Origin of the sequence: Oceanisphaera psychrotolerans (genome assembly GCF_001870485.1) — a bacterium.
GTDB lineage: Bacteria > Pseudomonadota > Gammaproteobacteria > Enterobacterales > Aeromonadaceae > Oceanimonas > Oceanimonas psychrotolerans.
Map to the genome: position 1 here is coordinate 56,424 of NZ_MDKE01000055.1, position 57,458 is coordinate 113,881.

At 58.9% G+C, this 57,458-nt stretch carries 53 protein-coding genes and 1 pseudogene (2 of these 54 cut by a window edge); 33 read left to right on the forward strand and 21 right to left on the reverse strand.

The window, feature by feature from the left end; genetic code table 11:
- Together metL and metB are read right to left on the reverse strand one after the other, a co-directional pair.
- Positions 1-1,846: the 5' portion of a bifunctional aspartate kinase/homoserine dehydrogenase II gene (gene metL / locus BFR47_RS14650; protein WP_071473762.1), read on the reverse strand. It extends 590 nt beyond the left edge of the window; only the first 1,846 of its 2,436 coding nucleotides appear in the window; its start codon is at positions 1,844-1,846; its stop codon lies beyond the left edge, outside the window.
- Complete coding sequence (gene metB / locus BFR47_RS14655) at positions 1,846-3,006, reverse strand: cystathionine gamma-synthase (protein WP_071473763.1); 1,161 nt, start codon at positions 3,004-3,006, stop codon at positions 1,846-1,848. The genes metL and metB overlap by 1 nt, the downstream gene beginning before the upstream one ends.
- Before the next feature lie 179 nt (positions 3,007-3,185).
- Here metB and metJ point away from each other — a divergent pair, with 179 nt between their 5' ends.
- Complete coding sequence (metJ, locus tag BFR47_RS14660) at positions 3,186-3,518, forward strand: met regulon transcriptional regulator MetJ (protein ID WP_071473764.1); 333 nt, start codon at positions 3,186-3,188, stop codon at positions 3,516-3,518.
- A 16-nt stretch (positions 3,519-3,534) separates the two neighbouring features.
- Positions 3,535-4,029 carry a TIGR00645 family protein gene (locus BFR47_RS14665; protein WP_071473765.1) on the forward strand — a complete coding sequence of 165 codons (495 nt, stop codon included), beginning with the start codon at positions 3,535-3,537 and terminating at the stop codon, positions 4,027-4,029.
- 131 nt (positions 4,030-4,160) lie between these two features.
- Here BFR47_RS14665 and cysQ read toward each other — a convergent pair whose 3' ends face one another.
- Both cysQ and nudE read right to left on the reverse strand, forming a co-directional pair.
- Complete coding sequence (gene cysQ / locus BFR47_RS14670; protein ID WP_071473766.1) at positions 4,161-4,976, reverse strand: 3'(2'),5'-bisphosphate nucleotidase CysQ; 816 nt, start codon at positions 4,974-4,976, stop codon at positions 4,161-4,163.
- A gap of 2 nt (positions 4,977-4,978) precedes the next feature.
- Positions 4,979-5,536: an ADP compounds hydrolase NudE gene (nudE, locus tag BFR47_RS14675; protein WP_071473767.1), complete on the reverse strand. Its 558-nt coding sequence runs from the start codon at positions 5,534-5,536 to the stop codon at positions 4,979-4,981.
- A 162-nt stretch (positions 5,537-5,698) separates the two neighbouring features.
- On the opposite strand from nudE, the gene hslR reads away from it, so the two are divergent.
- The 3 genes from hslR to pckA all read left to right on the forward strand — a co-directional run bounded on the left by hslR (position 5,699) and on the right by pckA (position 8,859).
- Entirely contained in the window at positions 5,699-6,091 is a 393-nt protein-coding gene (hslR, locus tag BFR47_RS14680; RefSeq protein WP_071473768.1) for a ribosome-associated heat shock protein Hsp15, read from the forward strand.
- Positions 6,092-6,203: 112 nt separating this feature from the next.
- Positions 6,204-7,064 (forward strand): Hsp33 family molecular chaperone HslO, encoded by an 861-nt coding sequence (hslO, locus tag BFR47_RS14685; RefSeq protein WP_071473769.1) that lies wholly within the window; start codon positions 6,204-6,206, stop codon positions 7,062-7,064.
- 181 nt (positions 7,065-7,245) lie between these two features.
- Positions 7,246-8,859 carry a phosphoenolpyruvate carboxykinase (ATP) gene (gene pckA / locus BFR47_RS14690; RefSeq protein WP_071473770.1) on the forward strand — a complete coding sequence of 538 codons (1,614 nt, stop codon included), beginning with the start codon at positions 7,246-7,248 and terminating at the stop codon, positions 8,857-8,859.
- Positions 8,860-8,908: 49 nt separating this feature from the next.
- On the opposite strand, the gene BFR47_RS14695 is transcribed toward pckA, so the two are convergent.
- A complete protein-coding gene (locus BFR47_RS14695; protein ID WP_071473771.1) occupies positions 8,909-9,793 on the reverse strand; it encodes a LysR family transcriptional regulator in 885 nt (294 codons plus the stop codon).
- Positions 9,794-10,032: 239 nt separating this feature from the next.
- On the opposite strand from BFR47_RS14695, the gene BFR47_RS14700 reads away from it, so the two are divergent.
- Positions 10,033-12,336: an FdhF/YdeP family oxidoreductase gene (locus tag BFR47_RS14700; RefSeq protein WP_071473772.1), complete on the forward strand. Its 2,304-nt coding sequence runs from the start codon at positions 10,033-10,035 to the stop codon at positions 12,334-12,336.
- On the opposite strand, the gene BFR47_RS17860 is transcribed toward BFR47_RS14700, so the two are convergent.
- Positions 12,333-12,512 carry a hypothetical protein gene (locus tag BFR47_RS17860; protein ID WP_139215196.1) on the reverse strand — a complete coding sequence of 60 codons (180 nt, stop codon included), beginning with the start codon at positions 12,510-12,512 and terminating at the stop codon, positions 12,333-12,335. The genes BFR47_RS14700 and BFR47_RS17860 overlap by 4 nt on opposite strands.
- Between BFR47_RS17860 and BFR47_RS17630 the strand changes: the two genes are divergently transcribed.
- Positions 12,505-12,732: a RidA family protein gene (locus BFR47_RS17630; protein WP_083399169.1), complete on the forward strand. Its 228-nt coding sequence runs from the start codon at positions 12,505-12,507 to the stop codon at positions 12,730-12,732. The genes BFR47_RS17860 and BFR47_RS17630 overlap by 8 nt on opposite strands.
- An 80-nt stretch (positions 12,733-12,812) precedes the next feature.
- Here the strand turns inward: BFR47_RS17630 and BFR47_RS14710 are convergent, their stop codons facing one another.
- The 5 genes from BFR47_RS14710 to BFR47_RS14730 form a co-directional block, all read right to left on the reverse strand.
- Entirely contained in the window at positions 12,813-13,163 is a 351-nt protein-coding gene (locus BFR47_RS14710) for a cupin domain-containing protein (protein ID WP_071473773.1), read from the reverse strand.
- Entirely contained in the window at positions 13,160-14,476 is a 1,317-nt protein-coding gene (locus BFR47_RS14715; RefSeq protein WP_071473774.1) for an NAD(P)/FAD-dependent oxidoreductase, read from the reverse strand. Before BFR47_RS14715 ends, BFR47_RS14710 begins: the two co-directional genes overlap by 4 nt.
- 10 nt (positions 14,477-14,486) lie before the next feature.
- Positions 14,487-15,860, reverse strand: a complete 1,374-nt coding sequence (locus BFR47_RS14720; RefSeq protein ID WP_071473775.1) for an FAD-dependent oxidoreductase — start codon at positions 15,858-15,860, stop codon at positions 14,487-14,489.
- Positions 15,861-16,053: 193 nt separating this feature from the next.
- The gene (locus BFR47_RS14725) at positions 16,054-17,481 is read right to left on the reverse strand and encodes an aldehyde dehydrogenase family protein (RefSeq protein ID WP_071473776.1); all 1,428 of its coding nucleotides are present in this window, start codon (positions 17,479-17,481) and stop codon (positions 16,054-16,056) included.
- 3 nt (positions 17,482-17,484) lie between these two features.
- A complete protein-coding gene (locus tag BFR47_RS14730; protein WP_071473777.1) occupies positions 17,485-18,672 on the reverse strand; it encodes an aromatic ring-hydroxylating oxygenase subunit alpha in 1,188 nt (395 codons plus the stop codon).
- A 318-nt stretch (positions 18,673-18,990) separates the two neighbouring features.
- Between BFR47_RS14730 and BFR47_RS19205 the strand changes: the two genes are divergently transcribed.
- Positions 18,991-20,046, forward strand: a complete 1,056-nt coding sequence (locus BFR47_RS19205) for a BCCT family transporter (protein WP_281245977.1) — start codon at positions 18,991-18,993, stop codon at positions 20,044-20,046.
- A 2-nt stretch (positions 20,047-20,048) separates the two neighbouring features.
- Positions 20,049-20,699, forward strand: a complete 651-nt coding sequence (locus BFR47_RS19210) for a BCCT family transporter (protein ID WP_281245978.1) — start codon at positions 20,049-20,051, stop codon at positions 20,697-20,699.
- Positions 20,700-20,803: 104 nt separating this feature from the next.
- Here BFR47_RS19210 and BFR47_RS14740 read toward each other — a convergent pair whose 3' ends face one another.
- Together BFR47_RS14740 and dddP are read right to left on the reverse strand one after the other, a co-directional pair.
- Positions 20,804-21,742 (reverse strand): LysR substrate-binding domain-containing protein, encoded by a 939-nt coding sequence (locus BFR47_RS14740; RefSeq protein ID WP_071473778.1) that lies wholly within the window; start codon positions 21,740-21,742, stop codon positions 20,804-20,806.
- 224 nt (positions 21,743-21,966) lie between these two features.
- Positions 21,967-23,313 carry a dimethylsulfonioproprionate lyase DddP gene (dddP, locus tag BFR47_RS14745; RefSeq protein WP_071473779.1) on the reverse strand — a complete coding sequence of 449 codons (1,347 nt, stop codon included), beginning with the start codon at positions 23,311-23,313 and terminating at the stop codon, positions 21,967-21,969.
- Positions 23,314-23,802: 489 nt separating this feature from the next.
- On the opposite strand from dddP, the gene BFR47_RS14750 reads away from it, so the two are divergent.
- Together BFR47_RS14750 and BFR47_RS14755 are read left to right on the forward strand one after the other, a co-directional pair.
- Positions 23,803-24,288: an Lrp/AsnC family transcriptional regulator gene (locus tag BFR47_RS14750; RefSeq protein ID WP_083399170.1), complete on the forward strand. Its 486-nt coding sequence runs from the start codon at positions 23,803-23,805 to the stop codon at positions 24,286-24,288.
- Positions 24,289-24,333: 45 nt separating this feature from the next.
- Entirely contained in the window at positions 24,334-24,594 is a 261-nt protein-coding gene (locus tag BFR47_RS14755) for a Rho-binding antiterminator (RefSeq protein ID WP_245748946.1), read from the forward strand.
- A gap of 4 nt (positions 24,595-24,598) precedes the next feature.
- Here the strand turns inward: BFR47_RS14755 and BFR47_RS14760 are convergent, their stop codons facing one another.
- Entirely contained in the window at positions 24,599-25,390 is a 792-nt protein-coding gene (locus BFR47_RS14760) for a hypothetical protein (RefSeq protein WP_071473780.1), read from the reverse strand.
- A 503-nt stretch (positions 25,391-25,893) separates the two neighbouring features.
- Here BFR47_RS14760 and BFR47_RS14765 point away from each other — a divergent pair.
- The 22 genes and pseudogenes from BFR47_RS14765 (at position 25,894) to BFR47_RS14870 (ending at position 48,224) form a co-directional block, all read left to right on the forward strand.
- Positions 25,894-26,322, forward strand: coding sequence for a hypothetical protein (locus BFR47_RS14765; protein ID WP_071473781.1), 429 nt, complete (start codon positions 25,894-25,896; stop codon positions 26,320-26,322).
- Between the two features lie 216 nt (positions 26,323-26,538).
- A complete protein-coding gene (gene greB / locus BFR47_RS14770; protein ID WP_071473782.1) occupies positions 26,539-27,018 on the forward strand; it encodes a transcription elongation factor GreB in 480 nt (159 codons plus the stop codon).
- A gap of 66 nt (positions 27,019-27,084) precedes the next feature.
- Positions 27,085-29,430: a Tex family protein gene (locus tag BFR47_RS14775; RefSeq protein ID WP_071473783.1), complete on the forward strand. Its 2,346-nt coding sequence runs from the start codon at positions 27,085-27,087 to the stop codon at positions 29,428-29,430.
- Between the two features lie 798 nt (positions 29,431-30,228).
- Complete coding sequence (locus BFR47_RS14785) at positions 30,229-30,630, forward strand: hypothetical protein (RefSeq protein ID WP_071473785.1); 402 nt, start codon at positions 30,229-30,231, stop codon at positions 30,628-30,630.
- 37 nt (positions 30,631-30,667) lie between these two features.
- Positions 30,668-32,095 carry a sensor histidine kinase gene (locus tag BFR47_RS14790; protein ID WP_071473786.1) on the forward strand — a complete coding sequence of 476 codons (1,428 nt, stop codon included), beginning with the start codon at positions 30,668-30,670 and terminating at the stop codon, positions 32,093-32,095.
- On the forward strand, positions 32,092-32,475 hold the full coding sequence (locus tag BFR47_RS14795) for a response regulator (RefSeq protein WP_071473787.1): 384 nt from the start codon (positions 32,092-32,094) through the stop codon (positions 32,473-32,475). The genes BFR47_RS14790 and BFR47_RS14795 overlap by 4 nt, the downstream gene beginning before the upstream one ends.
- A 3-nt stretch (positions 32,476-32,478) precedes the next feature.
- Positions 32,479-34,605, forward strand: a complete 2,127-nt coding sequence (locus BFR47_RS14800) for a sensor domain-containing phosphodiesterase (RefSeq protein WP_071473788.1) — start codon at positions 32,479-32,481, stop codon at positions 34,603-34,605.
- Positions 34,606-34,710: 105 nt separating this feature from the next.
- Complete coding sequence (locus BFR47_RS14805; RefSeq protein WP_175514118.1) at positions 34,711-36,744, forward strand: ATPase, T2SS/T4P/T4SS family; 2,034 nt, start codon at positions 34,711-34,713, stop codon at positions 36,742-36,744.
- A gap of 12 nt (positions 36,745-36,756) precedes the next feature.
- Positions 36,757-37,866: a type II secretion system F family protein gene (locus tag BFR47_RS14810; protein WP_071473789.1), complete on the forward strand. Its 1,110-nt coding sequence runs from the start codon at positions 36,757-36,759 to the stop codon at positions 37,864-37,866.
- Positions 37,867-38,030: 164 nt separating this feature from the next.
- Entirely contained in the window at positions 38,031-38,576 is a 546-nt protein-coding gene (locus BFR47_RS19215; protein WP_071473790.1) for a type IV pilin protein, read from the forward strand.
- On the forward strand, positions 38,577-39,008 hold the full coding sequence (locus tag BFR47_RS14820; RefSeq protein ID WP_139215197.1) for a pilus assembly FimT family protein: 432 nt from the start codon (positions 38,577-38,579) through the stop codon (positions 39,006-39,008).
- A gap of 242 nt (positions 39,009-39,250) precedes the next feature.
- Positions 39,251-39,685, forward strand: coding sequence for a type IV pilus modification PilV family protein (locus BFR47_RS14825; protein WP_071473792.1), 435 nt, complete (start codon positions 39,251-39,253; stop codon positions 39,683-39,685).
- Complete coding sequence (locus BFR47_RS14830) at positions 39,682-40,725, forward strand: PilW family protein (protein WP_071473793.1); 1,044 nt, start codon at positions 39,682-39,684, stop codon at positions 40,723-40,725. The genes BFR47_RS14825 and BFR47_RS14830 overlap by 4 nt, the downstream gene beginning before the upstream one ends.
- Complete coding sequence (locus BFR47_RS14835; protein ID WP_071473794.1) at positions 40,722-41,414, forward strand: hypothetical protein; 693 nt, start codon at positions 40,722-40,724, stop codon at positions 41,412-41,414. Before BFR47_RS14830 ends, BFR47_RS14835 begins: the two co-directional genes overlap by 4 nt.
- 13 nt (positions 41,415-41,427) lie before the next feature.
- A pseudogene (locus BFR47_RS19315) lies at positions 41,428-41,592 on the forward strand (hypothetical protein); the annotation flags it as partial.
- 51 nt (positions 41,593-41,643) lie between these two features.
- Positions 41,644-43,677 carry a DNRLRE domain-containing protein gene (locus BFR47_RS19320; protein WP_342713640.1) on the forward strand — a complete coding sequence of 678 codons (2,034 nt, stop codon included), beginning with the start codon at positions 41,644-41,646 and terminating at the stop codon, positions 43,675-43,677.
- Between the two features lie 2 nt (positions 43,678-43,679).
- A complete protein-coding gene (gene pilM, locus BFR47_RS14845) occupies positions 43,680-44,807 on the forward strand; it encodes a pilus assembly protein PilM (protein ID WP_071473796.1) in 1,128 nt (375 codons plus the stop codon).
- On the forward strand, positions 44,800-45,456 hold the full coding sequence (locus BFR47_RS14850) for a PilN domain-containing protein (protein ID WP_071473797.1): 657 nt from the start codon (positions 44,800-44,802) through the stop codon (positions 45,454-45,456). The genes pilM and BFR47_RS14850 overlap by 8 nt, the downstream gene beginning before the upstream one ends.
- Positions 45,453-46,016: a type 4a pilus biogenesis protein PilO gene (pilO, locus tag BFR47_RS14855; protein ID WP_071473798.1), complete on the forward strand. Its 564-nt coding sequence runs from the start codon at positions 45,453-45,455 to the stop codon at positions 46,014-46,016. Before BFR47_RS14850 ends, pilO begins: the two co-directional genes overlap by 4 nt.
- Complete coding sequence (locus BFR47_RS14860) at positions 46,013-46,348, forward strand: hypothetical protein (protein ID WP_071473799.1); 336 nt, start codon at positions 46,013-46,015, stop codon at positions 46,346-46,348. The genes pilO and BFR47_RS14860 overlap by 4 nt, the downstream gene beginning before the upstream one ends.
- A gap of 31 nt (positions 46,349-46,379) precedes the next feature.
- Positions 46,380-47,624 carry a type II secretion system protein GspD gene (locus BFR47_RS14865; protein WP_071473800.1) on the forward strand — a complete coding sequence of 415 codons (1,245 nt, stop codon included), beginning with the start codon at positions 46,380-46,382 and terminating at the stop codon, positions 47,622-47,624.
- A gap of 177 nt (positions 47,625-47,801) precedes the next feature.
- Complete coding sequence (locus BFR47_RS14870; RefSeq protein ID WP_071473801.1) at positions 47,802-48,224, forward strand: GNAT family N-acetyltransferase; 423 nt, start codon at positions 47,802-47,804, stop codon at positions 48,222-48,224.
- A 667-nt stretch (positions 48,225-48,891) separates the two neighbouring features.
- On the opposite strand, the gene BFR47_RS14875 is transcribed toward BFR47_RS14870, so the two are convergent.
- From BFR47_RS14875 to folD, 7 genes are all read right to left on the reverse strand, one after another.
- Positions 48,892-49,980, reverse strand: coding sequence for an FAD-binding oxidoreductase (locus tag BFR47_RS14875; RefSeq protein ID WP_071473802.1), 1,089 nt, complete (start codon positions 49,978-49,980; stop codon positions 48,892-48,894).
- A gap of 96 nt (positions 49,981-50,076) precedes the next feature.
- Positions 50,077-51,288, reverse strand: coding sequence for an aromatic ring-hydroxylating oxygenase subunit alpha (locus BFR47_RS14880; RefSeq protein WP_071473803.1), 1,212 nt, complete (start codon positions 51,286-51,288; stop codon positions 50,077-50,079).
- 157 nt (positions 51,289-51,445) lie between these two features.
- Positions 51,446-52,963, reverse strand: a complete 1,518-nt coding sequence (locus BFR47_RS14885; RefSeq protein ID WP_071473804.1) for an ABC transporter permease — start codon at positions 52,961-52,963, stop codon at positions 51,446-51,448.
- Position 52,964: 1 nt separating this feature from the next.
- The gene (locus BFR47_RS14890) at positions 52,965-54,011 is read right to left on the reverse strand and encodes a quaternary amine ABC transporter ATP-binding protein (protein WP_071473805.1); all 1,047 of its coding nucleotides are present in this window, start codon (positions 54,009-54,011) and stop codon (positions 52,965-52,967) included.
- Between the two features lie 146 nt (positions 54,012-54,157).
- A complete protein-coding gene (locus BFR47_RS14895) occupies positions 54,158-55,111 on the reverse strand; it encodes an ABC transporter substrate-binding protein (RefSeq protein ID WP_071473806.1) in 954 nt (317 codons plus the stop codon).
- Between the two features lie 52 nt (positions 55,112-55,163).
- On the reverse strand, positions 55,164-56,810 hold the full coding sequence (locus BFR47_RS14900; protein ID WP_071473807.1) for an electron transfer flavoprotein-ubiquinone oxidoreductase: 1,647 nt from the start codon (positions 56,808-56,810) through the stop codon (positions 55,164-55,166).
- A gap of 89 nt (positions 56,811-56,899) precedes the next feature.
- Positions 56,900-57,458, reverse strand: partial view of a bifunctional methylenetetrahydrofolate dehydrogenase/methenyltetrahydrofolate cyclohydrolase FolD gene (gene folD, locus BFR47_RS14905; RefSeq protein ID WP_071473808.1) — the 3' portion only. 347 nt of this gene lie beyond the right edge of the window; 559 of the gene's 906 nt are visible here — the last part of the coding sequence; the start codon falls outside the window, past its right edge — the gene reads right to left on this strand; the stop codon is at positions 56,900-56,902.

Consider the following 57,458-nt stretch of genomic DNA (forward strand, 5'->3'; position numbering starts at 1 on the left):
GCTGGCGCAGGCTGCTCTGCACCGGCAATCCGGCCCCCACGGTGGCATTGCTGAGAAACTGAACCCGATGCTCGGCCAGAGTCTGCTTCAGACGCAGGTAGAAGCCCTGCTCCGATGCCCCCGCCAGCTTGTTGGCGGCAATCAGGTGCACATGCTGCTGAACCAGGTCGGGGTAATACTGCACCAGGTGGTCGGAGGCGGTCAGGTCGAGCGCCACCAACTGGTCGAAGCCGTGTTCTTCCAGGTTTTCGAGCCAATCGGGCCAGACCATGGACGCGGGCTGAAAATCGTTGAGCACCTGCTCCACTTCCAGCCCCTGACTGGCGAGCATGGCCCCCTTGGAGTCGAATACCCCGTACAGGGTCAGCTGCACGTTCAGGGTCTGCTCCAGCCGCGCCTTCTGCTGCTGATACAGCTTGAGCCAGGCCTGACCGATATTGCCCCGGCCAAAGAGGATAATGCCCACACGCCGGGCTCGGCTGAACAGGCTCTGATGCAGCCGCAGCAACAGCGGGTCCAGCACGATTTTGCGCACCACCCCCACCAGGCTGAGGCCGTTACTGGCGGGCTGGATAAACTCCAGCGGCTGTTCGTTCAGCGCATGGTAAAAGTGCAGACACTGCTCGGCCTGACCGGTCACCCCCTTGCCCACCAGCGCCACCAGCGAGAAACCTTCCCGCTGCTGCAGCCCCTCGAAGCCGCCGGCAGGCTGATGATCCCGCAGTTGCGAGAAGACCTGTTCGGCCTGCTCCCGGGTATAGACAATCTGCCACCGCTTGCGCTCGGGCCGGCGCTTGCTGGCCAACGGCGCCAGTTCGCGCCGGGTCAGCCATTCGGTCAGCGCGTTAACGGTATCCTGATAACGGTCGGGGATGGTCATCTCCACCAGCACGGCATCGTCTACCGAGGTGACGATACGGGCGCCCAGATCCCGCCGGGGCTCACGCTGGATGCGGGTATGGCCATCATTCGGATGATAGCTGCAACGCAACATCAGTTGCTGCTGGCTGGCGGCCACCGGCCCCAGGGTGCGGCAATGCAGCACCGGCGAGCCCAGCCGGGCCAGTTCGGCGGCCTCCGGCAACGACAACCGGCTCAGCAGGCGGGCTTCCTTTACTCGCCGCGGATCGGCACTGAACACCCCGGGTACATCGCTCCAGATGGTGCTGTGCGAACTGTCGGCCAGTGCCGCCAGCAGGGTGGCACTGAAATCGGAGCCGTTACGCCCCAGCAGTCGGGTGCGGCCTTCCGCATCGGCGGCGATGAAGCCGGTCACCACCAGGATCCGATCCGGGTGCTCGCTCAGAATGTCGTGCAACTGCCGGCGCGAGAGTGCCTCCTCGACCTGTACCGGCGAACCGGATACCCGCAAAAAACGGCGTGCATCCAGACTGGAGGCGGGCAGTCCCTGGCTGTTGAGCAGGCTGGCCAGCAACCGGGAAGACCACAGCTCACCGAACGACTGGATAAAGCTGCGCTGATAGTCGTCCAGTCGCTGGGTTTCCAGCACGGTGGCGATGGTCCTGATATCCTCATCCAGCGCCGCCAGCAGAGCGGGAGCCTCGGTTTCACTCAGGGTGCTTTCTATCAGTCCGCGTTGAAAACTGTACAGCCCTTCCAGGGTGGCGGCGGCGGCATTATCGCCGCTGACAAAGAGACTGAGCAGCTCAATCAGGCGGTTGGTGGTCTTGCCTGAGGCCGACACCACGATCAACGCGTCGGGCTGTCCCTGGCTATTGATGATGTCGGCCACCCGATGAAAACAGGCGGCATCGGCCAGGCTGCTGCCGCCAAATTTGTGTACCGGGCGCCGATGGCTGCCGCTGTCGTTCTGCTGCTGGGTCATTACTTGCTTAATACCTTGAATGCATTGTCCAAATCGTCGATCAAATCACGCACGTCCTCGATGCCCACCGACACCCGCAGCAGCTGGTTGCTGATGCCGGCGACGAGGCGGGCCTCTTCGGTCATGGCCGCGTGGGTCATGGTGGCCGGGTGGGCGATCAGACTTTCTACCCCGCCCAGCGACTCGGCCAGACAGAACAGGTTAAGCTGCTTCAGGAAGGCTCTCATGCCGCTTTCGTCCACGTTCAGCTCGAAGCTGAGCATGGCACCAAACCCGGACTGCTGACGCGCTGCCACCTCGTGACCGGGGTTACCGGGCAGGCTGGGATGATAGATGGCCTTCACTTCCGGGCGCCCCTGCAGATAGGCGATCAGCGCCTCGGCATTCTCGCAGTGCTGACGCATGCGCACGCCTAGGGTACGCAGGCCACGCAGGGTCAGGTAGCTGTCGAAGGCCGAACCGGTCAGCCCCAGGCAGTTGGCCCACCAGCGCAGTTCTTCGGCCAGCTCGGCATCGGCGGCCACCACGGCACCGCCCAGCACGTCGGAATGACCGTTGATGTATTTGGTGGTGGAGTGCACCACCAGGTCGGCCCCCAGGCTCAGCGGTTGCTGCAGTGCCGGCGACAGGAAGGTGTTGTCGACCACGCTCAGGGCACCGGCAGCCTTGGCTGCCGCGCACAGGGCCGCGATATCTACTACCCGCAGCAAGGGGTTGGAGGGAGTTTCAATCCACAGGATTTTGGGCTGCTTGGCCAGGGCTGCCGACAGCGCCGCGGCATCGTTCTGATCCACGTATTCCACCCGGAAGTTGCCTTTCTTCGCCAGGGCATTGAACAGCCGGTGGCTGCCACCGTAGCAATCGTGAGGCGCCAGCAGCAGATCGCCGGCCTGCAACTGGGAGGTGATGATCAGATTGATGGCGCCCATGCCGGTGGAGGTCACCGCCGCACCGGCGCCCTGCTCGAGCCTGGTCAGGGCCTCGATCAGCGTCTGTCGGGTCGGGTTGCCGGAGCGGGTGTAGTCAAACTGGCGCGGCTGATCGAAATCGGCAAAAGAATAGGTGCTGGTGAGGTAGACCGGCGGCACCACCGCACCATGCTGGGTATCGGTATCGATACCGGTACGAACGGCATAAGTCTGGGTCTGGTAATCTGGCATATCCTCTCCTTTGCACACTGGCAGCCTGATAATACGGAACTTCCAAAGCACGCACAGTAACCCAGCCGATATGAGCCGTCAATCCTTCCGGACGTCTATCGTTCTTTGCTGTTGGATTGCCAATAAAAAACGTAAGGGTTACAATCCGGCTCGGATTTTAACCTTGATGCGGGTAGATAATGAAAACTGAATGGAACGGCGATTATATCAGCCCTTACGCCGAGCACGGCAAGAAAAACGAACAGGTCAAAAAGATCACCGTGTCCATACCGCTCAAGGTATTGAAGATACTGACCGACGAACGCACCCGTCGTCAGGTCAACAACCTGCGCCATGCCACCAACAGCGAGTTGCTGTGCGAGGCCTTTCTGCACGCCTATACCGGTCAGCCCCTGCCCCAGGACGAAGACCTGCGCAAGGACGTATCCGATCAGATACCGGCTCATGCCCGGGCCATCATGACCGAACTGGGTATCGAGATAGAAGACTACGCCATCGGCGACGAAGAATAACAAGGCCCGAGATCCCATGGAACGTTTTGCCGAGAACCTTCTTTATGCCTCCCGCTGGCTGCTGGCGCCGATTTATTTCGGCCTGTCGCTGGCAGTGCTGGCCCTGGCGATCAAGTTTTTTCAGGAAGTTTTTCACTTGTTGCCGCACGTCTTCAGCATCGCCGAAGCAGAGCTGATCCTGGTGATACTGTCGCTGATCGATATGGCGCTGGTCGGTGGTCTGCTGGTCATGGTGATGATTTCGGGTTACGAGAACTTCGTCTCCCAGCTGGATATAGATGAAAACAAGGAAAAGCTGAACTGGCTGGGCAAGATGGATTCCGGCTCGCTGAAGATGAAAGTCGCGGCCTCCATCGTCGCCATTTCCTCCATCCACCTGCTGAAAGTGTTCATGAATGCCCAGAATATAGCGGACAACAAACTGCTCTGGTATGTAGTGATCCACATGACCTTTGTGCTGTCCGCCTTTGCCATGGGTTTTCTGGACAAGATGACCAAGCACAAGCACTGAGGCCGGCGGATGGTCGAGCGGTCAATGTTCGGCTAGTGAAGATGTTCGACGAATAAAAACGGCTCTGGCGTCACCGCCAGAGCCGTTTTTATCTGCGCATTGCACCAAGGCCTGCGACGCGCGGTGTGGGTTTATTCCGACGGCACCAGGATCGTCGACCAGGGCAGCCCCGCATCCCCCAGGGTGACGAAGTTGGGATTGATCAGGCTGTCGCGCCGGTTGTAGCTGAGCCGGTTCAGACTCAGATCCAGAATGCGGCCCCCCGCCTCTTCCACTATGCACTGGGTCGCCCCGGTATCCCATTCGCCGGTCGGGCCGATACGCATATAGATGTCGGCCTCCCCTTCGGCCACCAGGCAGGATTTGAGCGAGCTGGAGCCCAGCGGCACCAGCTGATAGTCAAGCGAGGACGTCAGCCGGGAGCGTACCCAGTCAACGTTCTGCCGGCGGCTGATGACGATGCGCAGCCGGGTCGGCGGCTCGGTCGGATCATAATGTCGCGCCGCAATCTGCCTGGTCTCGCCGTTCGCTTCCTTGAAGGCGCCATGGCCACGCGCCGCATAATACAAGAGATTGTTCACCGGTCCGTACACCACTCCCAGCACCGGCTTGCCATCTTCGATCAGCGCTATCATGGTCGTAAAGTCACCGCTGCCGGCAATAAACTCCTGGGTGCCATCCAGCGGGTCCACCAGCCAGTAACGCGGCCAGCGACGGCGCTCGGCCAGCGGGATAGTCCCCCCCTCTTCGGACAGCACGGGTATATCGGCCAGCTCCCGCAGCGCCTGATCGAGATAGACGTGGGCAGCCAGATCGGCACTGGTCACCGGGCTGTCATCGTCTTTGTGTTCGGCCTGGTACTGTCCACTGTTGTACAGGGCCAGGATCAGGCTACCGGCTTCGCGGGCGGCGGCTTTAACACCGGGTAACAAGGCACAGATCTCCATGCTTACTCCTCTTTATTGAGCCAGTCCTGCAGTAAAAACAGGCCGCAGATGCTGCGCGCTTCACTGAAGTCCGGCCGGGCCATCAGCTGGTCCAGTTGATCCAGCGGCCAGGGCACCACGTCCAGCGGCTCCGGCTCATCCCCCTCGCGCTGTTCAGGATACAGATCCCGAGCCAACAAGATATCCATACGACTACCAAAATAACCGGGTGCCAGCGTCACCTGTTTCAGGTGCGTCAATTGTCTCGCCCCGTAGCCGATTTCTTCCATCAGCTCGCGGTTACCCGCCTCGATGGCGTCTTCTCCCGGATCGATCAGTCCCTTGGGGAAACCCAGTTCATAACTGTGGGTACCGGCGGAATACTCACGGATCAGCAAGATGGTCTCTTCGTCGAGCAACGGCACCAGCATCACGGCACCACGACCGCTGTTGCGCATGCGCTCGTACACCCGTTCCACACCGTTACTGAACTTGAGATGGACCGACTCCACCTTGAATAACCGACTTTCCGCCACCATTTCGGTGTGCAGTATCTCGGGTTTTTGTTTGTTGTCCGCCATGTCCCGTTTCCGTATCTTGGCTCACCCTACCCAGAGATTATCGCAACTCTCGGTAAACGTCTGCCCACAAGTTGCCGGAAGCGGGGTTTTACCCCGTCGAGATACGCCCCGGGCCGGGGCATCTGGTATAATTCAGACCCGGTTTTAATGAGAGCGAGCGCAATGAACGGAGAAAACCCCTCCATCCGTCTGGATAAATGGCTGTGGGCCGCCCGCTTCTACAAGACTCGCAGCCTGGCCCGCACCATGATTGACGGCGGCAAGGTGCACTACAATGGCCAGCGCAGCAAACCCAGCAAACAGGTAGAGGTCGGCGCCCTGATCCGCCTGCGTCAGGGTAACGATGAAAAGGAAGTCGTGGTGCTGGAACTGTCGGAGCACAGAGGCAAGGCAGAGCAGGCCCAGCGTTTGTATCGGGAAACCGAAGACAGCATCAAGCAGCGCGATAAAAACGCCGAGGCCCGCAAACTCAACAGCCAGTTTGCCCCCAGCCCCGAGCGCCGGCCGGATAAAAAGGAACGGCGCACCCTGCTGAAAATCAAGCAGGGAAACTGAGCCAGCCCGGGGGCCCGGACAGACAACCGCCTCTGGCCTGGCGCAGAGCTGAGGCGGGCGACTTACACTTTATATACAGACGATAACGGCCATCGGCCGATACAGGACTTTTATGACTCACATCGATCAACTTCATCGTTATCTGTTCGACAACTACCAGGTGCGGGGAGAACTGGTCCAGCTGCAGCAAAGCTTGCACCAGGTGCTGGCATCCCAGGCCTATCCGACGCCGGTCAAACGGCTGCTGGGTGAGCTGCTCACCGCCACCAGCCTGCTGACCGCCACCCTCAAGTTTGAAGGCCATATCACGGTACAGTTGCAGGGCGACGGCCCGGTGTCCATGGCCGTGATCAACGGTGACCACCAGCAGCATCTGCGCGGCGTGGCCCGGTGGGAAGGCGAGGTGCCCGACAGCGACAAGCTGGCCGATATCGTCGGCAAGGGCTACCTCGCCATCACCATTACCCCCTTTGAAGGCGAACGCTATCAGGGCATCGTCGAACTCGGCGAGCACTCTCTGAGCGAAAGCCTGGAAAACTACTTTGCCCAGTCCGAGCAGCTGAATACCCGCATCTGGCTGTTTACCGACCTGCAGCACGAACAGCCTCGCTGTGCCGGTATGCTGTTGCAGGCACTGCCCGGTGACCAGGAAGGCGACTTTACCCATCTCGAAGCCCTGACCCATACCATCAAGGCCGACGAGCTGATGAACCTGGATGCGCACGAAATTCTGTACCGCCTCTATCATCAGGAAGCGGTGCGGGTATTCGACCCTCAGCCGGTTCGTTTTCAGTGCACCTGCTCGCGGGAAAAATGCGAACAGGCGCTGTTGCAGGTGGGCCAGGAAGAAGCCCGGGATATTGTGAAGGAAGAAGGTAAAATTGAAATGCACTGTGATTATTGCGGCAATCGATACCACTTCAACGAAGCCGATCTGCAGAGCCTGTTCAATGACGCGCCGACACTGCATTAATATTTAATCCAGATCATTTAGTTCAGGTTAATAGGGGCTTTATGCCCCTATTGACTTAATTCGTTTCGCAAAGCCCCAAATTTTGACACCGATCCCCTAAACGCCGCCTGATTCCTGCTAGTCTGCCGACATAAAACAATCCTAATAACGATCCTTACCCAACCCGTACCAGGAGATAATAATGACGTCCAAGGCGCAGCAATTAGGCCTTTCGCAATACGGTATCAATGACGTTACCGAGATCCTTCACAACCCGTCTTACGAACTGCTGTTCGCAGAAGAAACCCGTGCGGATCTGGAAGGCTACGAAAAAGGCGTGGAAACCAGCCTTGGCGCCGTTGCCGTGGACACCGGTATCTTTACCGGCCGCTCTCCCAAGGACAAGTACATAGTACGTGACGATGTCACCCGCGACACCGTCTGGTGGGCCGACCAGGGCAAGAACGACAACAAGCCGATGAGCCAGGAAACCTGGACCGAGCTGAAAGCCCTGGTAACCGGACAGCTGTCCGGCAAGCGCCTGTTCGTGGTCGACACCTACTGCGGTGCCAACCCCGATACCCGCCTGTCCGTGCGCTTCGTGACCGAGGTCGCCTGGCAGGCCCACTTCGTGAAGAACATGTTCATCCGCCCTAGCGACGCCGAGCTGGAAAGCTTCGAGCCCGACTTCGTGGTCATGAACGGCGCCAAGTGCACCAACCCCAACTGGAAAGAGCAGGGCCTGAACAGCGAGAACTTCGTTGCCTTCAACCTGACCGAACGCATCCAGCTGATCGGCGGTACCTGGTACGGCGGCGAGATGAAGAAAGGCATGTTCTCCATGATGAACTACCTGCTGCCGCTGAAGGGCATTGCCTCCATGCACTGCTCCGCCAACGTGGGTAAGGACGGCGACGTGGCCATCTTCTTCGGCCTGTCCGGCACCGGCAAGACCACCCTGTCCACCGACCCCCAGCGTCAGCTGATCGGCGACGACGAACACGGCTGGGACGACGACGGTGTGTTCAACTTCGAAGGGGGCTGCTACGCCAAGACCATCAAGCTGAGCAAGGAAAACGAGCCGGAAATCTACGCCGCCATCCGCCGCGACGCGCTGCTGGAAAACGTCACCGTAAAAGCAGATGGCAGCATCGACTTCGATGATGGCTCCAAGACCGAAAACACCCGGGTCTCCTACCCCATTCATCACATCGACAATATCGTCAAGCCGGTGTCCAAGGCCGGTCACGCCAAGAAGGTGATCTTCCTGACCGCCGACGCCTTCGGCGTACTGCCCCCGGTGAGCAAGCTGACCCGCCAGCAGGCCGAATACCACTTCCTGTCCGGCTTTACCGCCAAACTGGCCGGTACCGAGCGTGGCATCACCGAGCCGACCCCGACCTTCTCCAGCTGCTTCGGTGCCGCCTTCCTGAGCCTGCACCCGACCCAGTACGCCGAAGTACTGGCCAAGCGCATGGACGCAGCCGGCGCCGAAGCCTATCTGGTCAACACCGGCTGGAACGGTACCGGCAAGCGGATCTCCATCAAGGCGACCCGTGCCATCATCAACGCCATCCTCGACGGCTCCATCGAAGATGCCGAGTTCGTTCAGCTGCCCTACTTCAACATGGCCATTCCGACCGCGTTGAACGGCGTGGAAGACGGCTCCATCCTGGATCCGCGCAACACCTATGCCGATCCCGCCGAGTGGGATGGCAAGGCAAAGGATCTGGCCAAGCGTTTCGTCGACAACTTCGAGAAGTTCACCGACACCGCCGAAGGCAAGGCCCTGGTTGCCGCCGGCCCCCAACTGTAAGCACGCCGATTGCAAGCAATACCCAGCCCCGGCAATCGCCGGGGCTTTTTTATGCCTGCCAGACCTCTTTTGCCACCTCGAAAAAGCCTTTGGACAGGGGGCTCGCCTGCTCGTCGTTACGCATCACCAGGGCGCCAATCCGGGCCATGGTCGGCAACGCCAATGGCCGGATCTCGACTCCTGGCAGCTCGGCAAACAAGGCACTGCCGGCCGGGATCAGCGCACAACCCAGCCCCGAATGCACCGCCCGCATCAGCCGGGAGACCGAGTTGGAGGCCAGCATCGGTTGCAGCCTGATGCCCTGTCGGGCAAATACCGTGTCCAGATAGCGGCGAAAATACATGCCGGTTTTCGGCAGACACAACGGCAGCTCCGCCAGATCTGCCGGCGTCGGCACCACAGGCAGCTGTTCTCGCCAACCCGGCCCAAAGGCCACCACCACCCCCTGCTCCGGCAACGCCAGGCTGTTCAATCGCGCCAGCACTTCGGGTTCGAAGAAGCCGCCGCCGATATCCAGGCTGTTCTTTTCCAGCCCCTGCAAAATGGCATCGGCAGTCATGTCATTGAGCTCGAAGCTCACCCCCGGATAACGCTGCCGCAACAGCGCCAGCACCGGACTGAGATCCATGCAGCTTAGCGGGACTAGCCCCAGCCGCACCGTACCGGCCAGGCTGCCCTTCATCGCCTCCACTTCCAGTTTGAGGTTGTCGTAATGACTCAGCAGGATGCGGGCCCGATCCAGCACCCGCTCTCCAGCCGGAGTAAAGCCCTCGAACTGCTTGCCCCGGCGCACCAGGGGCATGCCCAGCTCCGACTCCAGCTGCTTGATACGCATCGACAGGGTCGGCTGGGTAATGCAACAGGCCTCTGCCGCCCGCCCGAAGTGCCGCTCCCGCTCCAGGGCACAGAGGTAATAAAGCTGTTTGATGTCCATGACTCGCCCGGTTTTAAATCAATATAAAATATGATTAACATCTCTTTTGATAGGCTACATCTTTCACGATATCGAGTCTTTCGATTAGATCACGACCCGGAGGCTGGCTACACTGGCCCTACTATTTTTTGCCCGCCAGATCCGGGGAGCCAGCCGTAACCTGCTGCACCAGCCCCGCCGGCAACGCCCGCGGGGCTATTCCACTTCGGCGGCAGCGCACCAGGCAGCAAGGTATCACCATGACAACAAAAAAAATCAAACCCTATCAGGGCCCGGCCGGTGGCTGGGGCGCCCTGGCCTCCACCACCCGTTTCGTGTTCGGCAGCAAGAAGCCGGCGGCCAACATCCGCAACCTGCTGCGGGCCAACCAGGTCAAGGGGTTCGACTGCCCCGGCTGTGCCTGGGGCGACGAGCAGGGCAAGCATTTCTCTTTCTGCGAGAACGGTGCCAAGGCCATCAGCTGGGAAGCCACCGGGAAGCAGGTCACGCCGGGCTTTTTCCGGCAACATCCGGTCAGCCAATTACAGCACCAGAGCGACTACTTTCTCGAATATCAGGGCCGCATCGAACAGCCCATGTACCTGAACCGGGAAACCGACCGCTATGAACCCATTTCCTGGGACGATGCCTTCGCCCTGATCGCCCGCCACCTGAACACGCTGGAACACCCGGATCAGCTCGAGCTCTATACCTCGGGTCGGGCCAGCAACGAGGCCGCCTATCTGTATCAGTTGTTCGGCCGGTCTTTCGGTACCAACAACTTTCCCGACTGCTCCAACCTCTGCCACGAGGCCAGCGGTGTGGCCCTCGGCCAGGCCATCGGCGTCGGCAAGGGTACCGTCACCCTGCACGACTTCGATCAGGCCGATGCCATCTTCGTGTTCGGCCAGAATCCGGGTACCAACCACCCCCGCATGCTGCACAGCCTGCGCAACGCCGCCCGCAACGGCACCGCCATCGTCACCTTCAACAACCTGAAGGAGCGGGGCCTGGAGCGCTTTGCCGATCCGCAAAGTCCCATAGAGATGCTGACACCGAAAGACTCGCGCATTTCCAGCCACTATTTCTGCCCGCGACTGGGCGGCGACATGGCGGCAATACGCGGCATGGCCAAGCTGTTGCTGGAATGGGACGCCGAAGCCCTGGCCAGAGGCGAGGCCGGCCTGCTCGACCGGGACTTTATCGAGCGGCATACCTCGGGGCTGGACGACTACCTGGCAGAAGTGGCCGCCACCCCCTGGGAGCAGATTGTCGAGCAGTCGGGTCTGAGCCGGGAGCAGATCACCCAGGCGGCACGAGTGCATGCCGGCGCCAAACGCGTCATCGTGACCTGGGCCATGGGCATTACCCAGCACAAGCATTCGGTGGCTACCATTCGGGAGCTCGTCAACCTGCAACTGCTACGCGGCCAGCTCGGAAAACCGGGGGCCGGTTTGTGTCCGGTGCGGGGCCACAGCAACGTGCAGGGCAACAGAACCGTCGGCATCAACGAAAAGCCCGATACCGCCTTTCTGGCTCGGATGGAACAACACTTCAATCATCCCATGCCCCGCCGGCCCGGCCATAATGCGGTGGCCGCCATTCAGGCCATGCTGGACGGCGAATCGAAGGTGTTTATCGCCCTCGGTGGCAACATCGCCGCCGCCGCACCCGACACCCACGTTACCGCCCGGGCCCTGGCCAACTGCACGCTGACGGTACAGATCAGCACCAAACTCAACCGCAGCCATCTGATGGCCGGTAAGGAAGCGCTGATCCTGCCCTGCCTGGGCCGCACCGAAGAAGATGTGCAGGCCAGTGGCCCCCAGTTCATCACGGTGGAAGACTCCTTCAGCATGGTGCATGCCTCCCAGGGTGTGGGCAAACCCAAGAGCCCGCACCAGCGCTCGGAAACCGCCATCATCGCCGGCATGGCCCGGGCCACCCTGGGCTCGCAACCGGTAGACTGGCAGGCGCTGGCCGATGATTACGATCGCATTCGCGAGCACATCGCCGCCACCATTCCCGGCTTCGAGCAGGTCAACGAACGGCTGCAACAGCCCGGTGGCTTCTATCTCGGCAACAGCGCCGCCCGTCATGAATGGCAGACCGACAACGGCAAGGCCAGTTTCGGCGCCGACCCACTGCCTGCCCGCCTGATCCCGGAAGCCATTACCACCAGGGCACAGGGCATGCTCTCTACCCTGCAGACCCTGCGTTCCCACGATCAGTACAACACCACCATCTACGGCATGGACGATCGCTACCGGGGCGTGTACGGTCAGCGCATGGTGATTTTCATGCACCCGGACGAGATTAAGCGACGCGAGCTGCAGGAAGGAGACTGGGTCGAACTGGTCAGCGTCTGGCAGGACGATGTGGAACGCAAGGTCGGCGGCTTCAAGGTGGTGGCCTACGATATTCCGCCCGGCGACGTGGCGGCCTATTACCCGGAAACCAACCCCCTGGTGCCGCTGCACAGCGTGGGCGACGGCAGCGACACGCCGACCTCCAAGTCGATTCCGGTGCTGATCCGCAAGCAGGAAGCACCGCGCATTATTTAAGCGTGATCCCGTAGCCGCAGCAGCCCGTTGGAACGCTTCACCAGCAACGCCAGCTCCTGTTTCAGCAGCTGGCTGAATTCCTCGGTGGCCCGGGAGCGCGCCCGGTGGGCCGGGTACAGCAGATGATACGAAAACGACACCCAGGGTTCGAAGGGGCGAAACACCAGGTTGGCCAAGGTCGACGCCCTGCTGGCCGAGGTTGGCAGCAGCAACCGGCACCTGCTGAGCGCCACCATCTATGTGAAAGACATGAGCCTGTTCGCCGAAATGAACCAGGTATGGGACGCCTGGGTGCCTGCCGGTCATGCCCCGGCCCGCGCCTGTGTAGAAGCCGCCATGGCCAGCCCTGAGTTACTGGTGGAAATATCGGTCATCGCCGCCATTCCCGAAGCCTGATCCCCCGCCATCATCGGCTCCCGACATAAAAAAGCCGGCCCGAGTGGGCCGGCAAAGTAGTGCCTTGAGACGAACTTTTATCAGGCCAGTCCGTGCAACTCCTTCCAGTTGCCCGGATGAACCACATAACCGAACAGGGCGTGACCGCCATATATCAACTCGGTGCCTTCGGGGATCCACAGCATCTGGCCGGGTCGCACCTCGTGTTTCTTGCCGTTGGCGGTCAGTTCGAAGCAGCCTTCGATCACGAATACCACTTCGTCGTACAGCACGGTCCAGGCCACTTCGGCCCCTTCCCAGCGGGCAAAGCCCACCCCTATGTTCGGGGAGACTTCCGGGCTCAGCGCCCGGGCCACATAGGCGGCACCCGGCGGGCCGCCACGAAAGCTGAAATCCAGTTCCTTGCTGTCGATGACTCTTACTTCACTCATAACTCGCTCCGACTGTGCCACTTGGCCAGGGCAATACGACTTCTCACCCCCAAGCCCAGGAAAGGTTCGGGCGGGTTCAGGCTGGGCATGCCGGTCACTTGCTGGATGTCACGCAGCTGAGCGGATTCCGCGCCCACCGCCAGATCGGCCAGCAGGGAGCCGGAAATGGTGCCCCAGGCCGCCCCCACGCCATTGTCACAGGCACTGGCGTAGACGCCGTCTTCCAGCTGCCCGAAGAAATTGGTGAAATTACGGGAGATGGCATAGACACCGCCCCAAGTATGGGTAAAGGGTACCTCGGCCAGCTCCGGATAACGGGCCAGAAACGCCTGTCGATGATCCGCCTGAATGCGCCGGCGCATGCCGTCATCGATGCTGCCGCCATACCGGGGCACATGCTTGTAGCTGTTGCGGATCAGAATGCGGCGGTCGGCGGTCATGCGCAGCGTAGTACCCGCATGATCCGCCGGGGTCAGCCCCCAGTTCAGCTCACCGCCGTAGCGCGCCAGTTCGGCGTCGGTCAGCGGCCGGGTCCAGCTGGCGAAGGTCATCACCGGCAACAGCCGGTTTTTAAGGTAGCCGAACTCGCGGGTAAAGATGCTGGTGCCCAACAGCAGTGTCGGCGCCTGAACCTCGCCTTCGTCACCCAGCAGGCACCACTTGCCAGCCTCTCGCTGCAAGGAGCGGATCGGCGACTGCTCCAGCAGCTCGACATTGTCCGGCAGATTTTCCGCCATGCCGCGCACCAGCGCCGCCGGCTGCATCAGATAACCACCGGGGGTAAAGATGGCACGCCGATAATAGGAAGTACCCAGTACCGCACTCAGCTCGCTGTGCTCCACCTTGCGGTAAGGCTCGCCCAGATCTTTCATCAGATGTTCGAAGTGATCGAGAAAGGCCTCACCCCGCTCGCCCACCGCCCCCTGATACTTGCCGACCGCCGACCACTGGCAATCGATGCCGTGGCGCTGTACCAGGCCGTCCAGCTGGGCGATGGCGGAACGGTTCAGCCCCAGCAGTTTCTGCTTGTGGGCCGGATCCGGGTGTTCCAGCGCAAACTTGTGCGGCAAGTCGATCACGAAACCAGAGTTGCGGCCGGAGGCGCCTTCGGCGACTCGCTGGGCATCCACCAGCACGATGCGCGCTTGTGGATGATGTTCGGCCAGCCGGCGGGCGGCTGCCAGGCCGGCAAAGCCGGCGCCCAGCACCGCATAATCGGCCTTCTGTACCCCCTTGAGCTGCTTCACCGGCGCGGCCGGTGGCAGGGCCTGATACCAGCCACAGCTGTGGTCATCATTGGGTAAGTTGATCATGTTCTGTTCCTCAGGCCGCCTGGCGGTTTGATGTCAGGCGCTCCAGCCACTGGCTGCGCAGTCCCTGTTGTGTGCTGCCCAGCAGGGCAAAACCGGTCAGGGCACCGGCAGGGTTATAGAAGCCCGCCGCCAGTTCCCGACCCTCGCCTTCCACCCGCCATTCGCCTTCACCGCTGGCCGGCATGACCGACAACGGCAGCACCGGCGTTTTCACCAGTACCGGTGCCGGCTTGAGCGCCGCCGGGGTCAGGGTGCCGAGCAGACTGTTCACCAGCGCCGGCATGGCCTGATTGATGGGCGCAATATAGGGCGCCCACTGGCCTTCCACCTCTGCGCAGTCACCCAGCGCAAAAATATGGGGATCCGAGGTTTGATGACAGATATCGACACCGATGCCGCGACCGGTTACCAGCCCGGCCGCCTGAGCCAGGCCGGTATTGGGCCGCAGCCCCACGGCGCTCAGCACCAGATCGGTATTCAGCACGCGACCGCTTTGCAGCTGCAGGCGATAGCCTTCGCCCTCACGGTCGATTCGGGTGATGCTGTCCTGCAGGGCCCAGTCGGTGCCCAGCTCGGTCAACGCCTGCTGTAACGCCTGTCCCAGCGGTTGAGGGATCAGTCGCTCCATCGGCCACTGGCCCAGCCCCACCACGGTCACCGCCACCCCCTGCGCCGCCAGATCGTTGGCAAACTCGCAACCGATCAGGCCGTCGCCCAGAATGGTGACGTGTTGCTTGCCCGTCAGCTGCCGGCGGAAACGACGGTAATCGGCCAGATCATTGACGCTGAGCATGGCGTCCTGCTCGCCCTCGACCGGGATCACGATGGGTGAGGCTCCGGTGGCCAGCACCAGGCGACCGTAGGGGTAAACGCCGATATTGGTATGCAGCTGCCTGTTTTCACGGTCGATACGCTCGACCCGGGTGTGGGGATAAACCCGTACCCCGAGCCGCTGCTCCCAGGCCAGCGCGGTTTCGCCCACCAGGCTGTCGCCGTCCTTGCCCAGCGCCAGGGCGTTGGACAGGGCCGGCTTGCTGTACAGGGCGCCGTCGTCGGCAGTAAACAGGGTAATGGGCAGTTCCGGTGACCTGGCACGCAACGCCGCCGCCAGCTGATAGCCACCGTGACCGGTACCGATGATCACCACCGGCTCGGGCGCCGTTTCGGTCAGCGGGGTGCTGATCTCGGCCACGACCGCCAGCGGAGCCGGCGCATCGTCGGTGATTTCGAGCATCTCGAAATCCGCCTTGCCCACCAGACAGTCGGGGCAAAGCCAGTCATCCGGCACATCTTCCCAGGCGGTCCCCGGGGCGATGCCGTCGGCGGGCCAGCCTTTGGCCTCGTCGTAAATCAGTCCGCAGATGATGCATAACCACTTTTTCATCTTGTTTCTCCCCACTACCCTGTTTACTGCTAAATAACGGTTGTTACACCGCACTCCGTTGGACAGAGGTCAGGTTGCGATAAGCAGACCCTCCGCGTCAGGGACGACGCGGCGGAGCCCCCATGGATGGGTTGATGGCGTGTCTGCGTTCGTTGCTGACCTCTGGTGTGCGATGAAGATCGCTATTTATTACTTAACCCTGACGCAGACGAATGCCGATGTTGCGAGTCTGGACATAGCTGTAGATGGCTTCCTGTCCCTTCTCGCGACCGAAACCCGACAGACCCACGCCGCCGAAGGGCGTCTCGATGCCGCCGGCAAACCATTCGTTGATGAACACCTGGCCGCCGCGCAGCCGGTTAGCAATGCGCAGGGTCTGGCTCAGGCCTTCACCGAACACCCCGGCGACCAGGCCGAAGTCGGTGCCGTTGGCCAGGGCCACGGCGTCGTCTTCGCTGTCGAAGGGCATGATCACCAGCACGGGACCGAACACTTCTTCCCGGGCGATGGTCATCTCGGAGGTCGCCTCGATCACGGTCGGCGCGACGAAGTAGCCGGACAAGTCCGGCGCCACGCCGCCGGTGAGGATATTGGCACCCTCGGCACGGGCCTGTTCGATCATGGCCAGCACCCGCTGCTGCTGGTCCTGTGACACCACCGGCGTCAGATCCGGATTGCCTTCGCCCTGACCGATGGTCAGGCCTTCGGCCAGGGCCACTACGGCGGCTTTCACTTCTTCATAGCGGTCACGCGCAACCAGCAGCCGCGACATGGCCGAACACACCTGACCGGCGTTGAAGAAGATGCCGACTTTCACGCTGGCCAGCAGGGTGTCCAGGTTCACATCCTCGAGCGCGATGGCGGCGGACTTGCCGCCCAGCTCCATCACCGACGGGGTGGCGCGCTCGGCCGCATCCTTGAGGATGCGCTGGCCGGTGGGAACCGAGCCGGTGAACACTATCTGGTTGGTGTCCTGGTGCCTGACCAGGTGGCTGCCTACTTCCGAGCCCTTGCCGCACAACAGATTGACCGAGCCCCGGGGGAAACCGGCCTGCTCGATGGCCTTGACCAGCAGCGTCATGGCCAGCGGCGAAATTTCCGGCGACTTGATCACCACCGCATTACCGGCGGCCAGCGCCGGTGCCAGGGAACGGGCACAGATGGACACCGGAAAGTTCCAGGGCACAATTTGCACCGAGACGCCGAAAGGCACGTACTGGGTGAAATCCATGTAGTCCTTGCCGAGCGGCACCGAGATGCCCTCAATCTTGTCGGCCATGCCGGCGTAATATTCGAAGTAGCGGGCCGCTTCCAGAAACTCGTCGCGGGCGTCGTTCAGGCTCTTGCCGTTTTCACGGCAACCGACCAGGCCGCCTTCGTCGGCGATGGCGCGGATGGCGTCGGCGGCCTTCAGCATCCAGCTGGTGCGCTGGGCCGGGCGCACGTCGCTCAGGGCACCGCTGTCGGCAACACGGCGGGCGGCGGCCATGGCCAGGTCCGCATCCTCGATGCCGGCCTGGGCGATGGTGGCGTAGGGCTCACCGGTGCCCGGGTTCATCACCAAAAGCTGGCGGGAAGCATCCCGCCACTGACCATCGATATAGTTCTGATAATGCTGCATGGGTTACGCCTCCATCGCCGCTTTGGTTTGGGTAGCCAGCCACTTCTGGAAGAAGTGGGTCGGCAAGTCCATTTCGGGAGAAAACACACCGCCACCGAAACCGGGAGAATGGCGGCCCTTCTGCATGCCTTCCACGGCCCCGATATCTTCGCTGAACACCACCCGCCAGGATTCCAGGGTTGCGGTACGGCAGGCGGCGTATTCATCCTTCAACGCCTCGTCGCCCACGTAGTAGAGACGCAGGTTTTCCACGGTTTTTTCCGCATTAATGGGGTCGATCATCATGGCAAAGGCGTGATCGGCCTGAATGCCCAGCAATACGTTGGGGAACAGGGCGATATATTCCGCATGGCTCAGCTTGTCTTCGGGCCAGTTCGGGAACTTGGGCAGATGTGTACCGGCGGTGCCGGACAGGTTGTATTTGTAGCTGCCCTGTCCCGCGAAGCGGTCTTCAAACATGATGTTGTAGTGATCTTCCAGCTTGGAATAGGTATTCAGGGCCGGGTGTACCCAGGGAAGATGGTAGGCTTCGCAGTAGTTTTCTACCGTCAGCTTCCAGTTGCTCGCCACTTCGATTTCCAGGTGTCCACCCATGTTGACCCGGCGCAGCAGGCTCAGGCCGTCGTCACCCAGAAACTCCTTCCAGCGTGCTTCCAGCGGTGCGATGTGCTCTTCGAAGGGGGCCGCATCGCCGGACAGGTTGACGAACACCATGTCCATCCAGATGGCGGAACGCAGGGCCTTGAGGCCGTGCTTCTCGCACTTGAAACGATCGTCCTTGTGCTTGGCAATGCCGCCCACATGCGGGGTGCCCTTGAGGTTGCCGTTCAGATCATAGGTCCAGGAATGGTAGGAGCAGCGGATCATGCCCTGCACTTCGCCGGCTTCGTGCACCAGCTGCATGCCGCGGTGGCTGCAGACATTGTGAAATACCTGCACCTCTCCGTCCTTGTTGCGCATCATCAGCAGGGGCAGATCCATGAAGCTTATCGGTTTGACATAGCCGTTCTTGACCAGGTCGGACGCAAAGCCAACACAAGTCCAGGTTTTGCCCAGAACTTGATCTCGCTCAAAGGCGAAATATTCCTGGCTGGTATAACAGGCGTTGGGCATGCCGCTGGCTTCGGTGATCGGATTTAAAACACTATCAACCTGCTGAACGGGAATGATGGTCTGACTGATATTGCTCATTGCTGCTTCTCCCACTGTAACGCAGTGCTCCCTGCGTTGATGTTAACAACTGGCACCTGAATGCCGATGGGAGGATTCTCGTTAACACGGGGATAACAAACAAACGACTTTTTAGCCGGGTGTGGATGAGCTTTTGTCATCCATGAAACGCAGCTGACTTACAACGACTGAAACCTGTTAACCGGTTCTGCTTCTTTGCATTACCGGCGCTCACTCGTGGATGAGAAAAAATCAGTTGAGCGAGATCCCGCCTCCCCCTAACCTCTCGCCGTTAACAAGTGATTAACCATATATGCGTGTTACGCAGAGGGAGGAGTTATGCGTGCTACATCCGGGATTCTGAAAGGATTGAATCCGACCGTGACCATCGCATCCAAGGTGCTGGTCATCGGTTTTGTGCTGTTTTGCGCCATTCTGGCCAATCAGGCCGGACAATATTTCGAGGCCATATCCGGCGTTTTGTTACAAAACATGAAGTGGTTTTATCTGGGGCTGGTGTCTGTGGTGGTCGGTTTCCTGCTGTATCTGATGGTCAGTCGCTATGGCCACATTCGCCTGGGCAAGGACGATGAAAAGCCTGAATTCGGTTACCTGTCGTGGATTGCCATGCTGTTCTCGGGCGGCATGGGCATCGGCCTGATTTTCTGGTCGGTGGCCGAACCCATGTGGCATTACGCCGACAACCCCTTTACCGACGGGCTCAGCAAAGAGGCGGCAGGCACCGCCATGAAGCTCGCCTTTTTTCACTGGGGTCTGCATCCCTGGTCGGTGTTCATCATCGTCGCCCTGGCGTTGTCTTACTTTTCTTACCGCAAAAACCTGCCCTTCACCCTGAGATCCATTCTGTACCCACTGATTGGTGATCGCATCTATGGCCCCATCGGCCATGCGGTGGACATTCTGACCGTGGCCATTACCGCCTTCGGTATTTCCCAGACCCTGGGCATGGGCGTGATCCAAATCAATACCGGCCTGAATCTGGTGTTCGGCACCACCATCAGCCTGGGTGTGCAGTTGCTGATCATCGTGGTGCTCTGCACCTGTGCGGTCGCTTCGGTACTCTCCGGTGTCGGCAAGGGCATCCGCCGGCTGTCGGAGTGGAACATGTTGCTGTCTCTGGTGCTGGTGCTGATCGTGCTTTACGTCGGCCCTACCCGTTACATTCTCAATACCCTGCTCGAAAGCACCGGCAGCTATGCCCAGAATATCGTCGGCATGAGTTTCTGGAGTGATGCGCAGAATGATTCGGGCTGGCAGAACTGGTGGACCGCCTACTACTGGCCCTGGTGGATGACCTGGGCACCCTTCGTCGGCATGTTCGTGGCTCGCATCTCCAAGGGGCGTACCATTCGCGAGCTGATCGGCGGCGCCTGATAGTGCCCACCCTGATCACCTTTCTGTGGATGTCGGTCTTCGGTGGTGCGGCGCTCAAAATAGAGCAGGACACCCGCATCGCCTATGAGCAACAGGCGGTGATGCTGGCCGAAGCCGGTGAGCCGGCGCAGGCCCCCTTTGCCGGCGGTCCCATTCTGGCCGCCACCAAGGCCGACACCACCCAGGCGCTGTTTACTCTGTTCGAAAATCTGGACACGGGCGCCATGGGCAAGCTGCTGAGTATTCTGGCCTGCGTGTTGCTGGGTACCTACTTCATCACCTCCGCCGATTCCGGCACCCTGGTGCTCTGCACCCTGGATGCCGCCGGTGCCAGTGAGCCTCCCACCATGATCCGCGTGTTGTGGGGCATCATGATTGCCGCCATTGCCGGGGTGCTGCTCTACGCCGGTGGCCTCAAGGCAATGCAAACCGCCTCCATCATCGCCGGTTTCCCCATTGCCATCTTCATCGCGGTGATGAGCCTGACCCTGTTCCACAGCATCCGCCGCGAGCCCAAGCCCTGGTCCATGCTGCCGGATCATGTGCGGCCGGACCCGGCCAGACTGGATGGTCCGGTCAAGCCCTTGACCGATGACGTCACCGATGCAGAACCGGCAGCAAGCTGGAACACCACTCCCATCGTGGGCAAGTAGCGATAACCCTCGCTAAAGAAAGCGCCTGAACGCAAACCGGCATCTGACGATGCCGGTTTTTTTACGTTCGCGATTCCGTGTTGTCGACGGATTCAGGGCCGGTGTCAGCTGCCCGGCTCGCGCAATCCCTTCTCGCCGACCTGACCCGGTAATTGCTCCAGCAGCCACTGACGAAACAGCTTGACGCTGCTCGGTACCACTCCGCGATTAAGGGGTTCGAGCATGCAGAAGCTGGCCGGGGTACGCAACACCATATCCACCGGCCGCACCAGGGCGCCACTTTCCAGGTATTCATCCACCAGCGAGCCCCAGGCCAGGGCGACGCCCTGACCGTTGATGGCCGCCTGCAGCAGCATGGGATAATTGTTGATATTGATCCGGTTGCGGGGTGTCACCGGCGGCAGGCCGACCTGCTCGAACCACTGCTGCCAGCTGAGCCAGTCCCGCTGAGATTCATCGAGAAACAACAGTGTCTTGCCAAAGAGGGCTTCCGGCGTATTCCAGTCCTGACACCGCTCCAGATAGGCCGGGCTGCAGACCGGAAACACCTCTTCCGGAAACAGGGTGGTCACCTGCATCTCGGCCGGGGGTAATCGACAGTAAAAGAGCGCAATATCACAATCGAGCCGGCGATAGTCCGTGACCTGATCGGAGGCGAGAATACGCAAGTCCACCTCCTCGTGCTGGCGCTGAAACTCCGCTACCTTGGGCAACAGCCACAGTGCCGCCATGGCATTGGTGGTGGCCACGGTGATCTGCTGTTCTCCCTGCCATTTCTTGATTTCACCGGTGGCCAGAGCCACATCCAGCAAGGCGCGGTAGATGGTCTGATAATACTGCAGGCCGGTCGGGGTCAAGGAAATGTTGCGATTGGCCCGCACAAACAGATCCTTGCCGAGATATTCCTCCAGCTGGCGGATCTGGCGACTGATGGCGCCCTGGGTAACGCTGAGCTCATTGGCTGCCAGCGTAAAGCTGAGGTGGCGGGCCGCCGCTTCAAACACAATAAGGCTGTTCATCGGCGGCAGTGGCTTGATTTTCATGGTCGCTCCTGACATGTCTTCCAGGCTCCCTGGTCCAGTCCCTTATTAGCGGGGCACTCTACCATTATTCTTACGGACAGCCAGAGATATCAAATGCTCGGCGAGCTACAACGTGATCGGGCGCATTGTCGCCGAAAATATCGATAAAATGCTCCCGCAGACGGCAGGAGCGAGAAGGCGTTCAGCCGGTGGCAATGCGTGCAGGCAAGGCCGCCCCGGGCATATCAATCATTCAGCAAGGCCGCTTCAAAGGGATAGGTGGTCAGGTTTTCAACCCCGGTTTCGGTAATCAGCACCTGATCTTCCAGCTTCACGCCTTCCCGGCCGCCCACGGCCCCCACATAGGCCTCCACACACAGCGTCATGCCCGGCTCCAGCACGCCATCATAGCCATGACCCTCGAGATCTTCAGGATAACGAATGCAGGGATATTCATCACAGAGTCCCACCCCGTGCATCATGACTCCGTATCGCTGGGCCCGATATGCCTCGGGCAGCAGCAAACCGGCTTCGGTCACTTCCCGAAAGCTCATGCCCGGCTTCAGAATGCTCATGTTGTGCTGAATATGCTCATAAGCCACACGATACAGGTGTTTTTGCTCCGCCGTCGGGGCTCGTTCACCAATCAACCAGGTACGTGAAATATCGGCACAGATGCCATAAGGACCAATCAAGTCGCTGTCGAAGGCCAGCAGCTCACCTTCCTGCACCATCCTGGGGCCACACTCCTGAAACCAGGGGTTGGTTCGGGGGCCGGAAGACAAAATGCGGCATTCGATCCACTCGCCGCCACGGCGAATGTTTTCCGCATGCAGGATCGACCAGATGTCATTTTCGGTCACCCCGGGTACCGAGGCCTCTTGCATCAGTTTCATGGCGATTTCGGTGGAGGCGATAGCGCAGCGCATGGCGTTGATTTCATCTTCGTTTTTAATCGCCCGAGCCAGTTCCATCACCTCCTGGCCATCGGCGAGCTCGATACCGAGACGCTGCAATTGGGTAAAGCCCGCCATTTCAATCTTATCGACGGCCAGCCTTTTGTTGCTGCCCGCATGTTCCAGCAGCACCGATTGCACTTCGGCGGCGAATTTGGCCGCATGCTCTTCGGTTCTGTTACCGGTCTCGAAATAGAAAAAGGCGGCGCCGCCCCTCACTTCCCTGACCAGAGGCAAATGGGCCGATAAATGCTCGCAGTTGTGAAAATCCCACAAAATCACATGCCCGGCAGCCGACACGAAGCAAGCCCGGGCATGATTATGCGTGATCCATAACTGCATGTTGGTGGTATCCGTCGCGTAGCGAATATTCAGCGGATCAAACAGCAGCACACCGGCCAGATCCCGCTTCTGCAACTCGTCCACAATACGTTGCAGCCGGTATTCCCGCATTCGGGACAACGTGGGCGGCGTCAGCCCCAGCGCGTCCCATTCACCGAACGCCAGCCCGGTGGGGCCAATCTCGACACGATCGTTGTCGTTCAGGGAGCCATCGGCCTTGAAGCGCCCCCGGCGACGCGCGGGATCTATCTTTCTGTTTGAGGAGGCCGTCGATAAAACGAGAGCACTGTCCATGGTTTACCTCTGCTGGTAATGACCGATACCGACACTGGCACCTCAGGGCGCGCAGTCAGCCCTTCCTGTAATCACGGGCATGTTAATAAAATGTCATAGAAGGCAGAGGGGAAAAAGCGAATAAAAGTCAGGCTCGCATGAGCCGCATGCATGCGAAGGACACCACGGCTGCCGGCCACCATTCCCGGCCCCCAGAAACACCAAAGCCAGCCCTGGCGGCTGGCTTTTTGTGTCCTACATCGAGCTTGTGGCCCTGGCTCCCGGCCTTTCACTCGCTTCGAGTGTGGCCTTTGTGGTGCTTACCGGTCTGGTATCCCGGTTTGCGACAGGCTCCGAGGGTATCGGTCTGTCTGTTCCCAGAAGGTGAAACTATCTTATCCCTTAGGCCGGGGTGAGTGGTTGCGAATACAATGTAAAATTCCACTCGTTAAGCAACAACTCACCCCATATACTCTATATGGAGCATAGTTATTTCATCGAGGGAATATTTTGAGCAACCCACTGCAACTGGATCGTACCGACAGGCGTATTCTGGAGCTGATGCAGCGCCACGGCCGCATCAGCAACCTGGAGCTGGCCGAGCGCATCGGACTCTCGCCCTCGCCCTGCTCCCGCCGGGTCAAGGCGCTGGAAGAAGCCGGCCTGATCGCCGACCACGTCACCCTGCTCAACGCCGCCCGGCTGGGCCTGAGCCTGCTGGCCTATATTCATATCTCGCTGGACCGCCACACCCCCGAGCGATTCGAGGCCTTCGATACCGCCATCAACGGCTTTTCCGAGGTGCTGGAATGCGACCTGATCACCGGCACCGAGGCCGACTATCAGCTCAAGGTGATAGTGCGCGACATGGAGCACTATCAGCAATTTCTGCTGGGCAAGCTGACCCGGCTGGAGGGAGTGACGGGAGTCAGATCCAGCTTTGTACTGCGCCGGATCAAGCACGAAACCGCCCTGCCGCTGGATCACCTGGGGTGATATTACGGGAATAGGGAATAGGGAATAGGGAATAGGGAATAGGGAATGGGAGAACGAAAAATGATGAGCTGCGAACAGCACGACTATATCGAGATTGCCTGTCTGTACCGGTACCCGATTATCCTGACACTGACTTCGGGACAAGAGCTAAGCGGCATCGCCATCGATACCGCCCGTAACGAAGACAAGGCAGAGTGCATCAAAATCCTGGCGGACAACACCGCCAGGCTGGTGCCGCTGGCACATATTGTCCGCATGAAAGCAGCCTCGGACAATCCGCATTTCGACACGGTGACGTTCGACTGAGCCGTTACACCATATTTCTGGCCGAACCCTGGGCGCAGAAACGACTGCTGTCGTAATAGAGCAGGCCGTGATGGCGGGCCAGTGGCGCCAGACGGCGGGCAATTTGCTTGCCCATGCGCTGGCCGTTGCGGCTGGTATAGTCCGCATCAAACTGCATCGCCGGTGGCGCCGGCAGTTCGGCAGGCAGCGCCTCGGCCAGTGGGGGCGACAACACCTTGCACACCAGCTCGCTCAGCACCCGGTTCACCGCCGAGCCCACGCCGTAACCCTGCCATTCCGGCAGCAGATAAAGGCTGTTCAGGGTCATTTCCAGTGCCGGCGCCGGCCGGTCTTCCGGTATCTCGGCGGCAAAATTCAGTACCCAGTTGCCCACCATGGTGGCCTCGTCGCCATCATGCTCCAGCAGCGCCACATTGCAGCGATAGGACAGGCCATAGTCATGAATGCGGGGGGCGGCATCGGCGCGCTCGGGCCGGCCTTCTCCCCAGAATAATGGCCGGGGAGCATAGACATCCTGATGTTCATGGAGCGCCTGGTGGCGAAAATGCTCGAACAGGGGCTGGTGCTCGGGATGGTGCCAGTCCATCAGGTCCAGAGAAAGGCGATCCAGCCATTCGGGCTGCAACCAGGGATAATCGATAAATTCGTCGCGCAGCCGGGTGTAATCCAGCAGATGATTGAGGGTCCAGTGGCCACGCCTGAGGTAACTGGCCTCACGGATGAAGGTATGTTTGATCTGTTTGAACAGGGGATAGGTTTTGGCGGCAACCCGCCGGCGCTCGGTGTGGGCAGTCATCAGGTAAACCACCCCTTCTCGCTGTACTCACCGGTACTGACACACAACAGAGGCCGGGCCGCCAGACTGAACCCGCCCGCATGGGCGCAATGAAGGGACTGCATAGGCTTTGCTTCCTTTTTCGACACAAAGCGATGCATTGTAAAGGCACAGGCATGGATGTAAACCCGCTCAGTCCGCTCACCAGACAGGAAGTGAACCAGGGCCGGGCCGCCTGGCAGCAACTGCCCGATCCCTTCCCCGCCTGGGAATAAAGCAGGCCGCCCCCAATAGTGTATTGATGACGTATCAATAGAGTCATGGACGAGTCACCACTCCTTTACTAATATTCGAACGACTCCACACTGCAAGATCGATCATATAAAAATATTACAGCACAAAGGAAGGAGGCAACGCCCTGACTTCCTGTTTTATTAACATCGCTGTTTATTTGACAGTCAGTAGAGTTTTATTTCAGAAGATATTCTAATCGCCATATAAAAATCACTTTTCGGGATAAAAAAATGAAAACAAAATCTTTGATAATGCTTACTCTGGTGACTTCCCTGACAACAGGATGTGCATCAGGATTAAACTCCATGCAGAAGCGTGAATATCAAGCGTTTGAGTATGACAACGTATTGATAGAAGAAAAGAATCCCACTACAGCCGCCGTGCTGGGTATCCTGCCCGGCGGCGGCTCTTTTTATGCTCGCGAGCCAGCTCTTGGCGTCGTCAACCTGCTGCTGTGGCCAATCTCTGCACTGTGGGATCCCGTCAGCGGATATGAAGGTGCCATGGCGATTAACTACGACCTCACCAAACAGCAGCTCCTGAGAAGCAAAAATAAAGAAATCTCCCTGCTTGATGAAAAAATAGCCACCGGCGAACTGGATACCAAAGAATACGTCATGAGCAAAAGAAAAATCGAACAAAAATACAACTACAATTAATCATAATCAGCAGAAAATAATACTCCCAAAAGATACGGGTCATACATGCAGCATTAAGTGTATGACCTGTATTTTTTAACTTCACGGATTCGTCGCCCCCGGAGACGGTATTCTTCGTCATAGCATGATCCCCACCGCTTCCCCCCTCGGGGCTTTCTTCTTCTGCAGCGCTGGGACACAATAGCCGACACTTGTCAGGCCATTGAACATACCCGTATGAAAACCAACCTGATCACCCGTGCCGGCTGGCACAAGCTGGACGAAGAGCTCAAGCACCTGTGGAAGGTAGAGCGCCCCGCCGTCACCCAGTCGGTGTCGGAAGCCGCCGCCCTCGGCGACCGCAGCGAAAACGCCGAATACATCTACGGCAAGAAACGACTGCGTGAAATAGACCGCCGGGTGCGTTTTCTGATGAAGCGGCTGGAAGCGCTGAAAATCGTCGATTACGACCCGCGTCAGGACGGCAAGGTATTCTTCGGCGCCTGGGTAGAGCTGGAAAACGAAGACGGCGACATAGTGCGCTACCGCATCGTCGGTACCGACGAGATCGACACCAGAAACAACCACATCACCATCAATTCGCCCATGGCCCGGGCGCTGATCGGCAAGCAGGTGGACGACGAGGTACAGGTACAAACCCCGTCCGGCCTGAAAGAGTGGTACATCAACAAGATACAATACACTCCCTTTGACTGACCGGCTTTCTCCTTTTTCTGTTATCGGCAGGACGCATTCTGTTTTCCTGCCCGGAGTCCGATTATTATGACCAATATCAATCACGCCCTGGCCACCGAACTGGCCGTATCACAACAGCAGGTCGACGCCGCCGTGCGGCTGCTGGACGAAGGTGCCACCGTGCCCTTTATTGCCCGCTACCGCAAGGAAGCGACCGGCGGCCTGGACGACACCCAGTTGCGTAACCTGCACAGTCGGCTCGGTTATCTGCGCGAGCTGGAAGACAGGCGCACTGTCATCCTCAACTCCATTACCGAGCAGGGCAAGCTGACCGACGCGCTCAAAAAAGAGCTGCTGACCGCCGACACCAAGACCCGGCTGGAAGATCTGTACCTGCCCTTTAAGCCCAAGCGTCGTACCAAGGGCCAAATGGCCATCGAAGCCGGACTGCAACCGCTGGCCGACAGCCTGTTCGACAACCCGAACCAGGATCCTCAGCAGCTGGCCGCCGGCTATATCAAGCCGGACGAGGGCATAGCCGACACCAAGGCGGCGCTGGACGGCGCCAAATACATACTGATGGAGCGCTTTGCCGAACAGGCGGATCTGCTGGATGCGGTGCGCCGCCACCTGAGCCAGCACGGCCAGCTGCAGGCCCGGGTGGTCGCCGGACAGGAGCAGACCGGCGCCAAGTTCAAGGACTACTTCGAACATCAGGAGCCAATAGGCAAAGTGCCCTCGCACCGGCTGCTGGCCATGCTGCGCGGCCGCAACGAAGGCGTGCTGAGCTTGAGCCTGGTGGTGGACACCGAGGCCGACAGCCACCCCTGCGAGGCCATTATCGCCCGCCATGTGGGCTGGCAGAACAAAGGCCGTGCCGCCGATGCCTGGCTGGCCGGGGTGGTGAGCTGGACCTGGCGGGTCAAGCTGTCGCTGCAGATGGAAACCGAGCTGCTGGGTCAGTCCCGCGAGCTGGCCGAGGCCGAGGCGATCAAGGTATTCGCCCTCAACCTGCAGGACTTGCTGATGGCCGCCCCCGCCGGCGCCCGGGTCACCATGGGCCTGGATCCGGGTATTCGCACCGGGGTCAAGGTGGTGGTGGTGGACGGCACCGGCAAGCTGCTGGCCCAGGACACTGTCTATCCGTTTGAACCCTTCAAGAAGGTGGAGCAGAGCCTGCGCACCCTGGATGAACTGTGTCGCCGGCACCAGGTCAGCCTGGTGAGCATCGGCAACGGCACCGCCTCACGCGAAACCGAGCGGCTGGTCGAAACCCTGATGAAACAGAGCCCGGAGCTGAAGCTGCAGAAGGTGGTGGTGAGCGAGGCCGGCGCCTCCGTCTATTCCGCTTCCGAGCTGGCCGCCAACGAATTTCCGGATCTGGATGTCTCCCTGCGTGGCGCCGTTTCCATCGCCCGACGGTTACAGGACCCGCTGGCCGAGCTGGTAAAAATCGATCCCAAGAGCATCGGCGTGGGCCAGTATCAACACGATGTGTCCCAGAGCCAGCTGGCCCGCAACCTGGATGCGGTGGTAGAAGACTGCGTGAACGCCGTGGGCGTGGACATCAACATGGCCTCGGCCCCGCTGCTGACCCGGGTCTCCGGCCTCACCCCCACCCTGGCGCAGAATATCGTGGCCTATCGTGACGAACAGGGCGCCTTCACCGAGCGCAAGCAGCTGCTCAAGGTACCGCGCCTGGGGCCCAAGGCGTTCGAACAGTGCGCCGGCTTTTTGCGTATTCGCGACGGCAAGAACCCGCTCGACGCCTCATCGGTACACCCGGAGGCCTATCCGGTGGTGAAGCGTATTCAGGAACGCCTGCAGCAACCGGTGCAAAACCTGATTGGCAACAGCAGCCTGCTGCAAACCCTGAACCCGCAGGACTACACCGACGCGGATTTCGGTCTGCCCACGGTGCAGGACATCCTCAAGGAGCTGGACAAGCCGGGCCGGGATCCGCGCCCCGAATTCAAGGCCGCCCGCTTTATGGAGGGGGTAGAAAAGCCCTCGGATCTGATCCCGGACATGGTGCTGGAAGGGGTGGTGACCAACGTGACCAACTTCGGCGCCTTCGTGGATATCGGCGTGCATCAGGACGGACTGGTGCATATTTCTGCCCTGACCGACCGTTTCATCAAGGATCCGCGCGAGGTGGTCAAGGCCGGCGATATCGTCAAGGTCAAGGTGATGGAAGTGGATTTGCAGCGCAAGCGCATTGCTCTCACCATGCGGCTGGAACAGAATGCCGCCGATCATGGTAGCGGTAACAATAGCAGCCGCAATAACGGCGGCCCGCGGCGGGAAGAGCACAAGCCAGCGGGTAATGGCGATAAGGGCCAGCACAACAGCCGCCCCGCCCGCAAGGAACAGCCCGCTCCGCAAGGTGCCATGGGCGCGGCCCTGGCCGCCGCCCTGCAGAAGAAAAAGTAAGATCGGCGTGATTAACAGGCCCGGGGACACCCGGGCCAATGACGAGAAAGATTCACTCGCCGTTGCTACCGAATATCAGGTCCTGGCGGCGTGGTACTTTAATGGGGATAACGCATTGAAGATGTTAAACAGAATATCATTGGCCGTGGCGCTGCTTTGTGTCGCGATAGGTACCGCGGTCTCAATAATGGGGATATGGGGTTTTATTGGTGATACCGGACTTATCTGGAGATCACTGGCTACCCTGGGGGTGATGTTTCTTGCCTGTATCTTCACTGTTGCGGTAAACAACATGATTGATTCCAAATCAAGCGGCAAATAGCGTACACACCATCAAACACGCAGCCGTGTGTCAGAGCCAGGACCGGAGCAAGCCCCCATCTTCTTCGCTTGTACTCCTGTCAGCGGGCCGGTGAAAACGGCCGTGGGAATCCTCGCCGTTATGCTCCTCGTCTGACTGGGCATCCTTGTGGTCAACCATGCGCCCCGGCTGTGGCATAAAGCCTGCAGCAAGAACAGATTCGTAAAGGTTAAATTTGTTGCCAGATGGGTACATCCATGATGTATTGAACTACTATTGATAGCCAGCACACAGACCGAATGAACTTCTCGAGCGCACCCATGGATAGGGGCAGCCCTATGGTACTCATGCAGGAGTTTTTAAATGCAGACAAGGATTGTCTCGCCATGCACCAACCGGAAGGAACCGGACATAACACCCCCACCGCGCCGTGCCACATGCGCGTCGCCGTTCCTTCATGAGCCGGAGTATTCACGCTTCATCAGGAGGGCGGGACAATGTCAGCCGTCTTGACCTCACGCTTTATCGAATGGCGTGCCGATCGCAAAGGCCTGGCGGTGATTGCTATCTCGCTGCTGATAATCGGCTGTATCACGGCCATCATCTACCACCACCAGAGCCAGCAGAAAGAATCATGGCTGCATAGCCAGGGACAGAGTCTGGTCAAGATCATCAGCGCCATGCCGGTCGAGCAGCTTGTCTCGAACATGGGCAACAATTCGCTGATGAACACCATGCACAATGCGCTGGTGGACAAACATTTTGCCTATATTTCGCTGGTCAGCCCGGATGGCATTCTCCTCACCGAACAAACCGCCGACGGTCTCCTGATCCCCACGCTGCATATTCCCCGCGAGCCGGCATTCTGGTTCGGCGAACGGGGAAATAGCGCCGGATGATGGCTCCTCCCGGATACTGGAATTCCATGCTCCCCTGTTGCAGGGCGGACAACTGCGAGCCTTTGTCCGACTGGGCTTCTTCGCGCCCGGTTGGAGCGGCCTGACAGCCCAGCTGCCTTTTCTCGCTACCCTGGCCTTCCTTGTCTTCAATCTGGGCTGTGCCATCTACTTCATGACCCGACTGGATCGGGGTCAGCTGACCACACTGAATGACCAACTGGGGCAACTGATCAACGGCAACCGGCTTGGCCCCCTCCAGCTCGAAGCCAACGGTGAACTGCTCGAGTTTATCCAGCGCTTCAATGGCGTCATGGCACGCGTTAATGAGCAGCAACAACACCAGGCTGTAAGCAACCACGAACTGCTGCTGAACAGCAAGCTGGTCACATTCAAGAACTCCCGCCTGAATTCCATTCTGCAGACCTTGCCCGATGCCGTTTTTGTACTCGACGACACTGGCCGTCTGTGTTTTTCGAACAGCAAGCTGCGCTATTACCTGGAGCTAGAGACACCGCTCGACGAAGGTGCGACCATGGCTGAATGGTGCCCCCACTCCGAGCTCATCCAGTTCAGCAATCAGGGGAACAGTACGGCGTACGGCACCAAGAAAACCAATGAAATAACCCTGACCATCGGGGGCAACACCGAACGTTCGCTTCGTTTCCATCGCTACCCCCTGTTCTCACCCAGCCGTCCGGACAAGACCTTCGGCACCCTGATCATCGGTCGGGACATCACCGAGCAGCAGTTGGCCGTTGCCCATCGTGGCGAGTTCATCGCCCAGGTCGCACATGAACTGAAAACCCCGCTCAATGTCCTTGCCATGTACAGCGAGGCGTTACTGGGCGAAGACGGGCACTCGACCGAATTCCGTATAGAAGCCTGCAATATCATTCACGATGAAACCGAACGACTCTCGGGCCTGATCAACAACCTGCTCAATCTGAGCAAGCTGGAAAGCGGCACCATCAAACCGGATCGTCACCACGTCCGGCTGCATGACTTGCTGCAGGATGTCCTGAACTCTATTTCCACCGGCACTCGTAACAAGGATATCCAGTTCAGCTTCGCCGTTTCCAACGAGATGCCACCCGTCTACCTGGACAAGGATTTGCTCCGCATCGCCGTCACCAACCTGCTGACCAACGCCATCAAGTACAACCGAAAGGGCGGCAGCGTCTGCCTTCGTGGGCAGGAAACCGACAGCAGTATTGTCATCACGGTCGAAGACACCGGCATCGGTATCTCTGAAGCCGACTGTTCCCGTGTGTTCGAACGACACTTCCGCTCCGCCAGCGTGCAAGTGAGCCAGCGCCCGGGTCATGGTCTCGGCCTGTCGCTAACCCGGGAAATCGTCGGCTTGCTGCATGGCAGCATCAGCGTGCAGAGCGAACTGGGCCAAGGTTCCTGTTTCCGTATCCAGTTTGATAAGACCGTCGGTCTGCTACAAAAGGTACCAACATGACTCCAACCATATTACTGGTAGACGATGAACCCCATATCCTCAGGATCATGCGCCTGCAGCTGGAGCGACAGGGTTACCAAATCAGCACCTGCAGCAACGGCGAAGATGCCTTCGACCGTCTGCGGGAAAACCCGCCCGATGTGCTGATCACCGATATCCAGATGCCCAGGATGACGGGAGAACAGTTATGCAAGAAAATTCGGACGGAAATACCCAATCGAAGCTTTCTTATTGTGCTGCTGACCTCGCGTACCGAAATCGAGCACCGCATCTGGTCGAAGGACTTCCACAACCTCTGGTTTTACGAAAAGCCCCTCAGCATGCGTCAGCTGATATCTGAACTTGGCGGTTATTTCGAAGCCCACCGTGCGGAGGCCTGAGCCATGTCCTTAGTCGAGCTGTCGACGGTCGATTTCAAACGCTACCTGCACTATGCCGCCAGCCAGCTTCCTCAACTGCAGGAGTGGCTGGTGCAGGACCGGAACGGCATGGTACTGGAAGCATCCGACTCACCGGAAAGCCTGGATCCGGACTGGTTCACCCGTCTGCCGCCGGGTCCGGATCATGCAGAAGAATGGGTGCAACAGCAGGGAGACAAAACGGTCATCACCCACGTCATCAAGACCGACAATGATATTGTCTGGGCCAAACTCTATCTGGCGTTATACGGCAATATCGATGAGGCTCTCAAGGTAAGCCGTTTTATCCGGGACAGCCTCAACCACGAGATAGCACTGCTGTACGAGCTCAACAGCATGGCGACCGAACTGTCCGACCGTTATGAAGAACTCCACCTGATCTATGACATCGACACCCAGCCACTCAGTTACGAGAAAAGCCAGTCAGCCATCAAGCAGCTGGTAAGGAACTGCGTCGACTATCTGTCCGTGGATTTCGCCTACCTGTGGCTGCCCAGGCAAAAAGTAGAGATCGTTCAGGGTGCCGACCAGCCCAAACGAGACGAATTTCAGTACGCCATGAGCGGCTGCCGGCAATATTTTCTCGACCACATCGCCGTCTCCGGCGAGGCATTCGTGGTCAACAGTTTCGGTGAACTGGCTCGCCATGGCTACGACTGCGAACTGCCTTACAAAATCACGCTCTGCCCGATCAAAAGCCAGGAAGAGAACGCTATCGGTTTTCTGATGCTGGCGAAAATGATGAACAAAAACGACTTTACCAACAGCGATCGCAACCTGCTGATGGCAATGGCGGGCAAAGTCACCAAGGCCATTCTCAGTATCTACGACGACAAGACCGGCCTGGTAAAGCACGAGGGCTTCGGGCACCAGTTACAACGTGCCCTGGAAGCAAAACAGAACCAGAGCTTCCACCACTCGCTGATCCTGGTCAATATCGACAAGTTCTCGGTGATAAATGACATCATGGGATTCGCCGAAGGCGACAGGCTGCTGCTGCGGGTAACCCGCATTCTGAATGCCTGCATCCGTAACAGCGATAGCCTGGCCCGGCTCACCGGTAATACTTTTGCCCTGCTGCTGCCCAACTGTTCGATGCAAGATGCACAGAGAGTCGCTCAAAAAATCATCGACGATATAGGCAGCCTCTGCGTCACCAACGGTGAACAGCACCAGAACATCAGTTGCCGCATTGCCCTGTCGGGGATAAAACACGAAAACCAGTCCGTTGACCGCCTGCTGTCCAACCTTAACATCGCACTGGATATCGCCAGGGAACAAGGCGGCAACCGCCTGCAGATCTGCAATCAATACGATACCGAGCAAGCCGCTCGCTCCGGGGCTATGCGCTGGATTGGCCGTATTCAGGAAGCGCTGCGCAGCAACCGCTTTGTGCCCTATTTTCAGCCCATAGTCCCCCTGCATCCCGATGGCACCACCGAGTCACACGGCGAGATCCTGCTGCGCTATATCGATGACAGCGGCGCCGTCATCGCGCCCGGCGAGTTCATGCCCGCCGCCGAACACTATCATCTGATGCCGGCAATCGATCTGCGCGTCATCGAGCTCGTACTGGAGCAGCTTCCCCGTGACACCTCGGGGCTCTGGTCCATCAACCTGTCGGGGCAATCCATCTCGGAACCGGACTTCGTCAAGAAGATCATCGAAAGGATCCATGCCCACGGCATCGACCCCAGCCGTCTCTGTTTCGAGGTCACCGAAACCACCGCCATCCGCAGCCTGACCGATGCCAAACACTTTATTGCCGAGCTGCGCGCGATGGGATGCAGCATCTCGCTCGATGACTTCGGTACCGGTCTGAGTTCTTTCAGTTACCTGCGCGAGCTCAACATCGACTACTTGAAGATTGATGGCTCTTTCGTCCGCGCCATGGTCCAGGATCCCACTGCCCACATCATGGTAAAAGCCATTCACAAGGTGGGGCAATCCATGGGGCTTAAAACCATCGCGGAATTCGTCGAAACCGATGACCTGCGGCAACAACTGGTCGACATCGGTATTGATTACGGACAAGGGTACCTGTTCAGCAAGCCGATACCCCTGGCTGATTTTCTGAAACAAGGATACTGATCGCAGATGGCACTTCCGACCAATCACAACGCCGTTCAGCCGCTTTCAAGCAGTAGCTCGGCAGCTGCTGTTTCCGGTTCGATTGCAGCGGACCAACAGTCGGTCATGCACACCAAAATTGGCGTCATCTCCTACATCACCCCGACCCGCAAGCTGACGGATCCGGGGATGACCGCCGCATTGATGGACTGCGCCAGAGGCTGTACCGAACGCGGTGAGTGGCAGCAGATCATCGATTTGACCCATATCGAACGCATCCACAGCGCCGGCCTGGAGTGTCTGCTGGACATCGGCGAACAACTGGCGTCTCTCGGCGGCTGGCTCAAAACCACCCATGCTCAGCCCACAGTAAGGGAAGTGCTCAATTTCACCGGCATCGGCAACCAGATTGACCTCGAAGAGCTGTCTCAGGAGATACTGTCCCCCGCCACCGGCAAACCGGAAAGGCCGGTTCGCCTGGGCGATATTTTGCTGTCCCGTGGTGCCATCAGCGAGCAGCAGCTCCAGGAGGTGATCGGCCTGCAGGACAAGCTCAACAAGCGCATGGGTGACATTCTGCTGGAAAAAGGCTGGCTCGAGGAATCCCAACTGCTGGAAGCACTGGGCAAACAGCTGAAGTTACCCTTCATTAAGCTGCGACCGGGTCTTTACGACCCAGATATCGCGCTGCAGATCCCGGCTCAAACCTGCAAGCGACTGGGCATAGTCCCGCTGTTCCGGCTGCGCCACGAGCTGCTGGTCGCCACCGCCGACCCCCAGCAAATGCCGGCGTTTACCGAACTGGAGGAGCTGCTCAGGGTGCATGTCAGGCCCGTGCTGGCCTGCCGTGAAAACATTCAGGGAACCCTGAACAGCGTCTATGCCGACGGCGACGACCCGCTTACCGATGAGTCGCTGGACCTGATGGAACCGCAAGATCAGGATCTGGAGCTGGTAGAGAACACCTACATCGACGACTATGCCCGGATAGACGAACTGGCCGAAGGCAGCCCGGTCATCCGACTGGTCAACTCCATCCTGCAGCGTTCTGTCAACGACAACGTCAGCGATATTCATATCGAACCGGGACGCAACACGGCCCGGGTGCGGTTTCGGATCGACGGCCTGCTCTATCAGGTCATGACTCTGCGCATGGAGTTGCTGCCGGCACTGGTATCACGGCTGAAGGTGATGGCCAACCTGGATATTTCGGAGCGGCGCCTGCCCCAGGACGGCCGCATCCAGGTTCAGACCCGCAATCGCCTGGTCGATCTGCGCTTCAGCTCGCTGCCGGGCCTGTACGGTGAGAAAGTGGTGCTGCGACTGCTGGACAAGCAGCACTCTCTGCTGGATATCAACAAGCTCGGCATGAGCGAGCACAGCCTGGCGCAATACCGGAAACTGCTGCAGCGTCCCTATGGCCTGATCCTGGTCACGGGGCCAACCGGTAGCGGCAAGACCACCAGCCTCTACGCGGCCATCAATCACCTCAACAGTGTCGAAAAGAATATCGTCACCATCGAGGATCCGGTCGAATATCAACTCGATATCGTCAACCAGAACGAGGTGAAAGAGAAGATCGGCCTGTCCTTTGCCAAGATACTGCGCCATGTGCTGCGTCAGGATCCGGATATTGTACTGGTCGGTGAAATCCGCGACCGGGAAACCGCCTCCATCGCGGTGCAGGCCGCGCTGACCGGCCACCTGGTACTCTCGACGCTGCATACCAACAGCAGTGCCGGCGCCGTCGTGCGCATGATCGATATGGGCATAGAACCCTACCTGCTGTCCTCGGCGCTGGCCGGGGTGGTGGCCCAGCGGTTGATCAGGACCATCTGCAGCCACTGCAAAACCCAATACCTGGCGCCGGTAGAGATCTGCCAGCAACACGGCTGGCCTACCGACGGCAGCGTGATGCTGTCTCGGGGTCGCGGCTGCAGCGAATGCTACGACTCGGGATTCAAATCCCGCCTCGCCATCCATGAATTGATACCGACGACCCCCGCGCTGCAGCAACTTATCCTGCAGAACCCCAGCCTGGATGCACTGGAGGCCTATCGTATCGAACAGCAGATCCCTTCCTTGTTCGAGGACGGGCTGGATCGCGTACTTCGCGGCCTGACCACGGCCGAAGAGATCACCCGGGTGATCAATGTCTGAGGAAGCAGCCCAATGCCACTGACCATGAAAAAGGACAAGCCCGCGCAAACGGCGCGTCCCATGCCCTTCGCCGGTCTGTTCCAGCAACGGCTGAAGGCGAGTGATCGACTGTTCTTCAGCGAGCAGCTCTCATTGCTGCTGGAAACCGGCACCAGCATACTGCCGGCGTTGAAGACCATAAGGCTGCAGACCCGGCATCCGGCGATGCACGCCCTGCTGACCGATCTCGAACAGCGAATTGCCGATGGTCAGCCTTTGTCCCAGGCCCTGTCGCATCATCCCCGGCTGTTCAACTCGACCTATGTCAACCTGGTGGCGGCCGCCGAAGGCGGCGGCTTCCTGAACAAGGTGCTGCAGCACCTGGCCGAACTGGACGAACGCCGTGAGCAACTTCGTCAACAACTGAAAAGCGCCGCCTCCTATCCTATGTTTCTGGCGCTGTTTTCGGTGGCGGTCATGCTGTTCGTGCTGGTGGTGGTGTTCCCCAAATTCGAGGACATGTTCACGGCCATCCGCGACCAGCTGCCCTGGACCACCAGGGTGCTGATGAACGCCAGCGACGTCATGCGCCAGCACTGGCCCTGGCTCTGTCTCGCCGCCGCGCTGCTGGCGCTGGGCGGATACGCCTGGGCCGACAGCGACGCTGGCCGGCAGCGGCTGGATCGATGGCGCCTGACACTACCCGGCATCCGTGGATTTTATATCCGTCTCTATCTGACCGAATCGTTGCGGGTGCTGGGGCTGTCGCTCAGTCACGGCGTGCCCCTGGTCACCGCGCTGGACGCCACCCGCGATGTGGTCGGCAACCGGCAGTTTCAACAGTTTCTCGGCCAGCTGCAGCAGAATGTCACCGAAGGAAAAGGCTTGTCTTACGGCTTTGAAAAGGCCGGCTGGATCCCCTCCCTGGTGCGTCAGATGCTGCGTACCGGCGAAGAAACAGGCAACCTGCCCAAGGTCATGATGCGGCTGACCGAACATTATGAAAGGGAAGTGCGCAAACACCTGAACACCCTGACCAAGCTCGCCGAGCCGCTGATGTTGCTGGTGATGGGGCTGGTCGTCGGGGTGCTGGTCAGCTCGCTGATACTGCCGATTTTCAAGTTGTCCCGGGTCGCTCACTGAGTGACCCGCCCAAACAGGTATGAAACAGATATGAAAACGGAGGTCCACCAACGCAATAATAACCCTGTCCTTTAATGAAGATTTTCAAGCCTTGGACTACAGTAAAAATCAAAGACTCATACGCACACCATCATGCGCTAATGTTAATTAAGAGAGGCACTGCCATGAACATAAAAAAGAAATTAATACAAGGCTTTACCCTGATTGAGCTCTTGATTGTGGTGATCATACTGTCGATTCTGGCCGCCATCGTCATTCCGCAGTTCAGTGCCTCCACCGACGATGCCAAAACCGCGTCCGCCCAGAGCACCCTGGCCAACCTGCGCTCGGTCATCGCTCTCTATTACCAGCAGCACGGGGAATACCCCGGCAACGGCACTGCAGTATCAGCGGATACATGTACCGGAACCAAAGGCACAGGAGATGGCTTAATCGCCAACGCCGCTCAAACCTTTACCGATCAGGTGACGCTCTACAGCAATGACGCCGGTGGCGCCTGTTCCGTCAGCGACACAGATAACCACCGCTTCGGCCCCTACTACAAAAAAGCAGCACTTCCCGGCGACCCCTTCATGAATGTGGCGACCCTCACCGTGATCGAAACCGGTGATCTGAAAATGAATGCAAGCGGTACCACTACTGGCGGCTGGAAATACGACCGCAAGAACGGGAAGCTCATTATAAACCACGAAGACTATGACGACCTGTGATTGGTGGCAGCCATGTCGGTGGTGCCGGTGCGGCTTCGGGGCAGGAGCCTGGCCGAGCTGCTGCTGGTGATCACCCTGCTCGGCGCCCTAGCGCTGGTGGTGGTGCCCCCGCTGACGGCCCTGGGGCCGGAGCGGGTCGAGCTGGCCGCGGTCGAGGTGGCCGGTGCCATCCGCTTTGCCCAGAGCGAAGCCCGGCGCAGCGGGGTCGAACACGGTGTGCTGCTGGACACCGCCGCCCAGCGGCTGCGGGTGTATCGCATCGACGATTCGGGCCCCTCGCCGGTGGTCACCTTCGAGGTGTATCATCCGCTCGACAAGCAGCTCTATGACATCAGGTTCGCCACCGATGCCCGCTACCAGAAAGTCCGGCTAGACGAGGCGACCTTCGTCTATCAGGCGTCGCCGGCAGCCAGCAGGACATCGGCTTCCTGACCAGCGGCGAACCCCGCTATCTGGATGCCGGTACACCGCGGTTGCTGGTCAGCGGTACCGTCACCCTGAGCGACGGCAACCATCAACAGCAGCTGAATGTCGCCCCCATAACCGGTCGGATCACCCGGCCATAATCCCCAATAACAGCAGCAGCCATAGCCATAACAACAGCCATAACAACAGCCATAACCACAGCAATAACAAAAAAATAATAAGAATCACGACGAGCAAGGAGTGCGCGCATGAACAACAGAACGGGAAGATCCCTCAGGTCGTCCTCCCAGCAGGGGTTTTCCTATATCGAGGCTCTGATCGCGACCTTTATTATCGGCCTGAGCCTGGTGCCGGCCATCGAGGCCCTGCAATCCGGCAGCCAGGGCGCCGCCATCAACACCCAACAGAACATCGACCGGCCCTTGCTGGCCAGCAAGATGGAGCAGCTGCTGGCCAGCGACTACAGCCAGCTTGCCGACGCCGCCGTTGACCCCACCACACCCAGCAGCCTGTCCGACACCGTGGTCAGCAGCGATGGCCGCAGCCTGCAACGTCAGGTGTATCTGGCCTTTTATGACGGAGAAACCGGCGACCTCTTTGCCGGCGCCGAGACCGGTCTGTTGTGGCTCAGGGTCGAACTGGCAGGCACCGCCCAGGCCCTGGAAACACTGGTCAGTCAATGAAGCCGCTCGTCGTTGCCTTTCGTCTGCGCCAGCAGGGTCTGACCCTGCCCGAGCTGCTCGGTGCCGTGGCGATACTCTCGCTACTGATGGCCGGGCTTGGCGGCCTGATCGGCTCCGCCCTCGAACTGCAGAGCGCAGGCCAGACAAAAAACACCTTGGCTCAGGAGGCCCGCTTTGCGCTGGCGCGCATGACCGAGTCGGTGCAGAACAGTCATCGCCTGCTGCTGCCGCTGGCCGACAACCTCGCCACCAGCTGGTCCGAGCATATTCGCGTAGAGACGGTGCCGGCCTCGCCCCCCGAAGGCAGCAGCACCCTGGCCACGGCGGTGCTGGCGGTCACCCTGAGCCCGCGCCAGGACCTGGATGGCGACGGCTGGGCCGACGCCAACAACGATAAAGACTTTCTCGACCGCAACAACAACGGCCAGCGCGATCCGGGCGAGGCCGAGCGTATCGACGAAGATCTCGATGCCGATAATACGCTCGACGGCGCACCCGGCATCATCGGCATCGACGACGATGGCGATGGCAGCGTCGACGAGTCCTCGGCCACCAATCCGGCCAGGGACAACGATGAACAGGGCGGCCACGGTGATGACCCCCAGGGGAACGGCGATCAGGATGGCGACGGCGCTATCGACGAGGATATGCCGGCCGATATGAACCAGGATCAGAAGCCGGGCCTGGCCGGCATCGACGACGACTTCGATGGCCTTATCGATGAAGGAAGCATCAATCATGACGATGACGAAGACGGGCTGGCCGGGGAGGACAACTTCGAGCCGGTGGTGTATTACCTCAGTGGCGACCAGCTGATCGAGCGCTGGCCGGCCTTCAGCGATCAGAACGGCGACAGCCTGGTGGATGGCCGCGACTATACCGAAAGCGTGATTGCCAAGGGCGTGACCCTGCTGCGCATCGAACGGGTGCCGCTGGGCGGCGGTCGCGCCCAGCTGGTAGATATCACCCTGACACTGACCCAGGATGCCGATAACAGCATCAGCCTGCAGCGCCGGGTGCGGCTGGGAGGTGGACTGTGAATCGCCAGAGCCGACGTCACCAGAGCGGCTACCTGCTGCTGCCGGTGGTGATCACCCTGGCCTTGCTGGCCAGTATCTCCTATCTGCTCAGCCACGACAGCGCCCTGCATCTGGCCGGTAGCCGCGGCGAGGCAGACCGGCTCGAGGCTCGCTATGTGGCCGAAGCCGGCCTCAACCATGCCAATTGGCAGGCCCAGCAGGCCAACTGCACCGCCTATCCCAGCCTCGGCAATCAACCCTTCGGCAACCACAGCTACAGCACGGTGATCAGCCCCACCGGTGGCTCGCCTATCAGCATCACCGCCAGCGCCCTGCTGGCCAACGGCAGCCGCTACAGCATCAGCCGTGACGCGGTCGATACCTTTGAGTCGCCGATCACTCACACCCTGGTACTGGGCACGGATCCCGGCAGCGACGTGCTGCTCGACAAGTTCTACCAAAACCAGAATTTCGGCAACTTCGAACTGCAACTCAGCGCACTGTTGACCTGGACCCGCCGCAGCCTGCTGCAGTTCGATCTGTCGGCCCTGCCCGGCGGCGTTCGCCTGATCGGCGCCGAACTGCAGCTCTATCAGCTCAATACGCTCAGTCTCGGCGGCAGCCTGACGGCACACAGGATCACCCGCAGCTGGGTGGAGGGGACCGGCCAGCACCGGCAGCCCGAACGGCGCCACCTGGAACAGCTATAACGGCAGCAATGGCTGGAGCAGCCCGGGTGGCGACCATCAGGCCACGCCCGTCGCCAGCGCGTCGGCCCGCCTGAGCCCCGGCTGGGTCAGCTGGAATATCGGCACCCAGGTATCGCGCTGGCTCGACGGCACCGAAGCCAATCAGGGCCTGCTGTTGAAAACCGGCCTGACCTCGGCCCCGCGCTTCGCCTCGAAAGAACACAGTGACGCCAGCCTGCGCCCTCGGCTGGTGCTGACCTACGCCTGCCCCTGCGACGCCGGGGCGGCCGGCATCAGCCTGGTGCTGCAGCCCGACGCCGCCGGTTCCGACACCTACCTTGATGACGGCAACCCCGGCACCAACTGGGGTGCAGCAACCGACATGCGCATCAGCAACAAGAGCAATAGCCAGAAACGTGGCCTGCTGAAGTTCGACCTTTCCGGCATTCCGGCTGCCGCACTGGTCACCTCGGCGACCCTGGAACTGAACCTGGAAGGCATAGGGTCGGGCGACACCGCCTCCATCGCGCTGCACAGGGTCACCCGAGACTGGCATCCGGCCCAGACCAACTGGAATGTAGCGCTGAATACGAGCAACTGGACCAGCCCCGGGGGCGATATCGACCCGACGGCGATCACCAGCGCCGTGATTGACCCGCTCACCCCGGGAGCCACTCAATGGGACATCACCGCCCTGGTCGGCGACTGGGTTGCCGGCAATCAGAACAACTACGGCCTGATGCTGAAGGGCAGCCCCGGCGTCAACCATGCGGACTTCAGCACCAGCAACCACGCCACCGCCGCCCTGCGGCCGAAACTGACCATCCGGTATCACTGCCCCTGCGGCGCCCAGTGCACCGTGCCTGAAACACCTTCCTGCAGTGCCTTGTTCATTCCCGATAGCGTGGCCGGCGAATTCAGCACAGCGGGAAAAAGCTACCGATACAATACCGGCATTACCCCGGTGCCGGAGGGCATGCCGTTCAACGGTAAAACGGTGCCGTCCGGCGGCGGCTGGATAGCGGTGGGAGGCTCCGGCCGGTTAGTACTGCTCAGCCGCAGCGGACAAATGCTAGACGATACCTTCACCACCGGCCTGTCCGGCCTCGAAGGCGTGGCCTATGTACCGTCGGGTGAGCTGGCCGGCAAACTGGTGGTGGTCAAAGGCAGCCAGATCTACCTGATTGACCCGACGATCCTGCCACCAGGCAGCAGCTATAAACATATGTCGGTCGACTTTGCGTCCGATCTGCGCGGCGCCAGCTACATCGACGGGGGCCATTTTGACGGTCATATCGCCCTGGTCGATAAAGCCGCCCACCGACTTTTCATCATCGCGCAGAATTTCACCCTGGTACAAAGTCGCGACCTCAGCGTCATGCCGGGGGCGCCTGCCAGCTACAGCGGTGGCGTTGAAGGCATCGCCCACCTGCCCGACACCGACCTGTTCCTGCTCACCGATGTCACCCTCGGTTACGCGCACCTTTACTCGGCACAGGGCTTCTGGCAGCGTGGCTACGAGGTCATCAACAAATTCGGTATTTCCAAACCCACCTCGGCGGCCATAGATCCGCAGACCTGCGCCCATGTGCTTGGCAGCCACCCCGACGATCGATACAAGCTGCTGACCAGCACCAACGCGGACGACGGCACCCGGCAAAGCATACTGGCCCCCGCCGGCGACACCTTCATTCTCTCAGTCAACCAGACCCACAATATGGGCAGTGACACCGGCCTCCAGGTCGAAGTGGAGAACAAGGGCCATCGGCGGGCGGCCCTGCTGCGCTTCGACCTCGGCACCCTGCCGGCCGATGCCAAGGTCCACAGCGCCAAGCTACGCCTGCACGCCCACAACCGCGTCGGCAACCAGAACTGGAACCTGCAGGTACACCGCATCAAGGAAAGCTGGACCGAAAACGGCGCCACCTGGCTCAGCCGCGACGGCAGCCAGAACTGGAGCGGGGGGCCTGGCGGCAGCTACGCCCCAACGGTGGTGGCCTCTCTGCCCGTTGCCGGTACCGGCTGGTATGAATTCGATGTAACAGCACTGGTGCAAGAGTGGCTGGACGGCGTTTCACCCAATAACGGCGTGCAGATCATCGCCGATGCGCCGCAAAAAAATGGCCTTGAATTCAGTTCCCGGGAGGCCCCTATGCACCACAGCTGGTTATTGTCCATGGCAAGTGACACACTGCTCTGGCGCCCGTCCGGCGCTTGCCCCGGGCCTTGCCCGGCCTCTCCGGCCGCTGCTGGTGTCGTGCCCCTGTTGAGAGAGGAAGTGTGACTATGGCTATCCCCAAATCCATGGCATTTAACCTGCCGGTGGCAAGCTGGCTCAAGCGACCCGGCCCCCCTTCCATCGGACTTGAACTGTCGCTGAACCGTCTCAATCTGGCCCAGTTCAAGCCGCAGCCCCCTGGCTCGTCGCCGGTACTGCAGGCGGCCTGTTCACTCCCCTACCCGACCGACCGGGATACCCTGCTGGCCTCACCACAGAGCCTGAAAGCCCTGTTGGCCAGCGCATTCAAACAGCATCCCTTTCGCGGCCGGCGCGTCACCACACTGCTGCCCGCCGACAAAGTCAGGACCCTGTCGCTGAGCTATCAATTCAAGCCCGGCCAGGACGAAGCCGACATCATACTGACCACGCTGGCCCAGCGACTGAACGAAAAGATTGATGATCTGGTGGTCGATTACATACCGATCCGCACCACCGATGACAGGCCCGAACGACTGGTGCTGATTGCCATGGCCCGCCGCCGCGAGGTGATTGACTACCTGGAGCTGCTGCGCCGGGCCGGGCTTGACGTGGTCTCGGTTGAAATCGGTCAGACCGCCATCAGCCGTCTTATCCTCTGGCTCAATGGCCATGTTCCGGACCGTAACAGCCTGGTGATCAATTTTGGCAACGACAACAGCTACCTGACCATGATTGCGGGCCGACGCCTGGTGATTGACCATAGCATCGATTTCGGCGAGGCCACCCTGCTCGAACGATTGGCCTCGGAGCTGGATATCACCAGCCTGCAAGCCCGGGCCCTGATGCGTTCGGCCGATACCCATGGTCAGTCGGAACACTGGACCTCGGCCGAACCCTGCAACGACAAGGCACGCTCAATGGCTCTGGACATACTGCTGCCCGACCTGATGCAGCTCAAGGACGAGATCCATCGAACCCTGATCTACGCCGCCTCCGAGCTGCATGGCCAGCCGGTGCACAACCTTTATCTGTTCGGCAGCCTGGCTCGCTGGAACGGCCTGCGCGAGCACCTGCAGAGTTTGATCGAGATTCCGGCCCACTATCCAGACCCGCTGGGCGCCTTTCAGGGGCAGCGGTGGATCACACCGGATGGGCAGCAGGACTTCTGTATTGCCACCGGCCTGGCACTGAAGGAGCTGACGCCTCATGCATGAGCTGGAGCTGATTCCGCCGGACTACCGCGCCGGCCGACTGATAATACGCCGATGCATTTTCGGCGTGACTATGCTGACGGTGGCCAGCCTGCTGCTGCTGCTTGCCGTAGTGCTATTGTCACGCCACAACGACCAGCAGGAAAACCAAATCTTCGCCATGCAGCAACAGCAGAACGACATTCGCTACCAGCAAAACCAGCTGCAGGAACTGATCCGAGCCCGGAGCTCTCTGCAACGAGAATTGCGCTTTCTCGAAGGCCTGCGCAGCGGTGTGACTGTCTCCGAGTTGCTTGATGCCACTGACAGGGCGCTGGGTGACAACCCGGTCTGGTTTCAGGAATGGAGCTTTCGGCGGGCCAGCAGCCTGGTCGACAAGCCAGCGGGTACCTCGACTCAGGGATATTTCATCCTGATCAAGGCTGAAGACAGCCCCGCTACCGGGCAGGAAGCACTGAAGCTGGACATGAAGATGACGATTCGCGGTCAATCGGACGATCACCTGGCGCTGTCTCATTTCTTGCGCCAGCTCTCCGAACAGCCCCAGATTGCCGAGGTCAATCTGAGCCGTACCAGCCTGCGCCGCTACATCAGTGGCGAGGTACTGGACTTTGAATTAACTGCGCGACTCAGCTCGGGTGAGACACCATGAAACCGGACATCAACGTCGATCTGACCCCATCAAGAACCTGGCTGCTGGCGCTGGCCGGGGGCGGCCTGTTGCTGCTGATTGCGCTGGTCACCTATCTGCTGCTACCGGAGCTGAAACGTTATGACGTGGCGAGAGACACCCTGATGTTGCACCAAGGGGCGCTGCCGGAGGGACAGCAGCTCGACAGCCAGCTCGCCCAGCTCCGCTCCGAGGTGGAAACCTTGCGGCGCACCATTCACGGCGACATGGCCCAGCGCCCGGCCAAACAGCTTGGCAGCCATGTTATCGAGTCGCTGCAGAATCTTTCCTGGCAAAACCAGATGCAGCTGACCAGTCTGGTGCCTCGCACGGGCAGCCGTATCGACGCATTTCAGGAGCTGATCTTCGATATCGAGCTCAGTGGCAGCTACATGGACTTTTACCGCTGGATCCGTGAGCTGAACGACCAGCTCGGTTTCGTGATCATCTCCGCCTTCGACATGAGGCCGGTTCGCACCCAGAGCGATGGCACCCACATCGATATCAAACTCACCATCGTAGCCTACAAGGCGGAATCATGAACATGGAGCGTCTCTTCCCGATCAGCCTCTGGCTGCTGGCGACCACCGCCCTGGCAGACACCGGCATGCCATTACGGGACCCTTTTGTCAGGCCACAGACCGAGCTGCCGGCCCGAACCACCCCGACGCCGGTCGTTTCCGAGCCCGACTTCAAGCTGCGCGCCCTGCTGGTGGCCGGCGATAACTCGCTGGCCAACATTGACGGCACCATACTGGCACTCGGTGATGAATTCGACGGATATCGATTGATTTCAGTCACTCAGGAAGAAACCCTATTCGAAAAAGGCGCAAACAGATATCGTATCCCTCTCAAGGAACGAACGTCCCGATAATGACAACCAGGAAGCAGGAGCTTCAATCACCATGCCCATGATTCATCTCTCTCCGGCCATCAAACGCCTGATCCCCTTGCTTATTCCCATTCTTGCTCTCATCAGTCCGGTCGCGCAGGCCACAAAGGTGTCGCTCAACGTCAACAATGTCGACATTGCCGAAGTCATGGACATGCTCTCGCGTCAGCAGAAATTGAATATCATGCTGTCGACGGGGGTATCGGGTGATGTGTCGGTCAATCTCTACGAGGTCGAGGTATCCAATGCCATTCAGATGATCGCCGAGTCGGCAGACTTCGTGGTGGAGCGGCGCCAGGGGAGTTATTTTATTCGCAAGCGCGAAGATGTCGGCAAGTACAGCTACAACAACCTGACCAGGCTGAAAACATTCAAGGTCCAGTATTCGGACCCCGTCGCCATCATGGATATTCTGAGCAAGTATATTTCCAGCTACGGCAATATCACCGCCCTGCCGGAGCGCGGTTTGCTGGTAGTGGAAGACAAGCCGGAATTTCTTAGTCGCATCGGCGGGCTGCTCGAGGAAATCGACCGTCAGCCACGACAGATCCTGATCGAGGCCAAAATCTTCGACGTCACCCTGACGGACTCCGATGTCTTCGGCATCGACTGGGCCACGCTCTTTAAAGGTGGCCAGGGTGAAGTCGGCACCTCCGGGCTGGTGCCGGGCACCGAGGGCATTTTCATCGATCTGGTCACGCCGGATCTGGCGGTGTTCTTCAATGCCCTGCAAACCAAGAACCGGTTGCACACCGTATCGACACCCAAGATACTGGCACTGGAAGATCAGGAAGCCAGCACCGTCATCGGCGACCGTCAGGGGTTCAAGGTCACCACCACCATCAACCAAATCACCACCGAAAGCATCGACTTTCTTGAGTCCGGCGTGATCCTCAAGGTTAAACCGGCGGTCGACGAAGCCAACCGGATCCTGCTGCAGATCCACCCGGAGGTCAGCACCGGAACCGTTAACCAGCAGGGGATTCCCTCACAAAGCACCACCGAGGTCACCACCCAGATGCTGGTCAGCAGCGGTCAGACGGTCTTTATCGGCGGGCTGATCCGGCAATCCACCGAAGAAGGCGTCAGGGGCGTGCCTATTCTGATGCATATTCCCTTGCTGGGACGCCTGTTCAAGCAGTCAACCTACACGGACGTGCAGACCGAAACCGTGGTGCTGATCACCCCTTATCTGGTTCAGGATGGCATGCCGCCCCCGCCAACCGAGCCGCGGCTGACGATGAGCATTTCACCCTGATGCATTCGAACCGGGAGCATTGAAGAGATGAGCACCTGGGCTATCGTGGGTTTGGTCATTCTGTCTGGTCTGCTGCTGGCCGGGGTTTTACTCCGGGAGAAACAGGCTCGCGGATAAACCCGGACAGGTCGGGAAACATGCAATTTTACACTTTTGGGCAATGTTAAAGGATAACCAATGCACAACCTCACCATCGTCGCCTTCGACCGCAAAAACCAGCCCCACATTCGCGCCATTCGCGATGCCGTGTTCATCCATGAGCAGAACATCGATCCCGAGCTGGAATTCGATGGCCTGGACAACGCGGCGATGCATGTGCTGGTGGCGGTGGATGATCAATACGTAGGCACCGGCCGCATGCTGGACGACGGCCATATCGGCCGCATCGCCATCTTGCGGGATTTTCGGGGCCGGGGGCTGGGCGGCCGTATGGTGCAGGCGCTGGTAGACGAAGCGGTATCCCGGGGCTACCCGCGGGTCTATCTGGGCGCCCAGAAGCAGGCCATCGGTTTCTACGCCAGGCTGGGGTTCATACCCTTCGGCGAGGAGTTCATGGAAGCGGGGATCCCGCATCTGTCCATGGAAAAGCCATTAGTCTGAATCATTGCGCTAGTACAGATACATTCGGTGCCGGCAAGCATGGATGCATCTTATACCAATCTGAATAAAGCTCTGATCTTTCTCAAGTCCGAACTCAGAGGCAACACAGCCACCTCCCACGACACGCCATAAACTCATCCCTGAGGGCTCGGAAATGCCATCCGTGGCATTTCACGGTCGCGGGAGGTCGTCTCTGTTGCCTCATCCTGAGCTCCGAGTGGCCAGCAGGCAGTGCCAGCAGGTGACTCTGCAGCATCAAGGAGGGCAAAGGGATCTGCTCAGCCGACCATCCGCACCACGGATGGTGCGGCTGAGCCTCCAAGGATGGATTTACGGCGAGTCGGCGGAGTAGACCCTTTGTCCGAGATGGGCATGACCGTCAAAAAGATCGGATATTTAATGCGATGGGTATTATTAATTGAAAGCAAAAAAAGACCTTGAAAGCCGGTGGGTTTCGAAAAACCCGCCCGGTTTTCAAGGTCAAATGGGCAATAAGACGTACTCAACTACCAGATTTACAACTAACACTATAAAAAGATAACGACCTCCAAAACCCCGTAAGCTATATGAATTATGGGTCCTGTCGTTTAAATGCCCCAGCACAATAGGGTCGATGACCATGGCTCAAAGCAGAGTGCAACCTTCCTCAAGGGGTAAAACCAACAACCTAAATTTCAAGGACTACTCGCCCAATGGCTCGCGAACAACAGGCCAATACATATCCAGATTCTACGTCCGCATCGGAGATGCCACCATTATGAATCATATGCACCTCACCAGAGGTCTTTTTGATTTTACAGCTCCCGCATACACCAAACATGCATGCTGAGGGAATGTCCACGCCCACTTCCTTCGCCACAGAAAGCAAGGTATCCGTCTGTTTGCAGGCGACATCTCTGTTCAAACTGTTGAAATGTATTTCCGCCTCAACATCATCCGCTGGAATAACATCATTGTGATCCGGTGTGTCTTCTTCCGTATGAATAGGAGCACCGAAGCTTTCCTCGTGATAATGCGACATGTCAAATTCTTCGGCGTGAAGAATATCACGCACACTTTGCATGAAACCTTCGGATCCACAACAAAAGACTTCTCTCTCGGCGAAATCAGGTGATATCAGCTCCAGCATAATCTGGTTAAAGCGACCCTGAAATCCGGTCCAGACATCATAGCGATCTGTCTCTTTCACGATCCAGCTTACCTTGATATCAGGATCCCGTTTCGACATATGCTCAATTTCATCACGGAAAAGTATTTCCGATGGTCTCGCCGCACAATGAATAAACGTAATATCCGTATGTACACTGTAATCATAAAGCCAGCGCAGCATGGAAATCATTGGCGTGATTCCCGAACCTGCCGAGATAAACAAGTACTTTTTAGCGGGCAGGTTCCGGCACGAAAAAATACCCGAGGGCCCGTATGCCTTTACGGTATCGCCCAGTTTTAGATTATCCAACAGCCAGGCACTGCCTCCCTGCCCATCCTCTTTACGCTTTACGGTAATACCAATAGATAGCGGTCTGGAAGGGGTAGTCGAAAGCGTATAGGATCGGTGCAGGATACCTTTTTCAGTTGGTACTTCGATGGTAATGAACTGTCCAGGCTCATAGTTGAACAGTTGTTCATCATCAACTTTGAAGAAGAAGGTTTTAGCATTTTGAGTTTCCGGCATCACCATGACGCACTCTAATCTCTGCTCATCATTCCAGTAGTATGGAGCATCTTTAAGTTTAGCCAAACCCGATGAACTCATAACATTAAACCTCCATAATAAAACCAAAAACAGAACCAACTCCCACACGTAAAAACCTGCCGAAAATAGTGCCTGCCGGCAGGTTTTCAACAGTGGTTAGATGATTTTTTTAATCATCATATCCGTATACCAATCAATAAAAGCTTTAACCCCAAACTCTGCTGTTGGCGAATAGGGCCCTGGCTGATAGCCACGGGTGTTGATGCCTAACTGGTTACGCTCAACAAAACTCCGATCTTCATCGTTCGTTTCGCGCCAGACCTTGGTCAAATTGTCTACGTCGTAGTCCACACCTTCTACCGCGTCTTTTGGCACCATCCACTTGCAGGTCAATTGGGTTTCCTGCGGGCTTATCGGCAACACCCGGAAGGAAATGCAGTGATCTGCCTGATAATGAAGCCAGACATTTGGCAAATGAAGGTTGCGCAAGGTACCGACATCAATATCCGGCAGAGTCCCCAGGCGATGGTTCTTCACCGCCGGCTGACCATCCATGGTCATGGAAACCGTACCTTTAAGCAGGGGCATGCGGGCAATGCGCCAACCGTTCTTGTTCACCGCCCGATAGGGCAAATCTTTCTGCTCCCACTCAGAAAAAGCATTTTCCATATGGGCTTTAGCTTCTGGTGTTGTAACCGGGTCGTTCGGATCATCGCTCTCGGGCAGACTGCGTAACAGTGAGGGGTGCCCAGCCTGGCAGTGATAACACTCGCGATTATTTTCCCAAACCAGCTTCCAGTTACCCTGCTCTACCATCGAGATTTCTGCCGCCACCTTCAGGTCTTCCATGCCATGCGGCGCAATATATGGCTCTATCGTTTTCGCGTATTCATTGAAATCCGGCGGATTGTCACTGAGGCAGACGTAAATGGTGCCACCCGCCACCTCAACGTTGACTTTATTCAGTGGGAAATCGGCCTTATCAAAGTCATTGCCCATTTCGCGAGCAAAAATAAGCTGACCATCAAGTTCATAGGTCCATTGGTGATAGGGACATACAATTTTTGGAGCGCTACCACTGGCCTTGGTACAAAGTACCGAACCACGATGTCGACACGTATTGAAGAATGCACTGATGCCCCCTTCCTTATTACGCACTATCAACAGTGAGTCTTTACCAACATTGACGGTAACGTAATCTCCCACCTTGGGTACTTCACATACATGCCCAATGGCCAGCCAGTTTTGAGCAAAGATAAGCTCCATTTCCAGCTCAAACAACTCGGGGTCGGTATAAAACTGTTGAGGCAGGCTATAACCTGGCTTTTGCGATTTGAGACTTTCCAAGATAGACGCTGAAAACTTCATATTGCCTCCGTTGCTAATTCATATTCAGCCGAAAGTACATCAGGCATAAAGCAATGTGCCTGATTTCGTGACCTCACTGATGAAGTCACGAAATCAGGTATATGGCTATAGATTAATTCGGTGGCAAATGGGCTCTGCCACCGGGTTAATCACCTTACTAATCTTCGCGTTTGAATCGCCCCTGCACGATCCTGTCGATAATCATGGCGCAAAGCAGGATGGCTATACCGGCCAGCAGTCCCTGCCCTTTCGCTGCGTACTGCAGCGCTTGCAGTACATCCGTACCCAGCCCTTCAGCACCGATCAAGGAGGCGATAACCACCATCGACAGACACATCAGGATGGTCTGGTTTACGCCGGTCATGATGCTGGGCAACGCCAGGGGGATTTCCACATCCATCAGCAGCTTGCGCCGGGTACAACCGAAAGCCAGCGCCCCTTCCACTATCGTGGCTGGGACTTGCTTGATACCCAATGCCGTCAGGCGCACGACCGGGGGCATGCCGAAAATGAGTGTGGCCAGGATGCCCGGCGGCTTGCCAGTACCAAAGAAGGCGATGATCGGAATCAGATAGACAAAGGCCGGCATGGTCTGCATAAAGTCCAGCACCGGTCGAGCAACCGCGTAGGTAGAGCGACTCTTCGCGCAAAGGATCCCCAGCGGTACGCCAATCACCACACACAGGGTGGCCGCCGCTCCCAGCAGAGCAACCGTTGCCATGCTTTTCTCCCAGTACCCCAGAAACGCGAGGTAAGACAGGGCAGCAAGGGTGAAGATCGCCGTCCTCGGACCGGCCAAACGCCAGGCCATGACCAGTATCACCATCGCCGTCACCGGCCAGGGCGTATCGACCAGCAACACTTCCAGACTGTCGAGCAGTACGCGTATGGCGCTGGTGATACCATCAAAAAAACCGGCTCCCTTCACGGCGATGGTGTCAAAGCCGGCATTCAGCCAGGTAGCGATTCCGTTAAACAGCGATTTGTCGGTGGGAAACTCGGTAAGCCAGGCTACCGGTTTGGCCACGGTAAAGCGGTACAGCGTCAGCGGGGCCATCACGGCCAGCATCACGGCGCCCAGAAGCAGGTTCTTCTGATTGAAACCGCTTGTTTCACTTCTCCCACCACGCCAGCGGCAGTACTTCATTTCATAAACAATGTTCGCCATGAAGCCCTGAATCAGCACAATGACCACCAAGGCCAGCGCGCCCCAGAATATCAACTGGTTCGCTCCGGCAACTGCCGCATCGGCAGCAACCAGGGCTTGTTCTGCGGCCCGCTGCAGGTTGTCGGCGTTACGCTGCAACGCCTCGGCACTCGGAGCCCCGGACTCCAGGGCAGCCTGGGCCTTGGCGGCCATCTCCTGCGATTTACCGCTCAGGCGATCCGCCCGAGCCAGATTGTCAGCCCCCAGTTCACCCCACAATCCCCGGCTCAACAGCACCAGCGCAAACAGGGTGGCAACGGTGCTCAACCAAAAGAAACCCCATATGTTGCGTGCCGAGGCCCAGAGCGGCCCCAGCAGCGCAGCGTGGGGATTAAAGGAGAAGGTGAGGCGGGTACTGGACTGGATTTTATCGAATTGCTTGCTGTAATACTCACCCTGCCGCCCGGTAAAACGATGAACGGACATGGGCTGCTCAGACTGCACCGTGGCTTTGCTGATAGCGTTCATATTACTCTTTCCCCTTGATTCCCTGCAGCAGGATATTTTTGCTGACGATGCCGATATCCGCTCCTGTTGCATCCGTGATAATAATCGGCAGCTCTGAGGTGATGGCAATATCGATCAGTTGATTGAGATTGGTATTTTCATCCACCCGTGGAGCATCGGCCAGATTGACGCCGGCAGGTACCGTTTCACTGTTTATTTCCCGCATGATGGAGTGGGCACACACCAGCTTGAGGTTGGAGATATCCTTGACGAAGTCAGCCACATAATCGTCTGCCGGTTGCATGACGATTTCCTCTGGTGTACCGACCTGAATAAGGTGTCCATCCTTCATGATCGCGATGCGATCGCCGATGCGGATCGCTTCATCAAGGTCATGGGTAATAAAGATGGTGGTTTTCTGGAGTGTCTTGGTCAGGGTGACAAACTGGTCCTGCAATTCCCGTCGGATCAGGGGATCAAGTGCACTGAAGGGCTCGTCCATCAGCAGCACTTCGGGATCACTGGCCAACGCCCGGGCCAGGCCGACGCGTTGCTGCATGCCACCCGACAGTTCGCTGGGCAATCTGTCTTCGTAGCCACTCAGGTTGACCAGTGACAAGGCATGCAATGAGGTTTCCCAGCGCCTGGCCTTGGGAAGGCCCTGCACCTCCAGCGGAAAGGCAACGTTATCCAGCACCGTTCGATGCGGAAGCAACGCCATATGCTGGAACACCATGCCAATATGCCTGGCGCGAACATCCCGCAGCTCATTGTGAGACAACGCCGACATATCCCGGCCAAGCACCTTGATGTTACCCGCAGAGGGTTCGATAAGACGATTAAGGTGCCGAATCAGCGTAGATTTTCCACTGCCGGACAGGCCCATGATGCAAAAGATTTCGCCGCGAGGCACCGTAAAAGAAACATCGGCGATCCCTACCACACAAGAAAATCGCTGCAGAACGGCAGCCTTGTCCAGCCCCTCCTCAACGACAGCCTTCATCGCCTGTTCGGAGTTACCGCCAAAAATTTTCCACACGTTTTCTAGCTGAATGACATCCTCGGTCATTTTGTATTCCCTCACTACTGGTATTGTTATCGTTGCAGGCATCTGATTGCGCTGAGGCTCAGCGGATGGTTTCAGAGTCGGCCTCTGAAACCATCATTCGCTTCAAAACCAGCCGCCTATCCGACGTTGGGAAACATGGAACCCAGTTATTGACCCAGCCAGGAGTCAACCAGGCTACTGTTTTCTTGAACCCACTCTTTGGCAACGACCTCGGGATCTTTCTTCTCGACCACTACGTGATGACTCAACTGGCCGACCTGGTCAGCATTAAGTTTGAAGTGTTTCAGTAACATCGCAGCTTCGGGCTGATCCTTTTCCAGCGACCTGGCGTAATGCACATACAGGTAGGCCTTGTCCCAGGCACTGTCGGCATTGGATTTGGCCAGCCAGTCAGGATCATCGGTGGGTTGCACTACCTTCCAGGTGTCCACATTGTGTTTCGGCTCTTTGAGCATCACCAGGTCATAGACACTAAACACATGGTGTGGTGTGTAGCAGAAAAACGCATAGGGCTTGCCCGCTTTCTCCGCGGCATCCAGCGCCGCCCAATTGAGCGGCATATCCATGACGACCTGTTTCATGGTTTGGTCATAACCGTAGCTTTTGGCCCGGATCTGCTCTACCGCCGTCGAGGCCGCGCCAGGTTCACCGATCCACATCTCGCCCTCGCCATCACCATCGGTGTCGAAAAGTACCGATTTACTCGGGTCGGTCAGGTCGTAAATCGAGGTGATGTTATGTTTTTCCGAGGTCGCCTTGGTAACGCAGATTCCCTGTGAAGCTTCGACACCGTTAGGGTTTTGAGCCACGGTACCCTTGGTCTTGACATACTTGTCATGCAGGTTGCTCTGATTGGGCAGCCAGACTTCCGGGTGTACATGCATGGATCCCCGGTCCATCGCTTCCCAGATAACGGCGTTGGAGCCGCTTTGCATGGCCACCTCCAACCCAAGATTATCCTCCATCACCACCTTGATAATATGGGCCGTGGCAGCCGCCGAGGGCCAGCTCGGCACACCCACAACCACATCGGCAGCCTGCGCCAGGCCGCCGGTTAAAGAGAATGCTACTGTCGCGCCCAATACCTTTACTGATTTCATATATCTTTCCTTGTAAATGTTGGATTGACGATATTCATGCAGTTATCAAGACCTACATATTCGGGTAAACCGGGCCACCGCCCCCTTCGGGCACGACCCAGGTGATATTCTGCGACGGATCCTTGATGTCACAGGTTTTGCAATGCACGCAGTTTTGCGCGTTGATCTGAAAACGCGGACCGCTGGACTCCTCCACGATTTCATACACGCCGGCCGGGCAGAAACGCTGCGCTGGCTCGGCCCAGGTGGGCAGATTTTTGGCCAGCGGAATGCTGCCGTCCGTCAACTGCAGGTGACTGGGCTGGTCCTCTTCGTGATTGGTGTTGGACAGAAACACCGACGACAGCTTGTCGAAGCTCAGCTTGCCATCGGGCTTGGGATACTCGATGCGCGGGCTCTGATCCGCCGGATTCAGCTGGGCATAATCGGCACGGGTATCGTGCAGCGTCACCGGGATCTTGCCACCAAACAGGTTTTGATCGATGACGTTGAAGGCACCGCCGAGCCAGGTACCGAACTTGTGCATCGCCGGACCGAAGTTGCGGCTGCGGAACAGGTCGTCGTAGAGCCAGGAGTCCTTGAATTTTTCGGTAAAGGACACCAGATCCTTGCCACCCTCGTCGCCAGCGGCGAGCGCCTCGAACACCGCTTCGGCCGCCAGCATGCCGGACTTCATGGAGGTATGGGTGCCCTTGATCTTGGAGAAGTTCAGGGTGCCGGCATCACAGCCCAGCAACAGCGCACCCGGCATGGTCATTTTTGGCAGCGAGTTGAAACCGCCCTTGGCGATGGCCCGGGCGCCGTAAGACACCCGCTTGCCGCCTTCGAGATACTGCGCAAACAGCGGGTGATGCTTCATGCGCTGGAATTCGTCGAACGGGCTCAGCCAGGGGTTGGAGTAATTGAGGTCGATGATCAGCCCAACCACCACCTGATTGTTGTCACCGTGGTAGAGGAAGAAACCGCCGTTGGTACCGGCGTGATCCTTGCCACACAGCGGCCAGCCGGCGCCATGTACCACCAGACCCGGCTGGTGTTTGGCGGGGTCGATGTCCCACAATTCCTTGATGCCGATGCCGTAGTGCTGCGGATCGGCGTCCTTGTCGAGCGCGAACTGCTTGATCAGTTGCTTGCCCAGGTGTCCGCGACAACCTTCGGTAAACAGGGTGTATTTGGCGTGCAGTTCCATGCCGGGGGTGTAGTTGCCCTTGGGTTGGCCATCACGGCCCACGCCCATATCACCGGTGGCGATGCCCTTGACCGAACCGTCCTCGTGATAGAGCACCTCGGCGGCGGCGAAGCCGGGAAAAATCTCGACACCCAGCGCCTCGGCCTGCTCGCCCAACCAGCGGCACAGGTTACCCAGGCTGGCCACGTAATTGCCGTGGTTGTGCATGGTCTTGGGCGCCAGTGCATTGGGAATGCGGCGCGCGCGCTGCTCATCCTTGAGCAGATAGATCTGATCCTCGGTCACCGCGGTCTTCAGCGGCGCACCCTGATCGGCCCAGTCAGGGAACAGCTCGTTCAAGGCTCGCGGCTCGATCACGGCACCGGAGAGGATATGAGCGCCTACTTCGGAGCCCTTCTCCACCACACAGACCGTCAGTTCCTGCTCCGCAGCCTGCGCCTGCTGCATCAGCCGGCAGGCGGCCGACAGCCCGGCAGGGCCGGCACCGACAATGACAACATCGAACTCCATTGACTCGCGTTCGACAGTACGCTCGTAATCACTCACTGTAATGATCTCCCTTTTTTCTTACTGCATATCCCTGCTGAGCGTCCGAACGCTTAATGCGCGGTCCGCGCCTGGGCGGCACTCAGGGTGTTCCTCAACAGACAGGCGACGGTCATGGGGCCTATACCCCCCGGTACCGGGGTGACGGCACCGGCGACGGTTGAAACCGCGTCGAAATCGACATCCCCCGTGAGCCGGGATTGTCCATCCTCCAGCGCGATACGGTTGATACCCACGTCCAGCACGATGGCGCCTGGCTTGATGTAGCTGGCATCGATCATTTCGGCCCGGCCCACCGCCACCACCAGGATGTCGGCGCTGCGGCATTCCGCGGCCAGGTCCTGACTTCTGGAGTGCACCGTGGTCACGGTGCAATGGGCATTGAGCAGCAGTTGCCCCATCGGCTTGCCGACGATATTGGAGCGCCCGACCACCACGGCCTTCTTACCGGACAGATCGCCCAGGCGGTCCTGCAGCAGCAGCAGACAGCCCAGCGGCGTGCAGGGCACCAGCGCCGACTGGCCTGTGCTCAGGCGCCCGACGTTCACCGGGTGGAAACCGTCCACGTCCTTGGCCGGGTCAATCGCCTCAATCACCGCTTTTTCCTCGATC

What these genes read in the sequence shown, in the direction of transcription:
- hslR (WP_071473768.1), top strand. Translation starts at nt 5,699, where the DNA reads ATGAACGGAGAAAACCCCTCCATCCGTCTGGATAAATGGCTGTGGGCC.
- BFR47_RS14795 (WP_071473787.1), top strand. Translation starts at nt 32,092, where the DNA reads ATGACTCCAACCATATTACTGGTAGACGATGAACCCCATATCCTCAGG.
- BFR47_RS14725 (WP_071473776.1), bottom strand. Translation starts at nt 17,481, where the DNA reads ATGCAGCATTATCAGAACTATATCGATGGTCAGTGGCGGGATGCTTCC.
- BFR47_RS14715 (WP_071473774.1), bottom strand. Translation starts at nt 14,476, where the DNA reads ATGATCAACTTACCCAATGATGACCACAGCTGTGGCTGGTATCAGGCC.
- BFR47_RS14775 (WP_071473783.1), top strand. Translation starts at nt 27,085, where the DNA reads ATGACCAATATCAATCACGCCCTGGCCACCGAACTGGCCGTATCACAA.
- BFR47_RS14765 (WP_071473781.1), top strand. Translation starts at nt 25,894, where the DNA reads ATGAAAACAAAATCTTTGATAATGCTTACTCTGGTGACTTCCCTGACA.
- BFR47_RS19215 (WP_071473790.1), top strand. Translation starts at nt 38,031, where the DNA reads ATGAACATAAAAAAGAAATTAATACAAGGCTTTACCCTGATTGAGCTC.
- pckA (WP_071473770.1), top strand. Translation starts at nt 7,246, where the DNA reads ATGACGTCCAAGGCGCAGCAATTAGGCCTTTCGCAATACGGTATCAAT.
- BFR47_RS14895 (WP_071473806.1), bottom strand. Translation starts at nt 55,111, where the DNA reads ATGAAATCAGTAAAGGTATTGGGCGCGACAGTAGCATTCTCTTTAACC.
- BFR47_RS14730 (WP_071473777.1), bottom strand. Translation starts at nt 18,672, where the DNA reads ATGAGCAATATCAGTCAGACCATCATTCCCGTTCAGCAGGTTGATAGT.
- hslO (WP_071473769.1), top strand. Translation starts at nt 6,204, where the DNA reads ATGACTCACATCGATCAACTTCATCGTTATCTGTTCGACAACTACCAG.
- BFR47_RS14850 (WP_071473797.1), top strand. Translation starts at nt 44,800, where the DNA reads ATGCATGAGCTGGAGCTGATTCCGCCGGACTACCGCGCCGGCCGACTG.
- BFR47_RS14880 (WP_071473803.1), bottom strand. Translation starts at nt 51,288, where the DNA reads ATGAAGTTTTCAGCGTCTATCTTGGAAAGTCTCAAATCGCAAAAGCCA.
- BFR47_RS14665 (WP_071473765.1), top strand. Translation starts at nt 3,535, where the DNA reads ATGGAACGTTTTGCCGAGAACCTTCTTTATGCCTCCCGCTGGCTGCTG.
- greB (WP_071473782.1), top strand. Translation starts at nt 26,539, where the DNA reads ATGAAAACCAACCTGATCACCCGTGCCGGCTGGCACAAGCTGGACGAA.
- BFR47_RS14695 (WP_071473771.1), bottom strand. Translation starts at nt 9,793, where the DNA reads ATGGACATCAAACAGCTTTATTACCTCTGTGCCCTGGAGCGGGAGCGG.
- pilO (WP_071473798.1), top strand. Translation starts at nt 45,453, where the DNA reads ATGAAACCGGACATCAACGTCGATCTGACCCCATCAAGAACCTGGCTG.
- BFR47_RS14710 (WP_071473773.1), bottom strand. Translation starts at nt 13,163, where the DNA reads ATGAGTGAAGTAAGAGTCATCGACAGCAAGGAACTGGATTTCAGCTTT.
- metJ (WP_071473764.1), top strand. Translation starts at nt 3,186, where the DNA reads ATGAAAACTGAATGGAACGGCGATTATATCAGCCCTTACGCCGAGCAC.
- BFR47_RS14860 (WP_071473799.1), top strand. Translation starts at nt 46,013, where the DNA reads ATGAACATGGAGCGTCTCTTCCCGATCAGCCTCTGGCTGCTGGCGACC.
- BFR47_RS19205 (WP_281245977.1), top strand. Translation starts at nt 18,991, where the DNA reads ATGCGTGCTACATCCGGGATTCTGAAAGGATTGAATCCGACCGTGACC.
- BFR47_RS14825 (WP_071473792.1), top strand. Translation starts at nt 39,251, where the DNA reads ATGAACAACAGAACGGGAAGATCCCTCAGGTCGTCCTCCCAGCAGGGG.
- BFR47_RS14760 (WP_071473780.1), bottom strand. Translation starts at nt 25,390, where the DNA reads ATGACTGCCCACACCGAGCGCCGGCGGGTTGCCGCCAAAACCTATCCC.
- BFR47_RS14875 (WP_071473802.1), bottom strand. Translation starts at nt 49,980, where the DNA reads ATGAGTTCATCGGGTTTGGCTAAACTTAAAGATGCTCCATACTACTGG.
- BFR47_RS14865 (WP_071473800.1), top strand. Translation starts at nt 46,380, where the DNA reads ATGCCCATGATTCATCTCTCTCCGGCCATCAAACGCCTGATCCCCTTG.
- BFR47_RS14870 (WP_071473801.1), top strand. Translation starts at nt 47,802, where the DNA reads ATGCACAACCTCACCATCGTCGCCTTCGACCGCAAAAACCAGCCCCAC.
- BFR47_RS14830 (WP_071473793.1), top strand. Translation starts at nt 39,682, where the DNA reads ATGAAGCCGCTCGTCGTTGCCTTTCGTCTGCGCCAGCAGGGTCTGACC.
- BFR47_RS14885 (WP_071473804.1), bottom strand. Translation starts at nt 52,963, where the DNA reads ATGAACGCTATCAGCAAAGCCACGGTGCAGTCTGAGCAGCCCATGTCC.
- BFR47_RS14700 (WP_071473772.1), top strand. Translation starts at nt 10,033, where the DNA reads ATGACAACAAAAAAAATCAAACCCTATCAGGGCCCGGCCGGTGGCTGG.
- BFR47_RS14810 (WP_071473789.1), top strand. Translation starts at nt 36,757, where the DNA reads ATGCCACTGACCATGAAAAAGGACAAGCCCGCGCAAACGGCGCGTCCC.
- BFR47_RS14900 (WP_071473807.1), bottom strand. Translation starts at nt 56,810, where the DNA reads ATGGAGTTCGATGTTGTCATTGTCGGTGCCGGCCCTGCCGGGCTGTCG.
- BFR47_RS14785 (WP_071473785.1), top strand. Translation starts at nt 30,229, where the DNA reads ATGTCAGCCGTCTTGACCTCACGCTTTATCGAATGGCGTGCCGATCGC.
- cysQ (WP_071473766.1), bottom strand. Translation starts at nt 4,976, where the DNA reads ATGGAGATCTGTGCCTTGTTACCCGGTGTTAAAGCCGCCGCCCGCGAA.
- nudE (WP_071473767.1), bottom strand. Translation starts at nt 5,536, where the DNA reads ATGGCGGACAACAAACAAAAACCCGAGATACTGCACACCGAAATGGTG.
- BFR47_RS14890 (WP_071473805.1), bottom strand. Translation starts at nt 54,011, where the DNA reads ATGACCGAGGATGTCATTCAGCTAGAAAACGTGTGGAAAATTTTTGGC.
- BFR47_RS14800 (WP_071473788.1), top strand. Translation starts at nt 32,479, where the DNA reads ATGTCCTTAGTCGAGCTGTCGACGGTCGATTTCAAACGCTACCTGCAC.
- BFR47_RS14720 (WP_071473775.1), bottom strand. Translation starts at nt 15,860, where the DNA reads ATGAAAAAGTGGTTATGCATCATCTGCGGACTGATTTACGACGAGGCC.
- dddP (WP_071473779.1), bottom strand. Translation starts at nt 23,313, where the DNA reads ATGGACAGTGCTCTCGTTTTATCGACGGCCTCCTCAAACAGAAAGATA.
- metB (WP_071473763.1), bottom strand. Translation starts at nt 3,006, where the DNA reads ATGCCAGATTACCAGACCCAGACTTATGCCGTTCGTACCGGTATCGAT.
- BFR47_RS14805 (WP_175514118.1), top strand. Translation starts at nt 34,711, where the DNA reads ATGCACACCAAAATTGGCGTCATCTCCTACATCACCCCGACCCGCAAG.
- BFR47_RS14755 (WP_245748946.1), top strand. Translation starts at nt 24,334, where the DNA reads ATGGGAGAACGAAAAATGATGAGCTGCGAACAGCACGACTATATCGAG.
- pilM (WP_071473796.1), top strand. Translation starts at nt 43,680, where the DNA reads ATGGCTATCCCCAAATCCATGGCATTTAACCTGCCGGTGGCAAGCTGG.
- BFR47_RS14740 (WP_071473778.1), bottom strand. Translation starts at nt 21,742, where the DNA reads ATGAAAATCAAGCCACTGCCGCCGATGAACAGCCTTATTGTGTTTGAA.